The sequence below is a fragment of the Shewanella sp. SP1S1-7 genome (genome assembly GCF_031932105.1).
Classification (GTDB): Bacteria; Pseudomonadota; Gammaproteobacteria; order Enterobacterales; family Shewanellaceae; genus Shewanella; species Shewanella baltica.
In genome coordinates this window covers 1-57,671 of the sequence record NZ_JAUOEU010000031.1, presented here as the reverse complement: position 1 = coordinate 57,671, position 57,671 = coordinate 1, and the positions used below count along the sequence as shown (strand labels likewise).

Genomic DNA, 57,671 nt, shown 5'->3' with positions numbered 1-57,671 from the left:
AAGTCATCGATATACTACCAGCAAGTGACCTTGCTTATTCGGATGCTGCCGCTCGTCGCCCAAGAGAAGGTATTTGCCCTAAAGGGCGGTACGGCTATCAACCTATTTGTACGCAACTTCCCACGCTTATCGGTTGATATCGATTTGGCTTATCTTCCTTTGGAGCCAAGGGAACAAGCGCTACAAAGTGTGAAGGAAGCGCTTGGTCGTTTGACTGCGAAGATCAATCTACAACCGAACCTTAGTGCAGTATTTCAAGACAATAAATATGATGAGCTCAGGGTTGTCGTGACAAGTGATAGGGTGACAATAAAAATTGAAGTCTCTCCTGTTGCGAGAGGTACGCTACACAAAGCGGTATTAATGCCAGTCGTTGAGTTAGTTGAAGAAGAATTTGGGTATGCAGAGATACCGGTTGTAAGCCTGCCTGATCTATACGGTGGTAAGTTATGTGCAGCGATGGATAGGCAGCACCCAAGGGATCTTTTCGATGTGAAAATGCTGCTGTCGGAAGAGGGGATCAGTCGAGAGATTTTAGTCGGCTTTCTCACTTATACACTTAGCCATCCAAGACCCATTAATGAAGTGATGTCTCCACGTTGGAAACCGCTTGATGAAAGCTTTCAAACTGAATTCAATGGAATGACGACAAAGCCGATTAAACTCGATGAGCTGATTTTAACTCGCTCAGAAATGCTCACAGCGTTGCAGCATCACTTTACTGCAAAAGATAGAGACTTTTTATTATCCTTTAAACAGGGTCAGCCTGATTGGTCATTGTTTGATGAACCGAGCGTTGCGGCACTACCTGCGGTGAGATGGAAGCTATTGAATATCCAAAACCTAGCGAAAAATAAATCCAAGCATCAAGAACAACTGATTAAACTGGCTGATGTATTGGAGACGTGGGTTGCAGGTCGGATATTGTAATGTGCAGTGTATTGTCGATTTTATCTGATAGTTCGCTGTTTGTGGGCGTTGGCGACTTAGATTGAGCTAAGGCTATAAGCAAATAAAAAAAGCGAACCGTGAGGTTCGCTAGTAGGTGATTATTGAGGCGCGTTAGATTGCACTTCAATAATCTGCTTTTCCCAATATTGTTCCGCGGCTTCAAAGTAGACTGTCGGGTGATACCCTAAGACATACTCAAACTCTGCGGCAAATAATTGGCAAAAATTTGTTATATCATCAACATACATGAGCAAAAGCTGCATCATTTCTAAGTCGTTTAAAAACTGAGAGCTAAACTCAGGGTGCTCCTCAAAAATAGATTGGCTAATACTCACACCTAGAACATGTCCATCTATATTTAGGTGAAGATAAATGTAGCGTGTAAACAGCAGCTCTATTGAGGTTTGGTCGTTCAGTTTAATATCTGCAAGTAACACGACTTTGCAGTGTTCATGCCAAGGACTAAATGTTTTAAGCTGATTTACATGAATAAAAGTTGAGTGTTCCATTTGTTACTCCTATTGGTTTGGCCTTTCAACTTTTACTTAGGTCTGCACCATGGAACTTAGCCCTGTTTGCATAAATTGCTCAGCAAATGAAATTGCGAGTTCAATCTGAACGACGGACATTTTTTCACGCACTAAGCGTTGTTTAAGCATGTGCAGGAGTATTTCTTGCTCAACGTTGTCCTCGTAAGAAAAGGTGTTGCTATCAGGCATCTCTTTTTTAATTACATAGGTCATCAATTCGAAGACCATCAGCAGATTGTGGGCTTGTTGTTCAAACGCAGTCGATTGCATCATCGTGGTTTCTCGCTTTGCAGGAAAGTATGTCCTGAATAACTAGAAACATGGTGTGATAAATTGTCGTATTTGGGGATTCAATGGTTCAGTTTTGTGCAAAACATCTGTGTGAATTTAAAATTTTTTTCTGAGTGTTAAGAAGATCCCGAGTGGGATCTCTTTGGGAACTTTTTGGGATCCAAACAGGTTCTTATAGACCCTCACAGACCCTCCGAAAGCCACATAAATGGCGCTAATACGGTACTTTAGAGGGTTCGACTCCCTCTCTCGCCAAATTAAAGCAAAGGGAATCAGTATTTTACTGATTCCCTTTGTTGCTTTGGGACCTATTTTGGACCATTTCAGGGTGTTCTAGTCCGTTATTATCCTCACTAAAATCCATCATTTCAGAGATACGATTAGCCATTCTTTGTGAGTCCTTAGGTATCCATTTGCAATAATGTTTTTTAATCATTGTGATATCGCTATGGCCTAATGGTCTTGTAAGCCATCTAAGTGTTATCTAGTTTAAAGATACTACTGCTTTTAAATAGAGCAAGTGATTGATTTCTCTACTTAATCAAAGCTATTAAGGCTTTGCCGACTTCATGAGTTTTTGAAATGAGAGGCAGGCTAAATGATCAGACTGTGGGCAATTCGCGACATGGTTAAGACTATCTCGTATTGCTTTCAGTTGCTTAATTTTTACATCAATATCAGAGGCTTTTTGCGCCAGTAAAGTGCGGTCAATGGCCAATTCATCGGATTCATTAAACATCGTCGTTATTTCGTTTAATGATAAGCCTGCAATACGACCAAGTGTGATGATATTCAATTTATTAATGATCTTAGGGGCATATTGGCGTCTAAGTCCTTTTCTGCCAATGGATTGAATAAGTCCAATTTTTTCATAATATCTCAGTGTTGAAGGAGCTAATCCCGATTCGTGTGAAACATCTGCAATATCCATAAAATGCACTCTTGACCTAAAGTTGACTTCAAGTTGTACCATACCTGAACTATATCAATCTCAGGAACAAATACAAAGTGGAGTACCAAATGGCGATTTGGCTACAGGTGATGTTAGTAGGCACAGGTGCCACATTAGTGATGGATGTATGGTCATGGTGGCAAAGAAATGTACTTCGTATGCCAACGCTTGACTATGCATTTGTGGGACGTTGGTTTATTTTCATTTACAGAGGCCAGCTGGTTCATCGACCTATTATGGTGACTCCATCAGTGAGAGGAGAAGCTTCTATAGGTTGGTTTCTGCATTATTTGAGCGGTATTATTTTCGCTTTGGTTCATGTAATGATTTTCGGGGATATGTGGTTATCTGAGCCAACGTTAATACCTGCGCTAGTTACTGGTATTGTGACCCTAGTGTTCCCTTTCTGTCTCATTCAACCTTGTTTGGGATTCGGGTTTGCGGCAAGTAAAACGCCTTCGCCATGGAAAGCACGCGGGTTAAATTTGTTGACCCATAGCGTTTATGGGGCAGGCTTATTTATTACAGCCTTAAGCCTTAATTATTTATTCTAATTGCTCACATCGTCTTATTTTAGGTTATGCAATAGACTCCAATTTAAATGGGTAAACTGATTTTGGTTATTTTGATAACCCTATAATGCTTGCTTACTGAGTTTCAACATCAATTTGAGTGAGAACAGTGGGTGCAGTGTATTCCATTTCCTTGGGGCAAATGCTCAATTGCAAACGGTTCAGTTTCATTTAATACAGTTAGTTAACCATGTGCGTATTGCTGGCCTATTAGCATAAATACGCTTGTGTACTCGTTAATGGTTTCGATCCGATGGAGAGTTTAACATTATGAAATTGATGGTTGTTGGAGCGGGTAGAGGTCTTGGCCGCGCTTTTGTTGAGGGATTATGTACTGCGGGTGACACTGTTATTGGTGTTTCACGCAGCCAACCCAGCGATCTCAATTTACCCGCCTGCGTTGAGGTCGAATGGATTAATGTAGACATGAGTTCGCCATTAGAAGCCGTTCGATTGATTGAGCAGCAAACTCCGGCGCAACTGGATGTACTCATTTATAATCTTGGAGTATGGGAACCTTCAGCCTTCACCGACGAGTACAGCTTCCTTGACGATGAGGATCAAAGTATTGTCGATATGGTAAATATTAATATCACGGGCACAATTATTCTGCTTAAGCGCTTGATCCCTAAATTACTCAACTCTGCTAAACCTCAGTTAATCCTTACGGGCTCAACATCTGGACTACGCCAAAGCGGGCGTCCAGAAGTGACGTTTAATGCGTCAAAATTTGCTCTTACCGGTATTAGTGACGCATTGCGAGAGGGTTTTAGAGAAGAGGGTCTGGCTGTAACTTGCTTGCAGCTGGGTTATCTCAATACGGAGGATACGCTTGTAACATCCATTGACGAAGCTGCTCAGCGAGGTGATGGCACCCTTGTGCCAGTGCACGATGTTGTCAACCTTGTTCGAACTCTCCTGAGCTTGTCAGATGCATCTTATGTGCGTGAACTGTTACTTCCGGCGATTCGTGATGAAAGATTTTAAGTCTTGTTAAACAGTATTGAGCCAGCTGCGTTACATGCGCTGGCTCATGCTTTATGTCCGCTTTACCAAGTAACCATACCTTAGTTTAAGTACAGCCTCTTCCTTTCTGCAAATCCAACAAATCTCCCGTTTCAAACTTGACAATAAGTCAATTGTAAACAATTTTTTAACTTAGCATGTTTTCAGAAGGTAACTTTTCTTCTACCAGAATAGAATTAGTTTCACTGTAAAAATGTAGGTATATCTTATCTTTCACGGAGCTAATAGGATTTCAATAAGCATCTGGTTTTAATTGAATTATCTAGGCTCAAGGTATCGTGATAACACGCTGTCATGAAAAGGATTTTCAATGAAAGACGTTCATCATTATCCATATCAGTCGCTTCAGATCTGTTCTGTAGACCAGCGGGAGCGCTCAAAAAAACAAACTAAAATCGCATTATGCACACCCATTTATCTGGACTTGGCAGAGGCTAAGTCCTGCACGCGACTTGTACCTTGATATCGGCGCTAGGTATGCAGAGATGCTGCTGAGTACTTATGTTTTTCGTTGTCAAAGTAAGGTTAAAGCAAGCTAAACCGCGATTTTTTGCATCGAACGAGTCCGTGATGAAGTCATCACACTGTTATATAGCAGAGTTCGGCTGGCTTGTGCACCTTAGGCAAACAACAGAGGATTAATCGTTTCTATAGCATTAATGATGGTGAGTGATAAGTTTCAACAACAAGGAGAGTTAATTTCATGTATATCAAATACTTTAGTTATAGCGCGTTGTTCTTGTGTATGAGTGCGACCGTGCAAGCGGAATCGCCAGCCGTTACCAAAGCCGCCGCAAGTTTACCAACCTTAAGCCCGGTTATACCATTGGAAATCGCTGCAAAACCGCCTTTCTCTCTTGAGAGTTTGCAACATGATTTTGATGATTTTTCTTGGCAATCCTTTATCGCACTGAATTGGCCTGCCAATGCCGATGGTACACCCAATACCATGTCCACCATTGGGCAAAAAACGAACCAGCCAGTCGTGTGGCTCCATTGGAAGGAAAGCCGGGAGATTTTTTTACCCGATGGCGTAAAACCACCTGGATGGGATCAGTCCAATAATGTGCCGGATGTTTGCAAAAGTATTGATCCCAAGTCCATTCCTCAAGGGACTATTTATTTAACGCAAGTAGGTAAAACCCCGAATGTGTTGGATGAAAGTGGTGAGCCTTTTACAACGGGTCCATTGATTGATCAAAACGGGCTTTATACCCGTTATGAAATATTAACCAATGAAACCATGTTCAATTTTATTTTGGACAATAACCTCTACAGTAAAAAAGGCCAGAAACAGTTTAATGCCGATGTTGATTTTACCGCGAGCGACAGTAAAACCGGGCAGGTAGGTTCTATCATGCTTAAGGCCTCATGGATAAAAATGGGCGGCAAGTTTGATGCGACAAATTACTATACGACTTACGCGCTAGTTTATAACAATCCAGAAGAGCAACACGGGGTCAAGCCCGCGTGTGCGCTTGAACAAGTCGGTTTAGTCGGGTTTCACATTGCCCACAAAACCACAGGCGAACCACAATGGATTTGGTCTACTTTTGAGCATGTCGCTAACGCGCCAACCCAAGGAGAGTCAGCATCATTGTCGGCATATAATTTTTACGATGCTAAATGTACTGACTGCAAAGTCAATGAACCCCCAGCACGCCCGTGGGATCCGGCAAACCCGCACACTAAACCAACTCAAGTGGAACGCGTCATTCCTATTACTGCCGACGCTAAAGCCTTAAATGCCAGTTATCACGCTGCACTCGACGCTGTGGTGCCGGGATCGGTATGGATGAATTACGAATTGGTCAGTACGCAATGGCCTACCGATGCTAAAAATCCCACCGATCCAACGGGCGTGCCTGCTCCCTCATTTTTAGCGAACACTACGCTCGAAACTTATATACAGGGTTCGGTAAAGCAAACATCAAGCAGCTGTATGGCTTGTCACAATAATGCGGCAACCACTAACGGTAATTTTGCTGATTTCACTTACTTGCTGCAACGCGCGCAATAATTTATGAAAGGAACTCATCATGACTGATATTACAGGCGCGACTGCCGACACTATGAATAATTTTATTGGTTTGAGCGCGGTATTAACCGGCTTTGCAACCAGTATTATTGCCCCGACGTTGGATCCCGTGGATATTAAATCCGAATACTTACCTGTGTTTACGCAAAAAATAACCGAAGAGTCGAAGGACCCAACCTTAGTGACTACTATTCTGCAAAAATATGCGGCGTTAAAAGCGCAGCAATTATCAGATCAACAAATTGGAACGCAAATGCTGGCACCAGACAACGGGACGAATTTTGTGTTGGCCTGTCGTAAATTGATTTTTATGTGGTACTCAGGTGCATGGCCAACCATTATTCCCGCGACGGATAAAGATCCGGAGACCACAGTTAGCGATATGATTTCGGCAAAAAGTTATACCACGGGTCTAGTCTGGCAAGTTATGCAGGCGCATCCGATGGGTGATTCAAATTATCGTTACGGCTATTGGGCAAAACCACCCGCAGCACTGTCGGCATATACGGGTCATCAAGGAGGTGCAGTATGAGCGCTCAAACCAATTACGATGTCATTATTGTGGGCTCTGGTATTGCGGGCTCTATCATGGCTTATCAACTGGGGATGGCGGGGAAAAAAGTATTAATCCTCGAAGCAGGGCAGGAAGTGCCTGTTGATCGCAGTGGTTACATGGAAACCTTTTTTAAAGCCAATGCCAAAACACCTGAATCACCTTATCCTCCTACTACGCAAAATCCAGCGGCATCGACGGCGGATAATCCACTCGGGCTGCCTGATCCTGCGAAGGAAAATGTGCCGCGTTATACCGTGTTGCAAATTGGCGCATGGCGCAATCCAAAGCAATGTTATTTCGACTACACACCGCAGCCTGAGCATTTGAAACCAGACAGTCCTGAAGCAAAGTTTGCTTTTGCCAGTTCTTATGAGCGCATTGGTGGCGGCACAACTTGGCACTGGCTAGGAACCAGTTTGCATCTATTGCCCAATGATTTTGAATTGCAAACCCAGTATAAGCAGGGCGTGGATTGGCCCGGTGGAAAACAATTTTATCAGGCGCTGGTTCCTTACTATGAACAGGCGACCAATGAGATTGGCGTCGCCGGTGACAAAGAGGCGATGGATCAGCTTTATCGAGGATTTAATGTTTCACCGGATGGCGTTTATGGGGCAAATTACGATTATCCCATGCCTGGTATTGTTTCATCTTTAGTCGATCAACAATACGAACAAGCGGTGAGCGATATGGTGTACGACAAGATTCAATTGTCAGTTACGCCAACCCCTCAGGGGCGTAATTCATTACCGGGTGAACGCCGTCAATGTGCGGGTAACACAAATTGTATTCCTATTTGCCCTATCCAAGCCAAATACGATGCCACTGTGACGCTCGGGCGAGCATTGCAAACCGGCAATATTGATGTGTTTTATCGTCACGTCGCGACAAATGTTCAAGTGGATGAAAACACAAAAGATGTTGTTGGTATCGACTATGTGACCTATCAAACTCACGGAGGGATAGCGACGGGCGGCGGTACTGTTACGGCTAAAAAATATGTGATTGCCGCTCACGCGATTGAGACGCCAAAATTATTGCTCATGTCTAAGCGTAATAAAGCCTGTCCGAACGGTGTTGCCAACCATAGCGATCAAGTTGGGCGTAATTTGATGGATCACATCATGTATTTGGCCTGGGGATTGGCGAAAGATCCTGTCTATGGTTTTCGAGGACCTCTATCTACTGCGGGCATTGAAAGTTTACGCGATGGCGCCTTTCGTAAAGATCGTGCCGCCTATCGTATTGAAATCGGCAATGAGGGTTGGCAGTGGGCCGCTAATGATCCATTCACTACCTTAGCCGACTTTATATTTGGTCAAAATAATTCGCAATTAAATGGGGATTCTGTCAACCAACAGGGTATTCCATTGCGCTTTGACCCGGCAATGCCCGCAAATAGCAGCTTATTTGGCGCCTCGTTGGTGAATACCTTAAATGGTATTTACACTCGGCAAATTCGTATGGGCTATCTAATTGAGCAATTGCCTGATCCGGAAAACCGTGTCGAGTTGTCGGAGACGCTGAAAGATAATTTAGGTTTACCGCGCCCCAAATTAACCTATCGAGTCCGTGAAGATTATGTGCGCAACGCATTTGTCTCGGCTAAAGATATTTCCACCAAACTCTTTGATGCCCTTGGTGCGCGCGAATATACCAAGGCTCCGCCTGCGCCGGTTTTCTATGGTGATAAGCGTGAGGTGACGTCGAATAATTTTGAATATCAGGGCAACAATTTTACGTTTTACGGTGCTGGACATATTGTGGGGACGTATCGAATGGGGGACTGCAGAGATACATCTGTGGTGAATCCTCGCCAGCAATCTTGGGATCATAGCAATCTGTTTTTAGTCGGTAGCGGCGTGTTTCCAACGGTTGCGACGGGAAATCCCACCCTCACTTTGGTAGCGTTGGCATTTCAGGCAGCAGATCATGTGTTAGCAGATCTCAAAGCAAGTTAATGCCATTTTATTTTTTAAAGCCTTTAACCGGCTTTTAATTTGCCTGTAAAGAACCGCGTGCTAAATCGGCGCGGTTTTTCAATATCACTCTGTTATCGGAGTATCACGATGAAACATAGTATTTTATTACTGCTGATATCCTGTTTTCTCAGCGCATGCAGTGCTCATTCAACAACACCTGACCCGCTCAGCTTGTACCGCGAGTTGACCCGCGATAAATCGCAATTAGATGTGCGTATTGGGGCGGCGAATCAATACAGCGCTTCCGAGAAAATCTGTTTAGATGCGCAATGCGATGCAGATGGCAATAACTGCAAGCCCATCACTGTGCCCGCACCCAGCCCGTTGATGACCAATAGCGATGACCAAAACTACTATCAGCTCACGCAGGATAGTGCTGGTTTTTCTCACTATGGAGCCCAATCCCAGTATGCCACTGATATTGAAACCTTGCGCAAACGGTTAGATGATCTGATGTGGTCCTTTAAAAAAAGCGGCTTAATCGATGCACTCAAACAGCAGAAAAAAACGCCAGCATTGATGTTTGATATTGATAATACACTGGAATTTAGCGCTGCAATTGATTCCGAACCAACGGGCAAGGGGCCAGCAATTCAGGGCGTGGTTGATTTTGCTAAACAATGGTGTTTTAAAGACGGTGTTGATTGTTATTTTGTCACGGCCCGTAATTGTGAAAACCAAAGTGCTAAACCCACTCAGTATTGGCTTGAAAATAACATGGGCCTTGATGCCAAGGTCGTAGATAGGTTCACCTATTTTTCACGCAACACCAAACAGCTGGTGTGCAGTAATTTACCCACACCAGCACCCAATGTTGCATATAAAGATATTGTGCGCGAGGCGCTGGAAACTGAGCGAAAGGTATTTTGGTTAATGAGTATCGGCGACCAACTAACCGACTCTTTGGGTGAACACAGTGGTTTAAAGGTGCGGGTTCCGAATCAGTTCTTCCATGCTGACATTAACCCCAATCAGTTTGCGAGTTATGGTATGGGACGTTGCGGCCCCTTAGAGACAATTGCGCCGCCATTGGAATGCAGTATTGCATTAAAATCACAGGCGCTCGCTGTAACCAACATCAACTACTGCCGTTCACAATAAGATGACTAACGCCGTCCTCGCAGCGCAGCTTAGACAGATTCCATAAGAGCGTTACTCGTTATGTTGGTGTCATAAGGCTGAATCTAGGTTGATTGTGTCGCGCTTGTTTCTGCGCCTTGTCGAGTCAGTTTACTCGACAAGAATTTAGCTGAGATTTCAATTAATGCTATTACTTTCCTCATCTCATGCCGCATTAGGTATGTTATTCGTCGTGGTTCTTTTACGCGTTTGGACTAAGGTATAGCCACCACTTAATACTACGAGTAAGCTCCCTAGAATTGTCAGTAAATCTGGTGATTCGCCAAATATTAATATACCTAATGCTAAGGCAAACAGTAAACGTGTATACCGAAAGGGACTGACGACGGAGACATCTCCAGCGCGCATCGCGATTGTCAGCGCATTGTAGGCCATGACACCAAAGACGATGGCTCCCAGAATTTGTGTTGCCGCAGTGGTACTAAACTGTAAGGGCTCATTTTGGTACATCAGTATGGCTAAGCCAGTCGGAATTAACACAAAAAAGCCATACACCCCAAGTTGCATGTTAGATAACACGGGCGATGCGGCACGTGTTGCGAGATCGCGGCCTGCAAAACCTAAAGTAGCGATAACGGCAAATAAGGAGTTGGCTTCAAAGCCATCAAGTCCAGGGCGAATGATCATCAGTACGCCCACAAAACCTACCAATACCGCAAGCCATCTTTTATGGCCTACTTGTTCACCGAATAACAAGGCTGCGCCAATCATGGCTATCAGAGGTGTGGCTTGCAAAATAGCGGATGCACTTGATAGTGGTGTTAAGGTGATAGCTAAAGCAAAACAGAATCGGCCGATCACTTCACACAATGCGCGTAACAGCATGGGGGGCGATAATGCTGCGGGGTGAAGCACTGTTTCGCCCTTGCGCCAGGTTAACAGTATAAAAATCAACATCCCACCTAGGCCAAATAACGCTAAAATGAGGCCGATAGAGGTGGTTTCTGCTGCAGATTTGATGAGCATGTCTTCAATAGAAAATGCTGCCATCGCAGCCACCATAAACAGACTACCTTTTGTATTATTCAAAATATCTTCCCAACATGTGTAGACTGCGTCTCTAATAAGTATCGACTTGAGAGTGTTGGCTCGATGGAGCAGGCCGCTGAAGTCATGGTATAGCTTATTGTGACCCAAGTTAAACATCATGTGACTCGAGTTAAACATCCTGCGCTCTAAGTTAAACTGCATTTTATGCGCGCTACAGCAGGCTTTCTTTGCTCATCCTAATCGGATTAGCAGCCCAAGTTCGCAGTGTTCTTGGGCTTAAAAGCAAAGGGGATAATAAGAGTAAGCAAGACACTATAATAGATACAGACATGGCTTTTTCATCTATATCAGATGGTTAATTTTGCCTAACGCCGTTACGCGTATCTTGTATGTCCAATATCTGCAAATAGCATAGAGACAAGCTGTTTTGCAGTGGCGTTAATCTGCTGAATATAAAATACTTTTCCTAAATAGGGCAATAAGATGCCCAGTTTTTATGGGATAGTTTGGCTAAAGCGCGGTAACTGTAATGGTGCAGTTCGGGTCTCGATGGCGTAACGTTGCGTGTTTTAAAATGTCAGTCAATCAGCGAGGAGTAGAGTGCGCATTACCAATGCAAACTGCTTTCACCTTGAGAAAATGTGCTTGATGCTCTCTGTTTGCGGGTAATCTTCTTGCATTGCACACAGTTTATGAGTGTGGTGCACGCGCGCCGCGTGCGCCATTATTGAGTTACTGCGATTCAAATGTTCCCCATTTCAGTGCGTTACCTTCATCAACGAGTAGTTGCCCTTTGCTCCATACTTTATCGATATTAAAGTTATCCGTTAATAACACAAAGTCGGCATCGTGTGTTTCGCTTATCCCGCCCTTACTTTTTAGCTTGAGCACACGAGCGGCATTTGAGGTCACTAAAGGAAGCACTTGTTCTAGGGTTAAACCACTGTTAATTAAAGCCACTAGCGCTTCAAATAGGCTGCTGACTTTACCCATTTCTATTCCAATACATTCACCGTCAGAACTAAATATGGGCAGACTAGCATTTCCGTCGGAACTTAAGCTGATTTGACTCAAGTTAACACCTTGCGAAATTGCAAAATGGACCGCATTAACGACCGCGACTTCACCCTCGTTTAAATACTGAGTATTGGTCGACGTCGTGAAATCAATAACCCCACCTTGTCTTGCAAATTCAAGCCCTTGCTCTAATAGCTGTTGGGAGCGATTCATGTGAGTGGGATAGAACTGCGTTAAAGGGATATCAGACTGCTGCGCGATGTGATGCAAAATTTGGATACCAGTTGCACCATCGCCCACATGCACAAACACTATGCCGCCTTTACCGCTGAGCATGCCACCGACTCGGCTTTGCGCTGCGACTCTGGCGAGTTCTGGCACTGTGAGTTGCGATCCTCGGTGATCTGCAATTGCAATTTCACCCACACCAATAACATTGTCGATTAACACCAGATCTTGGGTGATATCGCCAGTAAGCGTCTTTACGGGGTATTCGTAGGAGCCAGTGTAGCAAAAGACAGACAAGCCTTCATATGTGAGCGCTTTCGCTTTGACGACAAGTTCGTTCAAACTGCGGCTAATGGCGTCGGTTCCCAATGCTGCGACGAGCGTAGTTACCCCAGCAAGACTGGCATCTGTTAGTTGCATCTCTGGGGTACGTGTGTGATAACCGCCTTCACCGCCACCGCCTGTGATATGCACTAAGGGATCCACTAAACCTGGGATTAAAGGGCGACCATTGGCTTCGATGATTGTGACTAAGTCTGCATGCTTAAGATCAATGACGGGGGCGATTTTAAGGACTTTCGCCTCGCAAAATAACACGTCGCGTAGCCCTAAAAACTGCGGCGCATAAACGGCGGCGTTACGGATTAAAGTTAACATCAGCTATATCCTGTAATAACGGCAAATAAAATGACGGCACTGGCCATCAAGGTCAGCAATAATTGAAAGCGCCAAATAAGCGCAAGCCATTGAGCGTATGAAATTTTAGCCACACCTAAACAACCCATTAATGAGGCTGAAGTAGGGATCACTAAATTTGTCAGTCCATCACCAAACTGAAAACAAAGCACTGATACTTGGCGGGTGACGCCTGCAATATCGGAAAGCGGCGCCATGATAGGCATGGTCAGGGCGGCTTGACCGGAACCTGATGCGACAAAGAAATTCATAATAGATTGAAATATATACATAACAATGGCAGAGGTGACATCAGGTAACGTTGCTAAGGACTCGCCGGCATAATGTAAGGCAGTGTTAAGAATAGAGGGCTGTTGTGGGTCATCGCCGCCAAGCAATAACACCACACCTTTGGCGAATCCCACAATCATAGCGGCGGGTAACAATTCACTGGCGCCTTTTTGAAAGGCATTTGAGATTTGGTTCAAGCTACGTTTTCGCCAAATAACGGCAATCAGCCCAACAACCAAGGCCAGTGCAAAAAATTGACTGGCGATTTGCGGAATATAATAGCCTTGGCTTACCACTCCCCAAATCACCCACATAATTACGCCGAGTAAACAAAGCAACACGAGAATGTCAAAGTTAGAACATTGGTTATTCAATGAGTTATCATTAGCTTGCACTAGTGTGGTATCTACTGTTGAGCGATGTTTTTTAGCGTAGCGTAGGGTAAAAATTAAGCCGACAACAGTGAAAATAAACCAAGCCGCAATCCGTAAACCAGCGCCAGACATTAAAGGTACACCGGCAATCCCTTGCGCAATGGCCACGCTAAATGGATTCATCCATGAGGTAGCAAATCCAATTTGGGTGGATAAGTAGGTGACCATGACCACAGTTGCTGCTGAGTAACCTAAAGCCTGAAAAAGCGGCAACAGAACAATGCAGAATGCAATGGCCTCTTCACTCATGCCGTATATCGCGCCGCTTAATGAAAATATTATAAACAGTAATGGGATCAGTAATACTTGGCTGCGCTGCAGTTTGGTGATCATCGCCATAATGCATTGCGTAATGGCGCCTGTGTCCATGACGACACCAAAGGCACCCCCCACGATAAGGATAAATGCCATGACGCCAACGGCCGAGCCCATGCGATCGCCTGATGTCATGCCGTCGAAGGCAAAATTGGTCAGCCCCGTTTTGTCGTCGGCTGAAAATAGACTGACATGATGCGCGTTATCGTATGTCATGAAAAACTGTTGTGGGTCGATTCTTTGAGTGATGTTGCCAGCGCTATCAACAATATCGACCATAGCAAACCAACCCGCAGGAAACAGGTAACTGCTTATTGCGGCGGCTAAAACGATAAAAAATAAAATAACAAAAGCGTCGGGCATTGTCCTTGCAGTAGGTAATTTCATCCTAATGTGCCTTTATAAAGGGTCAGAACAAAGCATTGGCCACAATTAAACGCTGCGGCCAATGCCTCAAGTCAGTACATTAAAACTTGAAGGTATAACGTACGTTCCAGCGACGGCCTAACCAATCATGGACTGAGCTTGCATAGCCATTGGTTGGAGAGGAGGCGTAGGGCGGTTCTTCATCTGTTAGGTTACGCACTGACACCAAAAAGCTATGGTGCTCATTTAACTCATAACCAAGGCTCGCACTGAAGGTGAGCCAACTGTCGACGGTTTCGTTATCAAATTTAAAGTCACCATCACCCAATGAACTGATGTAGTGACCCGATAAACTGGCACTCCAATCGTTGAGCTGCCAGTCGGTTCCTAGATCAAGCACGCTTTCAGGGCGAGCAATTTCGGAGGCGCCACTTAACCGCCCTAATAAATCTTCCACAGGGGTTGAAGGTGTAACTTGTCTTTCAAACGATAGGGTTTCAGTACCCGCAACATAAAACTTAAATTCACCTGCGGTTTCAGTGTCTAAGCGATAGTCTAGCTTGTAGTCGATGCCATCAGTATTTTGATTGCCGACGTTAAAATAGCCAGTGCGTAAGAAGCTAATATCCCCTTGGCCATCAACAACACAGCCAAATTCATCTCCTAGTTCTGCAACGCTAGTCACGATTTTTGTACTGTCTTTAATACAGGCGTCCAAGGTGGTGTTGGTATCAATATCAACAATATCATCGTGCTCATAGCGCCAGTAATCGACGGTCAATTGTAGTGCTTCGGTGAGGTTCCAAGAGACGCCAACGTTAATGGCGGCAGACTTTTCTGCGGATAAATCCTTATTGCCTATGGTTTCTTGGTCAAACTCGAGTTCGCCAAACTCGGCGCCAGCAGTACCGCATAAGGCATTGTAAGGTTCAGCTGAACCGCAATTGATATACTGGCTGCTGAGCGATGTCCCTGCGCCTAATTGGGATAAGGAAGGAGCTCTAAAACCTGTACTCCATGATGCTCTTAATACTAAATCCTCAAGAGGGCGATAACGCATTGATATTTTAGGGTTAACATCGCCACCAAAGTCACTATAGTGGTCGTAACGTAAAGCTGCGATCACATCTAAGGTGTCGGTAATGGGGAAATTAAACTCGCCATACACAGCATATTGCGTCCGGTCTGCTTCGGCATCACTTGCGCCTAAGCCGATAATTTCGTTATTCACTGCATTGATGGATGGCCTATCAAATATTTGCTCTTTTCGCAGCTCTCCACCAAAAACCGAGCTTACTGTACCTGCGGGTAATGCAAACAGATCGCCACTGATATTAAAATCCAGCGACAACACCTCTGATTCACCTTTACGAATGCCGGGATCGCGCAGGGCAGCAATTTGTGCAGCGCTACTATCACGGCCTAAATTGAACGGATTAAATTCATCCGCCGCCACGGCGGCATCCAGTTTAGTGGCATTCATATAGCCAGCAACATTATTGATTTCGTTTGTAGATTTGCCATAACTCGCCGCGGTTTCCCAGCTCCAGTCGGCAAGTTCACCGCGCAGTCCAGCGAGGACTCGATAGCTCTGAGTGTCATATTCCTGTACTCGACGCTCAGGGAAACGAGTTCGAACAGTGATAACGTCGCTGACACTGCCATCTAGCATGTCAATGTCGTGAACATACTGGGGAATGTTGGCAGAATCACCAGCAACATCCACTGTATATCCCGCAGGCGCCTCATAGGCTGAACCGGTATTCTTTTGATACATGCCTTCAGCAAAAAATTCCAATCCATTATCTAGACGATAAATATGATTAAAGGTCGTGCCTATGTTCTCAAAGTCAGGTTGGATAGCGCGTTGAATAACATAGTCATAATTGCAACGTGTACCACTTTTTTGAGTATCGTCCCCACACCAAGACTCAGCGTAATCTTCACCATCTATGGTCATACGAGTGCTGGATTCAAAGGTGACATTAACAGGTCTATCGCTATTAAAGATGGCGTTTCGCGTCGCATAATCGACTACAACCGTAGTATTGCTGTTTTCTGTGGCAAAGCCGCCAGCGTAGGTCAGATTCTTACGGCTGGCATCGTGATCGGAAGTATCATCCCCATATTGGGCACTGAGCTCATGCCCGACAAAATCCTTACGGAGGATAAAGTTAATTACCCCGGCAATGGCATCCGAACCATAGATGGACGATGCGCCATCGGTTAACACATCGATGCGTTCAATGGCAGATAAAGGGATTGAATTGACGTTCACAAACGAGTCAGAACCATTAGAGAATGAATCAACGGCGACTCTTCGGCCATTAACTAGCACTAAGGTTGAGCTTGAACCCAATCCGCGCAAACTGACGCCGGATGCGCCAGCTGGTGCTCCATCGGCACCACCTACACCCCCAGTTTCCGAGAAAGTCCCCGCACTTGAAGCTTGGGGGAGATCGCGTAGAAACTCACTCACACTCTCGTAACCGCGTTTAGTAATATCATCCTGGGTAAAACTTTGTAGTGGATTGGCGCCTTCCATATCCACCCCTTTTAGGCGTGAACCTGTGACTGCGACTCGCTCGACCGGTGCATCTGCGGCAGGTTGCTCAGTTGTTTTTTCTAGTTCATTGGCTACAGCTAAAGCAACGGGCGACAAGGCCAACCCAAAAACAGCGCACAAAAATACAGAACTTCTCATGATAAGCTCCCGATAAATCTATTATTAGAATTTTTTAGACGTGGCTAAGCTGCGCGTGAGTCAATACGCATGGCATTAGTTAATGTTTTGCAGAAAGCGCAACGTCAATCAAATGATTGAGAGGGGAGCAAGACGGCTAGACTAGACTCCACCAAACACAAGGTGTTTAGCGGTTATTCGTCCCACCATTCGGACAGATACCATGTGCGGTAGTGGTATCTTTGGAAAAGAGTTGTTTCTGTTTTCATGTAATAAACGGAAGTCTTTTGTTATTGACCTGTTAAAAGACTATCCGTAACATGAGCCTTGAGTCAATACATGGCGCACACTTTTTATTGAGTGCCACTATGAAAAATCGTTGCTTAAAAAACTTATCTTTTTTGCTCAATAGCTTAAGTATTTCTTACTTTACTCTTTTGCTATTTATCGTCCCAAGCGCGCAGTCAGCGCCAGTGAAATCACTGAGTTTATCGATACCCACTCATCAACCATTTGATCTTATGCTGGTGGGCGGAGGGATGAAAACCTGCAGCTCTCAAGCTCCCGCAAATTGCCAATCGGAAGTCAAATTCTCAGCCGATGCCAAACGCGAAACACGTTATGTGTTCAACGTTTCGTGGCTTGAACGTGCACTAAAACACCCAAGATTACAGTCGTTAAACGAGCAACAAAAAGCGAACTTGCGACAAGCGGCCAAAGCACTTCCTCCTGTCAGTAACAGTCTTAAAAATAGTGATGTTGAAATTGGCCGTTTACATAGTGACAGCTTAACCTTGGCAAGCCTTGAACAAGCCATTGTAAAGATAGATAAGCAATTTCTGGCGCATTTGAGCGACCAACAATATTACACACTGCTGGATTTACTTGAAGAAAAGCAAATGCTTGCTGACGGCACGCTGTTACAAGAACAAGTGTTACTTGATTCCACAACCAATTCTCATGCCGCGACGCTTTATCAATTATTTACGCAGCAAGCGTTAGCAAAGCGCCAGCAAAGTAACCCCAATGCCAAACGTCCACTGATCGCCGTTGTGACCGCCTCTGCGCGCGATCCCTTTGAAGCGGCCCATTACTATGTCAGCGTATTTGAGCAAATAGGGGCCGAGGTCATTTGGCTGCCTTTAGATGCTGCACTGCAAGCGGGTATCGCTACCCGTCAGTGTGACCAACTCGAAATGTTTAGACAGCAAATACAAGGTAATACGGATAGGGCGAGGCTTTATCCAAAGCAAGTTGAGCTACAAAAGGATTTTTGTGCCAGCCCCATTAAACTCTATCAATTGCTTAATCAAATAGACGGACTCTTTTTAAATGGCGGCGATCAGAGTCTGACATTAAAGGCGTGGACTACGTCGGATGAATCACCCAGCGAAGCATTAAGCATCATCAAGAAACGTCTTTCCAAACAAGAAATTGTTATCGGTGGCACCAGCGCTGGCACTGCTGTGATGGCTGATAAAAATATGATCACCGGTGGCACAAGTGACGGGGCATTGAGTTTTGGCGTTTTCGCGACCGAAGCGCCAAGTGAGCGTTGTGAAGTCGCTAATTGTGATACCTCAGTTCCTGCAACGGCGGTCACTTATCGCGAGCAAGGTGGGCTTGGATTTTTCCCCTTTGGTATACCCGACACACACTTTTCACAACGAGACCGTTATTTAAGACTCTTGCTCCTTAGCGCCAAGAGCGATAGCAAAATGGCATTTGGGGTCGATGAAAATACAGCATTATTGGTCGATTTATCACATCGTTCGCTCTCAGTGGTCGGTGAGCATGGAGTATGGGCATTAGCGCAAGTTGAGCGATTGAAACAAAGCCAAGCTAACTCTGAAATAAATGCGATTTCGCACTATCTCACTCCGGGTTCATATGCCGAAATTGACGTCACTGGTGAACATTTGACTCATATCCGCCTAGCTCAGACTGCCAAATTGACGCCAATAATGAGTAAGCAGAGTGACTTTTTTACTTGGGTCAGCAATGCGTGTCGGCAAGGTATATATTCAACATCTCTGAGTGATAAGTACGAATTAACTATTACTCCAATGGCGACATTAAGTTGCCAAGGCATTTTAAATCAAGAACGCGGATATCAGTCGATGGGTTTAACACTAAAAGCGTTAGAACAATGACAGTGAGTTGAATTAATTTTAGTGGGATGGCTATGATATCAATAGGATAAGCAAATTGATTATGGTTGAGTGTATATTAGGTAGATTTTAAAAATTTGAGAGGATAATTAATCTACTGATTTTAAGTTAAGAAGCTTTAATTTAAGAGGTTTTAATTTAAGTGATTGAGGTTAAATTAGGTAAAGTAAATTTATATTAAGCAGTGTTTATTAAGTATGGTTTTTTGCGAACTAATTAATTTTCAAAACCGCTACGAAAAAATGAATCGCTCAGTCAAAACTGAGCGATACATTATATCAAAAGAAAAGTCTTATCGTTTTAACGATCAGCTTTGGATATTAATCGTCACTTTCTCGATAACTATGGGTTCGCGGGGCACGTCTTCGTGGCCGGCGACAGTGGTAGTTTTGACTTTTTCAATCTGTTGGATAATGTCCATTCCCGCTGTGACCTTACCAAATACCGCGTAACCCCAACCGTTATTGGTGGTGGCAGTGTGGTCTAAAAAGTCATTATTGGCTGTGTTAATGAAGAACTGCGCCGTGGCCGAATGAGGCGCATCGGTGCGAGCCATAGCGATAGTGCCTATGGTGTTACTTAGGCCTTTGTTGGCTTCGTTCACGATAGGCTCGTGGGTCGGCTTTTCTTTCATTTTTGCGGTAAACCCGCCGCCCTGAATCATAAAACCTTTGATAACACGGTGAAAAATCGTATGTTCAAAGAAGCCTTCTTCACAATAGCGGACAAAGTTTTTTGAACTGACAGGCGCATGTTCAAAGTCGAGTGCTATGGTGATGTCGCCTAAATTGGTGCTGAATGTAATCATGCTAATATCTTCTATCTTAATGAGTTTTTATTTCTAACAAGTCACTACTGGTACTAGATCATGACTTTTTACGGGATCGTGACTTTGTACGGGATCATGACTTTATATTAGGCCATCAGTTCGTTTTAGAACCGCTGTTCCACGGATTAAAGGGCGCACTGCGACCCGTAGTCTCGCTACTGTTATCAGTCTGCGCGGATTGTGGACGCGCTACAGCGGCTTTTGCCTCAGGCTTTGATTTAGCGCTGCGATGCTTTTTCGCATGGGCGGTTTCAAAGGAGCCTTCTTTCGCGGGGCGTGAGGTTCTAGCCTCAGGAGCGCGGGCTTTAAAGGTTTTTGGCGTGGTATTTTTCGGCACAAAATCGAGGATAGAAACTGGCACTTCTTTGTTCGGCACAAAACCTTCAATTTCTTTACGCACTATGATGTGGCCTAGGCGGCGCTCGATAGCACACAGGTTTCTAAAATCATCTTTGGAAACAAAGGAGATGGCTTCGCCGCAGGCGCCAGCACGACCGGTTCGGCCAATACGGTGAATATAATCATCGGCTTCATCGGGCAGATCATAGTTGACCACGCGGGTAAGGGCGTCGATATCGATACCGCGAGAAGCCACGCCGGTCGCAACTAAAAAGCGCAGTCTTCCGGACTTGAAATCGACTAATAATTGCTCGCGTACCGCTTGGCTGCGACCACTGTGAATGGCTTCGGCGGCAATACCGCGTTTTTCGAGTTGGCAGACCAGTTTGGCGGCGCCTTGTTTAGTCTGGATAAAGATCAGCGCCTGTTCCCACGTTTGCTCAGTGATGAGTTTGCTTAACAGGGCTGATTTTTTATCTTTATCGACAGTGATCAACCATTGGTCGATTTGCGGTGCGTTCGCACTGTCGCGGGCAATTTCAATCTCAACAGGGTTTTCAACCGCTGTTTTCGCTAAAAAGCGCACTTGCTTAGATAAGGTTGCCGAAAACAACAGATTTTGGCGTTCTGTTGGCAGACGTTCGATGATCTTATTGATGTCTTCGATAAATCCCATATCGAGCATTCTATCGGCTTCGTCTAGGACTAATACCGAGATCTCATCGAAATGAATCGCTCTTTGGGTATACATATCGAGCAATCTGCCGGGTGTCGCTACCAGAATATCAACGCCTTCAATAAGACGTTGTTTCTGTGGTGCGGCATCGACGCCACCATACATGGCCATAGAGGTCAGCGGCAGGTATTTTGCGTATTTGGCAATATTGTCTTCTACTTGAACGGCCAATTCGCGGGTTGGGGTTAAGATCAAGGCGCGAACGCGTTTAGCCCGAATTTTCGGCATATCGGCAAACATTTGCAGTATTGGCAACACAAAACTGGCGGTTTTACCTGTACCCGTTTGCGCGCCAGCCAGCAGGTTTTTACCTTTCAAGATCACCGGAATGGCTTTTTCTTGGATTGGAGTAGGTTGTGAATAGCCGAGCTCAGTGATGGCTCTTAAAATCGGATCGCTTAATCCAAGTTTGGAAAATGGCATTGAATGTCTCAGGTAAAGGGTCAGGTCAATAATGTATAAGCAAACTGTTACGCCAACGCGTTAACAGCGGAGCAGGGCGATATTATATACCCAAACAACCTGAAGATGCAGGATTCAGCGGTAATTTAACGCACTTTGGGCAAGGCCATTTATTGCTCCTGCATAAATGGCATTCACGCCATCCATGGCGATTTCGGTTATTTACAGACCTAGTGGGCTAAGTTAAAAATAACCAACGCGGCATAAAGTGCGTTACCCCGTGGTTAACATCAGCCGCCGGAACGGAGCGCCTAGGGCACTCCACTTCTATGTTGCATCAATTCAAAAGGTAGCCGACATTCTGTCATTGATGTGCCTTGAATTGGAGCCCCTAGGCGCTCTGAAACTCGTATATTCAGGTAGCTTGGGTATATCAGGAGGTGAAACAGAATTGGCGATTATCATTATCTGATTTCGTTTGGCAAAGTGGGAATTTTACCTCGAATAGATGAATGGTAAGCGGCATAAATATCGAGAACTCACAATTTTGTAACCGTAGATGTATTCGCGGCTAACACTGCTGCAATTATTGGGACAATATGATTAACTTAGGTAATTTTTGCATGCCTGTTAAATATCAACAAAGGACCCATAATAATGAAAAAATCCGCTATTTCCCTTGCGATAGTGTTATCGCTGGCCGGCCTTGCTGGTTGTCAATCCCAAACCAGTCAAACTAAACCTGTGGTTGCAGCTGAAGTTAAAGCCCAGTCATTTGAGCAATTTTCAGCCTCCTTTATTGATTCACTGTGGGAGTTATCACCGACGTGGGCCTTATACAGTGGCAAGCATGTTAATGATGGCTACCTTGAAGTCCCCGATGCGGCTGGTCGTGCGAAAACACTCGCGTTTGTGAAAGCACAACAAGCCAAATTGACCCAGTTCGAGCAAAAGTCGCTGACGCCAAATGAACTGATTGATTATCATCTGATCGACAATTTACTCGGCAGCATGGCATGGGAAATTGACAGTTTTAAATCTTGGCAGTGGGATCCTTCAAGCTACAACGTATCGGGTGGTTTTGCCCAAATCATCAATGAAAACTTTGCCCCATTAGATGACAGATTACGTTCTGTATTAGCGCGTTTAGAAAATGTACCAGCTTATTATGCAGCCGCGCAGGCAAACATTAGCAAGCCGACATTGGAACATACCGAATTAGCTGTGATGCAAAACCAAGGTGCATTTTCGGTGTTTTCCGATGACTTATTAAAACAGGTCGCCGATTCAGGTCTGACGGCTACAGAAAAAGCGTTATTTAACACACGGTTTGATGCTGCCACTGCCTCGATTAACGGCCATATCGCTTGGTTAGACAAATTAGTGGTTCAACTCAAAACAGACGGAGCCCGTAGTTTTAGAATTGGCGAGGAGCTATATGAGCAAAAATTTGCCTTTGATATCCAAGCGGGCATGACTGCAAAACAGCTGTATCAAAAAGCCGTGGCAGATAAAGACCGTGTTCAAGGGGAAATGGCAAAAATTACCGATAAGTTATGGCCTAAATATTTTACTACGGCAAAACCTGCTGACAGTAAGCTCGCCATTCGGCAGTTAATCGATAAATTATCGACTCAGCATGTTCAGCGCGATGAATTCGTGAATGAAGTGCGTAAGCAAATTCCAGAGTTAATTGAATTTGTAAATAAGAAAAACCTAGTCACATTAGATCCTAAAAAGCCACTTGTCGTCCGTGAAACACCCGAATATATGCGTGGTTATGCTGGTGCTTCTATTAGTGCACCAGGACCTTACGATAAATCTGGTAATACTTATTACAACGTGACGCCGCTCGATGGTATGAGTGATGCGTCTGCCGAGAGTTATTTACGTGAATATAATCACTGGATCCTGCAAATCCTCAATATTCATGAAGCTATCCCTGGGCACTACACTCAATTAGTTTACTCGAACCAATCACCGAGTTTAGTGAAAAGTTTATTCGGTAATGGCGCTATGGTCGAAGGCTGGGCGGTATATACCGAACGCATGATGCTCGAAGAAGGTTATGGTAATTTTGAGCCTGAAATGTGGCTGATGTACTACAAGTGGAATTTACGTGTTATCTGTAACACTATTTTGGATTACAGCATCCATGTGAAAGGCATGACCGAAGAGCAAGCCATCGCCCTGATGATGAACGAAGCCTTCCAACAACAGGCAGAAGCCGAAGGCAAGTGGCGCCGCGCCACGCTTAGCCAAGTTCAGCTGACGAGCTACTATTCTGGTTATCGTGAAATCTATGATTTCCGTGACGAATACAAGAAAGCGCAAGGCAAAGATTTTGATCTTAAAACCTTCCACGAACAATTCTTGAGTTACGGCAGCGCGCCAGTGAAATATATTCGTCAATTAATGCAAAACAAATAAGTCTGCCTATTGGTATAAATAAGCAGAGCTCAGGCTCTGCTTTTTTATGCCGAATCGTTGCACACATTACAGTGAGGAAGTGAAACCAACACAGTTACTGATGAAATGAAATCGTTAACACTCAGCAAATAATGGCAAACAGATCCTATTGCCATATAACTGAAAATTTATATATTTTCGTTATATGGCATATGCAGGTGTTAGCCGAAAAAATTGACGGCTTAATGATAGAGCAGAATAGCGTTATGTTTAATTTTTAGATTTAGATGATGTCATCAGAGCTAAGACTTCATCGTAAGAAATGTTAAATTCTCTCGACAAGTTAATGATTTTTGTTTTGTAGGTTTGAATGTTTTCTTGCTGAGCTAATTGATGTTTCTTTTCTTCAACTAACTCGTTAACTGTTTCTTGTAATATCAATAATCGACGTAAACTATAGTCGAGGGATTTAATATATTTACCCATTTGTTGCTTGTTACGTGCTTGCTCAAGATCCGTTGAGACTTTTTTATCATATCCATATTCATCAAGAGCCGCGATTGCGCTCTGTAAATCAATATCAGTAGTCATTTGGTTTTCGCTTTATAACAAAGAGGTGTGAGAACAGATTGATGAAACATTCTTATGAAACATTAACAGGTGTCATAGGACGTTAACTATCGCAGATTATAGTGCCTATGCCAATATACACCAAGCGTTTGCTGGTTAAAATTAAATAAAAAATGCTGATTTTGGCTTTGCCCTTGTCGGGGTCTACAATTATGGTTAGTCTAAAGTGATAGGCTATTATGGAGATTCAAATGCTTGATCTACTACCAGATTTATTTGACCACTATCCGTCTAAATTACAGTTACTTCCCCTCGCATTTAAACCCTATGGCGCTAAGCGGCTGTTTTGGGGCGAGATAGTCACAGTCAAGTGTTTTGAAGATAATTCTAAGGTAAAAGAAATGCTTGCACAGGATGGGCATGGTAAAGTTTTGGTTGTCGATGGGGGCGGTTCTCTGCGCCGCGCCTTGTTAGGCGATCTTATCGCGCAAAGCGCACTAGATAATGGCTGGCAAGGGATAGTGATCAATGGATGTGTTCGTGATGTGGCCCGATTAAATACTTTTAGTTTAGGTGTTTATGCCTTAGGTGCCATGCCGATAAAAACCGAGAAGTTAGATCAAGGCCAAATTAACGTTGCTGTCGATATGGGCGGCGTAATGGTTAAGCCCGGTATGATGCTGTATGCCGATGAAAATGGTATTGCAGTAAGTGATGAGATGTTGAACTTTGCATTTTTAAATTAACATTTTTAAATGAATTAGTTGCTTTAAATTCAAGTTGTTTTTGATAAGGATATTTATATGAAATTCATTAAGTGGCTCCTGGCCTTAGTGGTGACGCTCATTCTTTTAGTCACAGTGTATCTCACCGTATTTTTCGACCCTAATGATTTTAAACCTGAAATAGTTGATGCAGTCAAAAAACAAACGGGTCGTGAATTAGTCATCGCTGACGATTTATCCTGGACCTTTTTCCCTGTTATCGGCATTAATTTAGGGGGCGTGTCTTTATCTAATCCTGAAGGCTTTACCCCTAAGGCTATGTTAGAAGTCAACAAAGCCGTTGCCGAAGTGGCGTTGATGCCATTGTTTAGTCAGAAAATTGAAATTGCCGAATTGAGTCTCGATGGCGCAACCATTAATTTAGTGACTCGCAAGAATGGCACCAGCAGTTTTGATGGATTAAGTGGTGATAATAGCAAACAAGCCGCAACTCCAGCGACCGAAACTTCCTCAAATGCCAAATTGAACGATATTAATATTGGCGGTATTTCAATCACCAATACCCAAATTAATATGATTGACGAAGCGAAAAAGCAAACTCAAGTCTTTACCTTAAAAAGCTTCACCTTAGGTGAATTCGCTTTAGAACAATTTGCGCCCATTGCCTTTGAATTTAGTGCAACTATGCCGGACATGACGGTAAGCAGCGAAGGCAAAGGTGAGCTAAAACTAAGCCGAGACTTTACGCAACTCGTCGTCAATGGGCTCAAAATTGACACTGTGGTGGAAGGTGAAAGTATTCCCAATAAGAAACTCGAAACATCGATTAGCTTAGCGACGCAAATCGAGTTAGATAAACAGCAATTGTCCGTCGATATTGTGCAGCTTACCGCGGCGAGCATTACGGCTGCGGGTAAAGTTGGCGTGAATTACGCCACAAAAATTCCGCAAATCAATGCTGATTTTCAAGTCGGCGATATCGATTTAGATACGCTGTTACCTAAAACGGAGACCGCTGCTGTAACAGAACAAGCACCCGCGGCTAGCACTCAGGCAGTTGAGCCTGATCTCTCAGCCCTTAAGCAGCTTGATGTAAAACTCAAGTTGACCGTTAAGTCTATTAAGGTCGCTAATCTGTCGACTCAAAATTGGTTGATGGATGTTGGAATTAAAAATGGCGTGTTAGATCTAACGAAACTGAATGCGGATTTATACCAAGGTAAGTTGCTGGTGAGCGCTCAGGTCGATGCACGTCAAGCGGTGGCAAGTTATCAATTCGATAAAAAAGTGACGGGTGTACAAATTCGTCCTTTGCTGAAAGATGCGGCGGATGTGGATTTACTGGCGGGTACGGCCAACTTTGATGTGAAGGGTAAAGGTAAGAGTTTGATCCCTGAGCAGTTAAAGAAAAATCTATCAGCCAATGGCCATTTTGATATTAATGACGGGGCTTTGTACGGGGTTAACATTCCGCAGATGATCCGTAGCGCCCAAGCTAAGTTAAAGGGTGACTTATCGCCAGAAACCAAGGAAGAGCGCAAAACCGACTTCTCGAGTCTGAGTGGCAGTTTCTTGCTGGATAACGGCGTTGCCACTAATCCAGATCTTGCCATGTCTTCACCTTTATTGCGTTTGGCGGGCAAAGGTACGGCGAATATATTGACTGAAGCCTTAGACTACAGATTGACGACTAGCCTAGTGAATTCATTAAAAGGTCAGGGCGGTAGCGACAAAGATGCGCTGGCTGGAATTGACATTCCGTTGGCTATTACCGGGACTTTCCAAAAACCTGAATATGCCTTGGATACTCAAGCGTTACTGAATAATCAGTTAAAAGAAGAAACCGACAAAGCTAAGGAAAAATTAAAAGACTCCTTACTGAAAAAACTAGGAGGTTTCTAATGGTTGCTCCAATGCGCTACGCATTGCTTGTTTGCGCGAGTGCTTTTGTCGGCGGGCAACTTGTTGGGTGCTCGGCGCCTGAAGCTGCTGATACGAGTCAGTCTACCAAGGGCGAGACGACAACAGCCGCGGCGGTTCAGCCTGAGATCGTTCGCGCTGCCGATCTTGCGCTCGATGTTTCAGGTCTTAAAAGTACACCGACATTAAAGGTTGAACCTATGACGACTGATGCTACGCCAGGACTGCTTCGCGGCGAGTTAGCCTTAGAGCCATTTGTGGATTTCAAGCAGCCAGTTAAGGCAACGTTGACTGTGACCAATCCACAAACCTATGCCGTCGGCCTGCGTTACAACTCAGGAATGACGGCGGATTTGTGGCTGGTAACGCAAGAGGGCAAACGTCTATGGGCATGGTCCGATGATATGATGTTTACCCAAGCGTTACGCGATAGCCAATTGGCAGCGGGGAAAGTGATCACCACTTCCTTTAGCATTCCGCCCAAAGCGTTTGCTGGAATACCCGCTGGCGGTGCTCGTTTAGAAGCGCATTTTGCCGCTAAGGCATTAGAATCCGATGCCGTCGTTATGGCGCCTGTTGTCTTATTACTGACGATGGAATAACGCCGCCTCTCATAATCTGGAAAGCTCATAATAGAAAAAGGCAGCAATCCGATAGGGTTGCTGCCTTTTTGTTATCTGTGGCTCAATCTTGCTAAGGGTTTATATTGCACCAATCAGTTCGAACTATGAACCTGTTTAGCCTTATGCGTTTAACTTACTTTCATCGACTACTAATTTAATCACTTGGCCTGGTTGCAAATATTGTGATTGCGCTAGGCTATTCCATTCTAATAGCTCGGCCACAGTCACGTTAAATTTGCTGGCGATACGGGCAAGTGAATCACCGGATTTGACCTTATAACTCACAGTGCGAATTTGCGCAGTTTGCTCAAGATTTTTCGGCGCTAAGATCACCAGTTTTTGACCATTTTGTAGCTTGTCACTCTTACCTAATTTGTTCCAAACGCTAAGTTGTTTCACTGTCACTTTATGGGCTTGGGCGATTTCAGAAAGTGTGTCACCAGACTTAACCTGATAGGCAATTTTTGTCGATTCAGTCGCAGCGTGCGATTTCTTCGGCAATTGTTGCTGAGTCGACAGGGCATAGAGCTGTTTGTCTTGCGCATCGACAGGAATAATCAAATGCTTACCCGCGACTATGGTATTGTTTTTCATGCCGTTGGCGGCGCGAATTGCATTAATAGTCGTGTGGTGCTGCTTCGCAATTTTGCCAATACTGTCACCTGATTTGATCGTGTAGCGTAGCCAACTGATCCTATCTTCGGTTTCTGTTTCGGCGAGTGCTTTCTTAAATTCTTCCGATTTATCAATCGGCAATACTAAAGTGTGCGGCCCCAGTGGCGAAGTGGCCCAGCGGTTATAACCAGGATTGAGCTTTTGCAGCTCAAGTGTGGTCATGTTTGCTAAACCTGCCGCCATGGCTAAATCAATTTGGCTATCAATATCAACTACTTCAATTGAAGGATTGTTGCTGATTGGCGCTAAGGTGATGCCATATTCATCGGCGTGTTTAATGACTTCTGCCAGCGCAAGCAGTTGCGGCACGTAGCGTTCGGTTTCACTGGGTAAATCCAATGACCAAAAGTCGGTTTTTAAGCCTTTCTTCTCGTTACGTTTAATCGCATTGAGCACCCGAGATTCACCCGAGTTATAGGCCGCAATAGCATAAAGCCAATTGTTATTGGTTTTATCGTAAAGATATTCCAACATGTCGAGCGCCGCAGTCGTTGAAGCGGGCACATCACGGCGACCGTCGTACCACCAGTTCATTTCTAAACCGAAATGGCTGGCCATAGGCGTGGTGAATTGCCACAAACCCGATGCCGCACTTGCTGAAGACGCCGATGGATCAAAGGCGCTTTCTATAATAGGTAATAGAGCGATCTCAATTGGAAGATGACGTTTTTCAAGCTCTTCCACGATCAGGTACATATAAGGTGCAGCCCGCTCTGAGATGATCTCTAGATGCTGCGGATTTTTGATGTACCAATCGCGATATTGGTTTACCAATTTTTGATCTGGAACCGGTAACTGCATACCTTGACGTATTCGCTCCCACACATCGGTAATTTGCGCCGACGGAGCCTCAGTTGCGAGGTAATATTCTGGGACTGTATTTTCGGTTGTGACGGCTTCAACTTCTGTCTGATTAACGCCATGGTTGTCTAAAGTCTGACAACCTGTGAGTAGGGCAAATCCCCCTACAACAACATAAAGTGATACTCTCATTGAAAACGGTAGTCCTCTGTTAGTGCATAGCTTTTCTTTATAGTAACAGTATGTTTTATATGAAGATAAAGACGACGCAGCGCGCAAAGTTTTCACGCAAAACGAGCCATTCTATGGGATCTTTTCGATCTTGTCCCTTAATTATCGTACATAATGTAAGGCCATTTTTGATTTACATCATCAAAAATGGGAAAAACTGTTTAAATTTCAAACTATAATATTGCTTTTGTGATCAAAAATTATCTTTCCACTGTCTGAGTAGGGTAAAACCGCCAAGTTCGTCTAAATTGGCATGATTTAGATCGCTAAAATGCTGTTTTATGCTGTCAACAATCTCAGTGTCGCTGGCACGTAGAAAGGGATTGATGGCGCGCTCTAAAGCGATGGTGGAGGGGATAGTCGCTTTGTCTTGGCGACGCAACGCTATGGCACGTTCGTTATAGTCTTGCAGCACGCAATTGTTGGGGTTGACCGCGAGGGCAAATTTGAGGTTTGAAAGTGTGTACTCATGGGCACAATACACCCGAGTGTCGGCGGGAAGCTGGGCAAGTTGCTGTAGTGAGTTGAGCATTTGCGCTGGCGTACCTTCAAATAAGCGTCCGCAGCCACCGCTAAATAAGGTATCACCGCAGAATAAGGCATCTGCAATAACGTAGGCGATATGTCCTGCTGTGTGCCCCGGTACATCTAAGACTTGCAGCTCGCCACTGATATAGTCGAGTGTAAATCTGGGCTGTGCTGTTGCGTGCAACGGATGGGTGATGCCTTCAATCTTCTCATTATCTGGGCCATACACTGAGAGCCTGTTTTGACTGTAGGCTTGAAGTTCAGCGACGCCACCCGTATGGTCATTGTGGTGGTGAGTCAGTAAAATGCCCACTAGCGTGAGTTGATTGGCCTCTAGATAGTCAATAACCACACTCGCATCGCCGGGATCGACGACATAAACCTGTGTATGCGGTTGTTGTTGTAACACCCAGATATAATTGTCATTAAAGGCTTTGATCGCTGTTATAGTGAGCATAGAACCGCCTATGTCTGTATTTCAATTCGAAGATAAAGGTATTATCCATGAGTAAACGGCCCTTGGCGATCTTTGCCGCTTTTGCCCTATGGCTAAATGGCAGCAATCTTTGACCCAATTGGATACTTGTCTACCAAGCTAACGGAGGAACTCTGTGTCGCATTTTAGTACTGAGCTCAAACCCGAACAATGGAGCGACTTACCCAATGGTGAGGCGTTACAACAAGCCGTTGCTAAACAACTTGAAGATTGGTGGCCAAGAGTCTTTGGTTATCATTTATTAAAGTTAGGGCCTTTGAGTGCCGAATTGTCGAGCATGGTATCGCCAGTCGCCCATCATTTTTCACTCTCGCCATCCAAAGGCGCTTCGATTGAAGGCGATTTTTGCCATTTACCCCTGCAGAATGCGGCGATAGATGCGGTGGTGATGAGTTTATTGCTCGAATTTGAACCCGATCCTTACCGTATTCTTCGCGAAACCGACAGGGTACTCATCGCCGGAGGCTATCTTTTTATCATCGGTTTTAATCCCTTGAGTCCGGTATTTTTGGGTAAGTTGTGGCCTAAGTATCAGGATTGCCTCCCATGGAATGGCCGCTTCTTTATGCCATCAAGGGTGCGAGATTGGTTAGGTTTATTGGGTTATCAAGTGGTGGGCGATGAACGTTTGGTCTATCACCCTTTAATGGGCGATTTCACCCAAGGCAAATTTTTTCAACAGAGTTTAGCGTCATGGCTGCCTAGCGCGGGCAGTTTGTATTTGATTGTGGCACGCAAACTTGAGTCGCCACTCACGCCTATCCGCGATAAACGTAAGGTGCGGCAGACAAATTGGACCACGGCACCGACCGCGGGACGTTCAGGGCATTTATCAGAGCATTCGAAAAATGGATAAGCCTTTTCTATTTTAAGTACAGGTTTTTATATGCGGATCACCCTAAGACAATTGGCGGTATTTGAGGCTGTGGCGCGTAGCGGCCAAGTCGCAAAGGCGGCGGAGCAAGTTAATTTATCACCACCTGCCACTTCTATGGCCTTGGCAGAGTTAGAAAAACAGCTCAATGCCCGCCTATTCGAGCGCATTGGTAATCGATTACAGCTGAACTCGCAGGGTAATTTATTGTTGCCACTGGCGACGGATTTATTGCACCGTGTCGAGCAAATTGAGCAGGCATTTACCTACCATGGCGGCGATTTGGTTGGGCGGTTAAGTATCAGTGCCAGTTCAACCATAGGTAACTATTTGATGGCGAAAGCCGCAGTGGCATTTTGTCAGCAACATACTCAAACCCATGTGGATGTGGCGATTACTAATACTCAAGATGTGATCCAAGCGGTTGCGCAGTTCCGCTCAGAAATGGGTTTTATTGAAGGCCATTGCACTGACAATCGCTTGAGTGTCGAGGCATGGCATAAGGATAGATTACTGGTGTTTTGCCATCCGGCGCATCCTCTAGCAGGGAAAGTCGTTAAACCGGCGAAAGTGAGAGGCCAGTCTTGGGTGCTACGTGAAGAAGGCTCGGGCACTCGTGAGTATTTTGTCAATGCTGCCAATGAGTTGGATATGCAGCCAGAAGCTAAGTTCTGCTTTACTACGCCGGATGCAATTAAACTGGCGGTGAAACAAGGTGCTGGGCTTGGGGTGTTATCTGAGCTGGCGCTAGAGAAAGAAATCAGCCGCAAAGAGTTAGCATTAGTCACGATTGAGGGATTAGTGCTGGAGCGGCAGTTTTATCGTATCACCCATAAGAGTCGTCAGGCGACATCCTTAGGTCAAGCTTTTGTGCAGTTTTGTGAGAATTTTTTCAATATCGCAGGTGTAGAAGTTAAATAAACTTTTTATAGCAATGGCCCTTGTGAACAGTAAGCCTAAGCGATTTGTTTTAGAAGTTAATGTTGAGGGTGGGCTTAAACGGTGAGATTAATCGCGAAATAAATCATCACGCCTAAGTATTTAGCTTAGGCGTGATGGCATCGAACTCACTTTTCTAATTCAGTTTTCTAACTTACTTTCGAATTTAGCTTGTATGAATTTGGGTTGTTCAAACTTAGCTCATTTAAGTAAGGGCCACAGAGTTAAGGCTGGTAGCCTAAGTCGGGTTGGGTTGGTTTAGATTCTGCCGCAGTGCGAGCTAACACGTCGCAACGTTCGTTTTCGGCGTGTCCTGCGTGGCCTTTAACCCATTGCCAGTCGATAGTGTGCATCTGTGAGGCTTTATCTAATCGTTTCCATAGATCAACGTTTTTGACTGGGGTACGGTTTGAGGTCATCCAGCCTTTTTTCTTCCAGCCATGGATCCACGTCATTATGCCTTGGCGCATATATTGGCTGTCGCTGGTGAGCACGACTTGGCAAGGCTCTTTCAAGCTTTCTAACGCTATGATGGGAGCTAATAACTCCATGCGATTATTGGTCGTGAGCGCAAAACCGTCGGACATCTCCTTTGTATGGCCTTTATAATTCATTACAATGCCATAGCCGCCAGGACCGGGATTGCCTAAGCAAGAACCGTCGGTGAAGATGTGGATCAGTTTTAGTTCAGTCATCAAATTGTTACCATAGCCGGGAATTTCGGCCGAGTATAACCAAAAATTGTCATAAGAAGCGCATAAAAACATGAATATTATCTCTAATGCTAGCCGTCAGGTTATTTTGGATACCGAAACCACAGGTATGAACCAGGGCAGCGGCGCCATTTATTTAGGCCATAGGATCATCGAGATAGGTTGCGTGGAAGTGGTGAACCGTCGTTTGACGGGACGTTATTACCACCAATATATCAATCCTGGGCAAGCAATCGATCCTGAAGCCATCGCCGTTCACGGTATTACTGATGAGCGTGTTTCTAAAGAGCCGCGTTTTCATCAAGTTGCCCAAGAATTTATTAACTTTATCGACGGTGCAGAAATCGTCGCCCATAACGCGAACTTCGACGTGAGCTTTATGGATCATGAGTTTTCACTGTTGCAGCCGCGTGGACCGAAAACCGCTGATATTTGTCAGATCCTCGATACCTTAGAAATTGCTAAGTTCCTGCATCCCGGCCAGAAAAACAATCTCGACGCTCTCTGTAAGCGTTACGGTGTGGATACGTCTCGCCGCGAGTACCACGGCGCTTTACTCGACGCCGAGATCCTCGCCGATGTTTATTTGATCATGACAGGCGGCCAGACAAAGTTTAATTTGTCTAACGAAGAAGCGGGGCAGGAAGCGGGTGGTATTCAACGTTTTGATCCGCAATCACTTAACCTTAAAGTGATCGGCGCATCGGCCGATGAATTGACTATGCATGAACAACGCCTTGATTTAGTCGCAAAATCAGGCAAATGCCTCTGGAGAGGATAGAAAAATCACTATGCCGATGTCGCGCCATAAACCCATTTTAGCGCTTTGCCTTGTTGTCACTACGCTGTTTGCCAGTGTGACGTCTGTATTGGCCGCCGAGGCTGAAACCGCTAAAAAAGTCGTCAAGCCGCCCAAGGCCGCGCCGATTATAGGATTGGAGACGGCTTCTGAGCTTAAAAACCGTTTTCGCATCGACCATATGGTCGATAACATGACGCTGTTAGTGGAGCGTGAATACGGTTCTGCACCGGTAGTCATTGTGTTGCCCGATGGCAGTAAATGGTACGCCAATCGCCATCCCGAAACCGTCAAGTGGGTCGATGGCATTACTGGCGATATTATTTACATTGAGTCGCCTATGCCTGGACCTTGGCAATTGGTGGGTAAAGTCGTCCCAGGTTCGACCCTCAAAAAACTCTCTAAACTCGAAATCGAAGTGCAGCCTTTGCCGCAGCCGATATTCCAAGGTGAGCAAGTGAAAATTGTCGCCCAGTTGATGGGTGATGCTCAGCGTGTGCGCATGCCGGGACTCGACTTTCTGGTGGAATGGACGGCTCATTTTGTGAGTAAGCACAGGGCCGGCGATGAGAACTTTGCCGCGGGTGACATTATTGTTGGTTCCTATAAAGACAATGGTGAAGATTATGATGAAAAACCCGATGATGGCGTATTTACCAGCAATCTCAATGTAAAGCAGCCTTGGGGTGATTATGAGTTTGTGGTACAGGCTCGCAACAACGTGTTTGAGCGGCAGATTTCATTTCCGTTTAGATTATCGCCGCGGCCAATTAATTTAGAAGTCATTACCCCAGACGATCCGTTAACGGGGCAATGGAAAATCATGTTGCACGTCGATAGTGCTGTGCTGCAGCTAGCTGAAACGCATTTTTCCTTTGAGCTAGTGGGTCCTGCGGGCTTACAACTGCCTTTGACCGTTAATGGTCTTACAGAGCCGGACTCTGAATTAGATTTACCGACTGTGACTGAGTTTGGTAGTTATCGAATTAAAGGTTTCGTGGCGACGACGACGATTACGGGTCGAGAAATCGTACTGGATTTGCCAGAACTGTTTTTCAACTTAATTCAGCCGCCAGAGCCGCCACCAAGCGCTGAAGAGTTGGCCGCCGTTGCTGCACAAAAAGCCGCAGAGGAAGAAGAACTTGCGAAGAAAGATGCCATGTTCTGGATCATCACGATCAACGCTATCTTATTGGTCTTGGGCGTCGTGGGATTAATTGTGTGGCGTAAACGCCAAAGTTTAGCGCAGGCCTTAGCTGCCGCTGAGTCACGTTTATTGGAAGAAGCATCGGCGACAGCTGCAGCGCCTTCGTTAGATGAAATCGATCTCACTATGCCAGATGAAGCGGATAAAGACCGATAGTTCGCAGTCACTTAATGTGTTTGATTAATCACTTTGAACTGCGGCGTTTCAGCGATATTTGGGACATAAATCAAGCTCAACTATTGATTTGGTTTTTTTTTAATCAAATGAAAAATCTAAGTAAAAAAACGGTTGACGCCCGCAGGGCTCAACCGTATTATTCTTCGCATCTTAAGCAGAAGCCTTGATAAGTCAGTTAAATTATCGTTCTGTTTAAAGAATCTGAAGCGTGGTTTAATTTTATTAGACTATCGCTTTGACATCAGCGGCCTATCACGCTGGGGTTAGCGGGTTTTGAAACATCGTCAGATGTTGGATATGGAAGAATTTGGAGCGGTAGTTCAGTTGGTTAGAATACCGGCCTGTCACGCCGGGGGTCGCGGGTTCGAGTCCCGTCCGCTCCGCCAACATTCATGAAGCCCAAGTTTATAAATAGCTTGGGCTTTTTGATTTCCCATCAGTTCCTATCTCATTTCTTTCTTCGTGACCGTGACCAAAATGTGTCCATTTTGTGACCATGACCCACTTTTGACCGAGGGTCATTTTTAAAATTTTGTTGATCATCTGTAGTGTCAGTCTATTTCACTTTTTATACCAATTATATTAATTATGTGATCTAATTCGTCATCAGTTTTTAATCATATAAAATATGAATCATTCCCACATCGCAGCCTTAGTAAAATCGGAGAAAAGCGCACGCAAACGTATACGCTATCTTGCCTTACTCCATTTCACTGAAGGTCATTCTCGTACCGCCATCGCAAGCATGCTTAAGGTCAGTAGAACCAGTGTCAATCGCTTGGTCACCGCCTATTTAATACGATTGGTATAACCCATGGGCTGACTGGCCTTGACGATGCGCCCAATCCCGGCCGTCCTGCGACACTCTCCAGCCCACAGCTGTTCGTACAGCACAGAAGTCTATCTGCACAAGGTGGCAGGTTGATGGCCAAGGATGTCGGCCTGTTTATTCAGTCTGAATTTGGCGTGACGTTCAAGCAAGCGAATATCTACCGCTTGTTACATCAACTTGGCTTCTCATGGATTACCACTCGCTCTCGCCACCCGAAACAATCTCAGGCTATACAAGAGGCTTTTAAAAAACTTCCGGATGGCAACGATCCTTAACACACCTGGGCACATTGCACTCGATCGCATTGACGTGTGGTTTCAAGATGAAGCCCGCTTTGGCCAACAGAATACCACCACCCGTATTTGGGCTGAGAAAGGGACTCGTCCACGAGCCGTCAAGCAGCAACAATTTGAATCTGCGTATTTATATGGCGCCGTGTGTCCGGCAAAGGGGGCGACACAAGCGATTATTGCCCCGCATGCCAATAGCGAATATATGCGCGAGCATTTAAAACTGATTTCAACCGCCACCGCATTTGGACGGCATGCGCTAGTCATCATGGACGGCGCGGGCTGGCATCAACAGGATTTGGCCGATGACTTTGATAATCTGACGCTTCTCAAGTTGCCGCCTTATTCACCGGAGTTAAATCCGATAGAGCAGGTATGGCAATGGCTGCGTCAACATGTGTTGGCTAATCGTTGTTTTAGTGGTTACGACGATATTGTCGAACAGTGCTCTATCGCATGGAATACCCTCATTGAGAAGAAAACAAGAGTGATAGAATTGTGTACCAGACAATGGGCAATTTTGACCAGTTAGTTAATGGAATTGGTATGTAGTGGCATAGTGAATCTGGCCATAGATATAGAAGTCATTCATACAAGGTACAACTCATAAATCACTAAAATAGCGAAGAAGCGAGCACGTTTATGTCCAAAAGCGAGTGACTTACTCTCAGTCATGCTATTGAGTTTTCTTTGCTGATTAAGAGTGAAACATCAAAGACTGATAGATATGTGACTATTTATGCATATTGTGCTGCGTAAAGGCTTTGTTTCCTAAATCGAGTCAGCGAACAAAACGCTCATCATTGTTCATATATCAAGCTACATAGTGGGTTTCAGGCATATCTAGCCCAGTAAGCTTGTTCAAAGCCCTAATCATCGCGTAAGTTTCTCCCACCTGAGCATTATCATTTCGCATACTCAACATAACACCACCTAGCAGTTGTTTTATCCTGTACATGGCGGTTTCTGAGATTGAACGGCTATGATAACCATACCGTTTTTTCCACTGCTTATTTGAGCCATGAAGCTGTTGCCAACTGACGGCTAAGTTTCGTGGATGCCCTTGTTCCCATAGCGCTGCACCTTCCCTCGGTGGAATGAGCACTAAAGCGCGTTTTTGACGAACGGCTTCGTGACAGGCTTTCGTGTCGTAAGCACCATCACCCGAGATATTGCGGATTTTTCGATGGGTTTGCTTAAGTAAATTGGGCATCACTTCAGCGTCTGTTACACCTGATAAACTGAGTTCTGCGGCAATAATTTCATGGCTATGTGTATCTACGGCAATATGCAGTTTGCGCCACACTCTGCGCTTTCCATCTGTGCCATGTTTCTTCACTTTCCACTCATCTTCGCCATAGACCTTCAAGCCTGTTGAGTCGATAGCTAAGTGCTCAATGGCGCCGCGAGTCTTGTTTTTAAAAGCAATATTGACCGTTTTCGCGCGTTTACTGATGCAGGTGTAATGCGGGCAAGATAATGGGATGTCACCCAGTTTAAACACCGAATTGATAAAGCCCCGTAAGGCTCGCAGTGGCATAGAGAAAATACGCTTAACCATCAACGCAGTGGTAATGGCTAAGTCGCTAAACACTCGAGGGCGACCTTTCTTGGGCTGCTCGACCTTGGCTTTCCACTTAGCAATTGCATCCTCATCAATCCAGAAGGTAAGTGAACCGCGGTTGATTAAGGCTTGGTTGTATTGCTTCCAGTGGGTTGTTTTATAGCGAGGTTTTGACACGGTTGATGGGTAAGTTGATAGGCGATGCCGATCAGATCTGCGGCTACGGTTTTAGTTCAACCTATTTAGGAAACAAAGCCTCGAAAAACTGCAAAAGAGGAAAATTTAAATATTCAGTTTTAAGTTTGAGAGTGGCGATTTGGTAAATACTGAAAGTGTCGAGAAACAGTGCGAATGCGTAATATTTACCTTCTCCCCTCAGTTAATGTTATAAATAATGGAAATATTCTAGTGGCTAAAGGGCTAATAAGCAGCTTTAATAACGTTACGGCAACAGAAATGCGGCCTTCTTGATGATTTGCTAGCGCTTGCCGTTTAGCGAAGTGTAGATGTGGGGGGATGTCAATTGGAGCGCAATATGAAATTACCTAAAATACCTGATGATGAACAAGTTCGTTTAAGTCAGTTACGCGCTTTAGCCATTCTTGATACACCTTCTGAAGAACGATTTGATTGCGTAACACGCATGGCGAAACGTTTATTTGGAGTTCCCATTGCTTTGGTGTCCTTAGTTGATGAAAACCGACAATGGTTTAAGTCATGTTTTGGATTGGATGTTTCCGAAACTGAGCGGAGTATTTCATTCTGCGGCCATGCAATTCTGAACAAAAGCGCGCTAGTCATCAATGATGCAACTCTGGACGAGAGATTTTTTGATAACCCTCTGGTTATTGGAGAACCGTACATCCGCTTTTACGCGGGTCAACCCCTGCGCACGCTGATCGGCCAAGGTTTAGGTACGCTCTGTATTATTGACCAGACTCCACGAGATTTCAGCGATGAGGACATCACGATGTTAGCTAATCTTGCGGGTATGGTGGAGCGTGAAATTATGGCTGTGCAGCTTACAATATCCGATGAACTGACAAAAATATCGAATCGCCGTGGTTTTTTAACGCTTACTCGATACTGCCTTGAAGTATGTAAACGCGGTTCATTTCCCGCTTCGCTTGTATTTTTTGACCTCGATAAATTCAAAGAGATCAACGATGCACATGGTCACGCTGAAGGTGATAGAGCTCTTAAGATCTTTGCAGATGAAATGATGGGATCATTCCGCACTTCTGATATCTTTGCGAGGCTCGGTGGCGATGAGTTCGTTGTGCTGCTAACTAATACGAGTACAGAGGGAATTCAGCAGCTAATTGTACGCTTCAAGACATCGTTAAGGTCGCGTTGCACCTCGGATTGCTTACCTTATTTCATAGAGTTTTCTTTTGGCTTCGTTGATTACGAACCACTTAAGCATGAGTCAATCGAGGATATGCTGATTGAAGCTGATAAAGCGATGTATGAGAATAAAAAAAGCAAACATAATGCGTAGCTCATATCCTCGTTCGACTGGTAAAACATCGGCACTTCGTGGCTTGGCAGTTTTTAGATCGTGGTTTAAAACAACTGTTTTATAAAACCATAACATAGAAACGGTCGTTTAGTTTGGCCTTCTCCATAGATTTTCTCATGGTCGTATATCTCTAAATCGTGCCGTTTAATCACTCTGCAGTCGTTGTGATTGGATTTGATATAGCGCATTACTTTTGCACTAAATTCGATGAATAATCTGATTTAAAAACAAGTTCATTCAACAATTTTAGCTGGCGATAACGCGTATGAGGTATGAGACAGTTCATGCTTCTTATTTGCTAAAATATTGCGGAGTGTCGCTTGTGTCTGCATCTCACGACCGAGAAGAGTATGCCAGACTCGCTACATCCGAGGGTGGCCATATTTATCCAATTAAATCAGATCAAAAAGCTACAAATGGATTACACTATAAATACAAATCAAAAGCGCCAAGTCATTTAACCACTCATAAAAATCAATACAAAATATGGGTTAGCTACTTTAACGATGGTCTTCAAACTGCTTGAGTTGGCATAGAAAACAGGAAAAGGCTCAAAGGATTGACCTGCTTGCAATCTTAGGCAACAACGTGGAATTGAAAGATGGACAACAAGTCACGGATAAACCCAAATAGGACCTCTACCGGACTCAATACATCAGATTAGGCAATAACTATCAAACTCAAACTACTCGTAAGTAATGAGGCTTTCCACATGAGTGATTTTCTCAATGATTGGCTAACCGAAGACACCTGTGAAACAAAAGAAAACAACCACCAACGAGTGTGGAATGTATTAGTGGTAGATGATGAGCCTGATATCGTCAACGTTACCAGATTAACGCTAAACAGCTTCACCTATAAAAACAAGACACTTAATGTACAACACGCCTACTCTGCTAGCGAGGCGATCGAAATCATAAGCCACTCAACTGACCTCGCACTTATATTACTTGATGTGGTGATGGAGACGGACGACGCCGGCCTCAAGCTAGTGAAATGGATCAGAAATGAATTAGGTAATCACATGGTACGTATCGTGTTACGTACTGGCCAACCTGGCTATGCTCCTGAAAAAAGCGTTATCGTTGACTACGACATTAATGACTATAAATTAAAAACAGAATTAACAGCGGAAAAACTATTCACTGTGGTGATCGCTTCGCTGCGCGCCTATGACAGTCTTTGGTCTCTCGAGGAAAACCGCATCGGCCTGATGAAAATTTTAGAGGGCACATCGAGCCTGTACCGCATTTCATCTCTGAAACAGTTTGCCTCAGGTATACCCTAAGTGAGCCGGTGGATCACTCTACACAAGATTGATTCAACTGTAGTAGCAATCCTGTGTAGTTGCGAATATTTCGAATGTTGATATTTTTCGAATATTGCGGATAATGCGGATAATGCAGGTTGAAACAAATTTTTCCATTATTTGAGAGATGAATTATGAACATGACTACTTTGACGAACGCCGAAGAAATCGCAATGGCTCGGTTGGGCAGCCAGGAGTTATCTGCTGTTATTGAAAGTAATGGTGAGGCTCAACAAATAAGTGTAATTGATAAACAAGGTCAATCGCATGATGTCACTTTACCTTCTAGCATATTGAAAATGATGATTGAAGTGTTGACGCAATTGGGGCAGGGTAATTCTGTTAATATCACCCCCATCCATGCCGAAATGACCACACAACAAGGCGCTGACTTTTTGAATATGTCACGGCCAACATTTATCAAGTTATTAGATTCAGGTGAAATGCCATTTACTCGAGTCGGTAATCGAAGAAAAGTGCCATTTTCTGCGGTGATAAAATATAAGCAGCAAATGGAAATTTTGCGTTTGTCAACACTTGATGAACTTTCCAGATTAGATCAGGAATTAGGTATGGGTTACTAATGGCTTCGTATACTGTTCTTTTTGATGCGTGTTTCATGCATCCCACACCACTTCGTCAGCTCAATTTTGTTTTACCTGGGCAGCGCCATGCCCAGCAAAATAACGCTATTTTAGCCAGGCGTAAGGAAGAGCTTGAAGCGGCAAAGGCAAGAAGACCTACGCGCAGCTCCAAAGACGTGAGAAATTGTGAGGCGGTTGGAGCCGTTACCTAAACCCAGATAAAGAACCGATAGAAGGCGCAATAAATGCAGCTTAATATTTAAGCAAAGAGTGACAGCTACCGTGAAAAACACCGCTCCTAGGGGCCCTTGTTTTTATGCATTATGAATGACTATGGTAATAATTTAATAACTGATCCAAGGGTAAGGGTCTAGCGTACAAATAGCCTTGATGTATGTATACCCCTTTGGCGGCGAGATAGTCTGCTTGCTCTTGCGTCTCGACACCTTCAGCGATCATCTCCATATTTGCTTCCTGTCCGAAGGCAATAATAGAATCAAGTACAGGAGCCTTTAAATCTTGAGTGCCAATAGTATCAATAAACATTTTATCGATTTTGATACTGTTAATACCAAGCTGTTGTAAATAACTAAAACCACCAAATCCAGTACCAAAATCGTCTAACTTAAAATCATGACATTGGGGTGCGACAGTATTGATTTCAGCGAGTGCCAATTCAAAAAAAGTAATAGGCTTGCGCTCTGTTAATTCGAATGAAATTCGCTTAATACATTCATCTTGATGGGATTTTAGCCACTCACTAAGTAAGCCTGCCTCTAAATGCTGCGCCACAACATTCACGCTAACCCATCCCTTAAGTCTAGGTAAATCCCTATAAACCTGCTCTAGCAAGCTTTCGGTTATTGATAAGATTAAGCCCGAATCTTCGGCATAGGGAATAAACTGATTAGGTTGTACTAATGTCCCATCAAACCTACGCCAACGTACTAACATCTCTTGACCAACGACTTGCCCAGTTCGGCAATCGACAACGACTTGATAGTAAGGAATAAACTCTTTACGTTTTAATCCCTTCTGGATCAGGGTATCTGTCGAAACCCTTGCAGATATCCAGTTCCAATAGAAGATCACTGCAACTATGGCCAACAATAGGGCAATGATTAACAATGACATACCTGTTTTTAGCCCAATATCCTTATACAGCTTATCCCCTGCCCGGAGGACAAAATCTGCACTAAGCCATGTGTCGTGTCGAGATTGTTCAATAAAAATCTGTTGTTGACTTAAGGTTTCGATACCTCGCGTCAACGGTTTTAGGTCACTATAGGTAATTTGTAACTGGTAGCAATCGGAACATAGCTTTGATAACAGGTCGTTATATACGGAGCTGTTGGTTAATACGACTAATTTATGCTCGCCTAACGGAAACATAAACATCAAATTTCGAGAGCGATCATCGGCCGCCATTGTCGTGGCAATACTTATCGATTTATCGCCGATTAACTGTACATAATGCTGATCAATTTTATAATTCACAGCAGGGCCAATATTTGAACATTTAGTCCCATTGGCCAATTCTAGCTGAATAAACCTCACCATAGTAGGGCTCAATAATGAGCTATTTAGCTGAACAATATCCGCTTCTGAGCAAGTAAATGACAAATTGCTAAATCCATCTAAGTTTTTGAAGTTTTCAATGTTTTCGGAAAACGACCGGCTGATCGCATTCAGATCTTCAGTCACTTTCTGTTTCATTAAGGATGAAGTTAACCAAGGGTAAATTAAGGCTGCAATGAACAGAGGAAATAGAAACAATAACGCTGTATGTAACCAGCGATTAAAACACCAACTCGGAAAAACCCATTTCATACTATTGCACCCACTCATGTTAACCCATGCCATTTTGGCAATACATAAATCCATTTAAAACTAGCCCTATCATACCAATCGAATTAAATATCTGTTCATTCAGCGCGTTGAAACCCGCTCTTAGGGGGCCACACAGGCATCCTACTCCGGTATTGCATTGACTTAAAAGGGCATGACCATTTCTTCGTCAATGCCGCCTTAGATTGAAATGCCTGTGAGGCTCTGAACAGATTAGATATTTAATGTGATTCCACATAGTACATTGAGCTTTTTCTTCGCACCAGTAAAGCGGCCGCTTCAGCTAAGGCTTTCTCCTTATAATTCAATTCTCTTTTCAAGGGGCTTTGTTTCCTAAATAGGTTGAACTAAAATCGCAGCCGCAGATCTGATCGGCATCGCCTATCAACTTACCCATCACCCGTGTCAAAACCTCGCTATAAAACAACCCACTGAAAGCAATACAACCAAGCCTTAATCAACCGCGGTTCACTTACCTTCTGGATTGATGAGGAGGCAATTGCTAAGTGGAAAGCCAAGGTCGAGCAGCCCAAGAAAGGTCGCACTCAAGTGTTTAGCGACTTAGCCATTACCACTGCGTTGATTGTTAAGCGTATTTTCTCTATGCCACTGAGACCCTTACAGGGCTTTATCAATTCGGTGTTTAAACTGGGTGACATCCCATTATCTCGCCCGCCACCTGCATCCGTAAATGCGCGAAAACGGTCAATATTGCTTTTAAAACTAAGACTCGCGGCGCCATTGAGGACTTAGCTATCGATTCAACAGGCTTGAAGGTCTATGGCGAAGGTGAGTGGAAAGTGAAGAAACATGGCACAGATGGAAGGCGCCGAGTGTGGCGTAAACTGCATATTGCCGTAGATACACATAGCCATGAAATTATTGCCGCAGAGCTCAGTTTATCAGGTGTGACAGACGCTGAAGTCATGGCCAATTGACTCAAACGAATCCATTAAAAATCCTCAATATCCTGGGTTATGACGTTTACAACACGAAAGCCTGTCACGAAGCCGTTCGCCGAAAACGTGCCTTGGTGCTGATCCCACATCGGGAAGGCGCAGCGTTATGGGAATAAGGGCATCCACGAAACTTAGTCGTCAGTTGGCAACAGCTTCATGGCTCAAATAAGTAATAGAAGAAACAGAAGGTTATCATCGCCAGTCGATCTCAGAAACCGCCATGCACAGGATAAAGCAACTGCAAGGTGGGAAAGACTTACGTCATTATAAGGGTGCTGAACAAGCTCATAGGGCAGGGTATGCCTGAAACCCAGTATATCGTTTTATTTAAACTGTGATGAAAGTTTTGTTCACTGAACCGATTTAGGAAACAAATCCCAGATAATACACTAGTGCCATCTAATGAAATATTAGATGAGCTACGCCACCATCATTTAAAAATATTACTGACAATTTATCTCAATATTTCATATTCTTACGCTTATAACCACCTCAAACAAAATAGTCTTTTATCTAAAATTTTTATCTCTCGATTCTATTGTTTACTTGTAGGTTAAATTTCAAACACCTTGACAAGAAGTTGCTGTAAATGTAGCATTCCGATCAAAATGAATGAGTATTCATATGTGCACCAAAATGGTGCTTTCGTGATTTTTAACTTAAATTAGGTTTTTTTATGTTCAAGCTGTGCAGTAAAGTCATATTTACGTCCATATTAATTTTAGGGTTTTCAACAAATTCCATCAGCTAATGAAGCTGAATGGTCAATTGGTGCCGGAGTTCTTGCTTTAACATCCCCCTACAAAGGTATTGATGATCAAAACTATGGCCTCCCTTTAATTCATTACAAAGGTGAAAGACTCAAAGCGAGTATCTTTAACTTAGAGTATGATTTATGGCAGAGTAATCGACTCAAGTTGTCATTCGCCACTGAACTAGGTGAAGATTTTTTGAAGGCTTCAGATTCTATTAATCCCGTAGTTAATGCTTTGGGCGACCGTAAGATATCTATTTACTCTGGAGCTAAGCTAACTTATAGCTCTGCCATAGGCATATTTAATACCTCAGCTTTATATGACATATCAGGCCACAGTGAAGGCAGTATTTTCAAAGTTAATTATAGCTATCCATGGAGACTAACTCAGGATTTAACATTGATACCTTCTGTAGGTGTGAACTTTAAGAGTGCTGATGTAGCTAATTATTACTATGGATATAGTAACTATGAGCTAGATAGTACAACAGACTTAGCTCTAAACTTAATAGTTTCATATCAACTGACCAAATCATTAAATGTCAATGCATTTTTAAGACATATTGTATTAGATAATGATATTACTCGCTCCCCGATTGTTAATAGTGATAGTTTCACTATGGCAATGGTCTCAATTGTGTATCAGTTTTAAGTTTAATTTAAATCGTAAAATTTCATAATGGGTATGAGTAACATATGAATAAGATAGTAAGAAGCGGATTTTTGATTTTAATCGTCTTCACATCTTGGGTTGCAGTAGCGGATAGTCCTAATTCTCATGAATATAAACTTGGTGCCTTTACAGGGGCAATGAAGTACTGTGAAGAGAAATATGAGGATGACGGACGCTATAAATGGGCACGTTTACGAGCAGCAGATGAGTTCAGGAAGATGTCGAGCTCAGAAAAGTTAAGCTATGCCTTAGGAAGGGATAATGCTAATCGTAAAGGTCAATATTTAGGCGATAAGTTAGATAAAAATGAATGTCGTTCACTCTTAAAACTCAGTGAATGGAAACGCTTTTCTAAAAAATAGTAAAACAGACCTAGATAACAAAGCACCTATTTCTATAGGTGCTTTGTTTTGTGTGTTTAATCTCACTCTTTGATTGAAGGATATTGTGAAACTGTCACAATTTAGTATGACCTAAATTGCAGCTATAAAAAACAAATTAGTAACATTGTAATTGTATGTTTTATAATTATTTTTTACGAGATATAGGCTTAATCACACGGTTAACTAGGAAAACTTATGAATACATTTTTGAGTAAGAATAATCATTTAAAATCTTTTTTAATCATAGCATTAGCTTCATTTGCCACCGGTTGTGATAAACAAATCAACACGGTAACAACTGATACTTCATTTTCACGCCCAGCAATGATAGAAGAAATCGCTGCTTCTGATGTATCAGGGCTAAGCTTCACTGGCCTAGTCCGCGCAGCACAGAGGGTTGAGTTATCTTTTAAGGTTGCGGGGAAAATTGCTAAAATCAATGCTCAAGAAGGTGTCGCGGTCAACCAAGGGCAACTACTTGCGGAACTCGACGATTATGAGCAAAAAATTGCTTTAAGCTCTGCAAAAACTCAATTCAGCAAAGCTGAAGCTGATTATCAGCGCGGTTTGTCCATTTATAACTCAACTCAAGCTATATCCAAAAGTGATCTTGAAAAGTTAAAAACCGAACGTGATCTCGCCAAAAATAAATTCAATTCAGCTATTGAGGCCCTCGAACACACTAAAATAAAAGCGCCTTTTTCCGGTGTCATCACAAAAAAACTCATGAATGAGTTCTCTGTCGTTCAACCCAATCAAATGATATTTATTTTGCAAAATCTGAATGATTTGGAAGTAGTCATTGATGTGCCAAGTAAACTTTTTGCAGAAGGTAGTCGGAATAAAAATGCCGTCGGACATATTGAAGGTCTTAATGACATTGATTTTCCTCTTTACTATAAATATTTCACTTTAGAATCCGAGCAGTTGACGCAAACATATAATGTGATCCTAGGGTTTTCTGACTTGAAAAATCAAAATGTATTGCCAGGCATGTCGATAAATGTAACACCTGAGGCAAATTCTACTGATGCAATGCAAATATCGCTTCCTCTTAGCGCCATATCTCCCGATAACATGGGTAAAAAATATGTATGGCTAGTGGATATGGATAGCAAAGTTACCAAAAAAATGGTTGAAACAGGAACATTACTTGGAGACAGAATAATCATTACCAGTGGATTACAACCGCAAGATAAAGTGGTAATCGCTGGCGTAAACTCACTCAAAGAAGGGGATATGGTTAGACCATTAGATTCTGAAGGGGCCAAGTAATGAATATTGCAAATTACGCTATTCAGAAAAAGAACAGTCTATGGGTAATCATAATTCTGCTATTAATTGGTGGTTTTATTAGTTATAAAAATTTAGGGCGATTCGAAGATCCTGAGTTTATTATTCGTCAGGCCGTTATTGTTACCCCCTACTCAGGTGCATCTGCCGTAGAAGTAGCAGACGAAGTAACGGAAGTGATTGAAACTGCTGTACAATCTTTACAAGAGCTTAAAGAAGTAAAATCGATATCTAAACAAGGTAGTTCTGAGGTCACCGTTGAAATCAAGCTCGAATTCTCAAAAACAAAAGCGGAACTTGATCAAGTTTGGGATAAATTGCGCCGCAAAGTCTCTGATGCACAAAGAAATCTGCCTACTGGGGCTGGACCGTCATTTGTTAATGATGACTTTGCGGATGTGTATGCCCTGTTCTACGCAATAACTGGGCCGGGCTATACTGATAAACAACTCAATGATTATGTAAAATTTTTACAAAAGGAACTTGCATTAGTCAAAGGTGTCGCCAAGACAGCGACATTAGGAACAAAAACAGAGCAAATTTTTATTGAGCTATCCTCTGAACGCCTACAACAATATGGCGTCAGCCTTGAACAGATATACCAAACTTTACAGCATCAAACGTTAGTCACAGTTGCAGGAGATATTGAACTTGATGGCATGAGGCTTCCAGTTATCCCCAACAACACCTTAAAGACAATGGATGACTTAAAAAATCTAAAGATTGGTATTAATAGCACTAATACTGTTTTACAGCTCAATCAAATCGCAAATGTGTATCAAGACTACAAAGAACCTTTCTCAGTGTTGATGTCATACAACGGTGAACATGCTATCGGCTTAGGTATTTCTAATGTTTCAGGCGGAAATGTCGTCGAAATGGGCGATGCTGTTAAACAACGCCTAGCAGAACTTGAATCCCAACGTCCCATTGGTATGGAACTCAATGAAATATCGATTCAATCGGACTCTGTACGTGCCTCTGTCGCTAATTTTATCGATAATCTTATTGCGGCAGTGGTTATTGTATTTGTTGTTTTATTGATCTTTATGGGAGTGAGATCGGGAATTATCATCGGATTTGTTTTACTACTGACCGTCGCCGGTACGCTTATCATTATGCTGATTGATGATATCGCCATGCAACGGATCTCCCTTGGCGCGTTAATTATTGCCCTTGGAATGCTGGTTGATAATGCCATTGTCGTAACCGATGGTGTGTTAGTTCGTTTACAACAAGGCCAAGATAAACTCTCGGCGATTAAAGAAGTCGTGAACTCTACAATCTGGCCCCTACTTGGAGGGACTGTTGTTGGAATTCTAGCCTTTAGCGCTATTGGGTTATCGCCAAGTGATATGGGGGAATATGCAGGGTCATTATTCTGGGTGATTTGTTACTCCATGTTTTTAAGTTGGCTATTTGCTATCACAATAACCCCACTACTGTGCTATCAGTTTTTAACCGTTGATAAAAATGCTAAGGCTGCCAAAGAAAGTCGTATTTTAACTTTTTATCATAAGATCTTACTCTTAGTTTTACGTAATCGATTAATCACTGGTGCGGTTTTGCTCACGCTTTTACTCATCGCCATTGCCAATATGGGACGTATTCCTCCTGGTTTTATGCCTGAATCCCAAAGAGCACAATTTGTGGTGGATGCATTTTTACCCCAAGGCACCGACATCAACAAAACTGCCGATATGATGGTTAGCATGAGTCAATTAGTGAAACAGAAAGAACATGTAACAAATGTGACTTCTTTCATTGGTAGTGGCGGTTTGAGATTTATGCTCAGCTATGCACCGGAGCCACGAAACTCAGCTTATGGTCAGCTATTGATAGATGTTGATGACTATAAAAACATTGATGTTTTACTGGATGACTTACAAACCGAACTCTCTGTTAACTTTCCTGATGCTTCAATTAAAGTATGGAAATTTATGTTAGGTCGCGGCGGTGGCAAAAAAATTGAGGCGGGATTTTCAGGTCCTGATCCCAAAGTATTACGAGCACTTGCAGAAGAAGCTAAAGCATTAATGAATGCAGATAATAGTCTGATTGCTGTGCAAGATGATTGGCGACAACAAGTCCCCGTTATTAAGCCATATTATATTGCTGAAGTTATGCAACAACAGGGACTAAGCGCAAAAGACTTGAATCAGGCAATAGCACAATCGCTAACAGGCCGACAAATCGCGATGTTCAGGCAAAATGATGATCTTATTCCAATGGTGGTAAGAGCACCGGAAACTGAGCGCCAACATAAAAGAGTCATTGAAAACGTTAATGTATATAGTGCACAAAGTCAGGCTTTTATACCTATTAGCCAGTTTGTCTCGTCTGTAGGTTTGGAATGGGAGGACTCACTAATACGCAAGATCAACCGGATCCCAACTATCCTTGTTCAGGCTGATCCCGCTCCTGGAGTACTGTCTAACGATGCGTTCCTCAGTATCAAAGACAAAATGGAACAAATCATTCTTCCTTCAGGTTATGAACTGAAATGGTACGGAGAATATAAAGCTTCAAACGATGCTAATGAAGGAATTGCGGTATCTGCGCCTTATGGATTTGCAGCAATGATTTTGGCTGTTATTTTCATGTTTAACGCTTTTAAACAGCCTATCGTTATCTGGATGACGGTGCCATTAGCAATCGTTGGAGTCGTTATTGGCCTAGTGATATACCAAACACCCTTTGAGTTTATGGCTATCTTAGGCTTTTTAAGCTTAATAGGCATGATGGTGAAAAATGCTATCGTGCTGGTTGATCAAGCAGATAATGATATCCGTGATGGCACGACCCCATTCGATGCCGTTGTTGGTGCCTCTTTAAGCCGGGCTAAGCCAGTTGTATTAGGGGCTGCAACAACTATTATGGGGGTTGCACCTTTATTAATGGATCCCTTTTTCAAGAGTATGGCAGTCACCATCATGTTTGGATTGTTGTTTGCAACAGTATTGACACTGATTGTGATCCCATTGCTCTATGCAGTGTTATTTAGAATTCCAAAATAACTTACATAGGGAGCCCGAAAGGCTCCCATTTTGAAGAGCATGTTTTTGAGGGATGTAACTTGCAGATCCCATATTTAGAATTTTCTGGACTATTGTCAAGTTTTCATTATTTCTCTGTATAAATTATCGCCGAGGAATAGAATTTTTTGAAAAACGGTATGTTATATCACTACTTTTAAATGAGGTTACTGATTTAATTTATTATTTTTTTAACGCCAGAATTAGTAATGATTGGATATAGATAGATCTTTGATTAAGTAATTTTTTTAACAAAAATGATGCTTTACATAATGTTGCAGAATAAAATAGTGCAAGGCCAATGCTACCTTGGTTGTTTTTATTTTTAAGGATTTAATATGTTATCTAAGAGAGATAGAATTTTAGAAGCCGCAGAGAAGATCGTTGTATTAAACGGGTTTGATGGACTATCGATGCAATTGATAGCAAAAGAAGCCGGGATTTCGGCCGGAACTATATATTTACATTTCACTTGCAAAGATGATTTGATTATATCACTTAGGGAAAAGGTAATAACAACAATTTCACAAAAAGTCCTTGGCGGTATAAAAAGTGAGAACTCATCTTGGGATAATTATCGTATTGTATGGTTTAATATTTTAACACTTGCTAAAGAAAGAAATGCCGATCAACTCAGCTTTGAACAATACTTAAAAATCCCTGGCACATCAGATGAAAAATCGAATGAATACGAGAAATTGCTTTTCTCTCCTCTTTATGATTTATATCAAAAAGCAATAATTAAAGGTGAAATAATTGATATTGGTATCAATTACTTAATTGCCCTATCTTTAGAGTCAGCAGTTGCATTGGCTCGATACTTGAGAAGGGATGCGATTGAATATGATGCTATTCAATTAAATGAAATTTGCCGATTAAGTTGGCGTGCTATTTGTGTGAATAAATAATGTATCACATTTACTTATACACTAAGATTTAAATGTCAATATGAAAAGAGAATCGTAATATTGTGATTTTTATGACTAACGGAATGAATAAGATACTTGCCCCTTGACTAGCTTAATGGCTCTGAATGTTAACAACAAACGAATATAAAGATAAATTAAAAGATGTTAATTTTAACATTTTGTAGGCGATGGTCATGAGTGCAGGTGTTAAAAAGCGAGAAAATAAGGTGCTTGTTATGCATTTTATTAGTTAAGACAATAAGTGATAGATGGTGAAATTAATTATAAATACACATTTTTTTGATGGCCAAATTAGCTATTAAAATAAACAAAGAAAACGGTATGTCTCATTAGCTCATGCTAGATTATACCTTTTAACTTATGTCGTGTTCATGATGTAAGTATCAAATATATTAGGAGGAAAATTGAAAAAATTCAGCGCGGCAATAATATCGACTACCCTGTGTATACCTTTTGCGGTCGTGGCAGAGGAACAAACTCAGTGGCATTACAGCTTAGGTGGTCATGATTTTGCAGTACAGGATTCTCACACATTAGGTGTGAATGTAAGCTTGCTAATCGATCATAAAACCCAAAACAACATCTCGTTTGCAGCATTGATTGACGCTTATGTTGACGTGGATGTTGATAAACTCGATCCTGATCATATTCCTCTTTGGTTTAAATCAGATTACTCAATAGGAAGTGAGCTATATCGCCTCAGTTCCGAATATTCATTTGATTGGCAGTTCGATTTGCAAGGCAAGCGTAATACCGTCAGTTCTGTTGAAAAACAAATTAAGGTATTCCCTGGAATTGCGGCTAACTTTGAAGGACAGCAATTACAGGCTCAATTAAAAGTGGGGGCGGGTTATTACTCACTTGAAATCGATGATGATGTACCAAGGACAAGAGGTTACGATAGAGGTGATTTTGGTAACGATGGCTTTGCCTATAGCTTTATGGGCCGCTTAGGCGTTGATTTGACTGATAAGTTACATATGCAAGTTGCCGTACAAACTTGGCAAGACAGTGAGCAGTGGTTAGAGAATCAATACCGACTTGAGCTAATCTATCAGACTGATTTTTTAGGTTTTGGTGATCAGTTAGTACTGTACACGGAACACACTCAATACAATTTAGATAATTATGCAAAAATGGATGTAAATTCGACTGGATATTTGCCAATTCTACCTTGGGATAATGATACTTTAGTACGGTTAAGCTTAATAATACCATGGTAAAAAAATGAGCAGTAACTTTAACTTAGAAACTATAAGTGTTTGTATATGCTATTTATTATGGTTTCTTTGTTGTTGATTTTAATGCTGGTCATTAGTTGTTTAATCGGGTAAAAATAAATAGTTTGTGATGTGTTGGGGTGTCGTAGAATACTTTTTTATGCGTTTCGATGCAAAATGACGGGTAATTTTCTGCAAGGCTTTACTACTCATATAGTGCTTGGGCTTAAAAATTTCCATTATTCAGCTCAATGATAATGAAGTCATCAATAGTCACTTTAAGTAAGTCAATATTTGGTAAGTATCTACGAGAAGTTATGAATTATATTAATAGAAACACCCTGACAGAGTTAGATTTACATTGGTTTCGTAAATTTAAAGCCAGTAAGAATCTTGATACGTTATCAATACAAGTGACTGGTGCGGAACGTAAAATTGAACAAGATGCTGCACTCTCTCACCGTGAGAAGTTTGATAACCTTACGTCGATTAATACCGCGTTTTGTCTTCGTGAAACTGAAATAAAACGACTCACCGGAGATTGGTCTTAAACTGGACGTTATTGAACAAAGCTGTTGCGCGCTGCTTAACTGTGATTCAGCTAAATGTGTAAGTCTGCCAGTATCTGCTAGACTTAAAAGATGTGATGGAACACTACTATGACAAGGAATTCTCAATGCAACTCATACAAATCAAGCAATGCTATCAATTCGGAAGCGCTCGATACGATAGAGCTAGTCTTAAAAAAGCAAATTCCTATAGTCCTATAGCATACCAATTAATTATGATTTGGCAGCGGCCAAGTCCAACAAACAATTTATGCCCTGCAAACAGCGCGTAAATACTAAAGCGTTAGGGTAAATTTAACTTCAATCAACCAAAAGGGACGTAAGCACAATGCTGTTTGAATTACTTTATACGAGTATCGCACCGGCAGGTTTATCAGAAACTGAACTTTTAAGCATATTAGAAAAAGCCAGAGCAAAAAACAAAGCCTCAGGTATAACAGGAATGCTGGTTTATCATAATCGGGAGATAATGCAAATTCTTGAGGGTGAAGAACTCAACGTCAGGGCTCTTTTTCAAACTATTTTTAAGGACGAAAGGCATACTAGTGTCGAAGTTTTTTATCAGGGGAATATTGACCATAGAGCATTTTCTGAATGGTCTATGGCATTTAAAGTGCTCGATGAAAATACAGTCAGAAAAATGTTAATTGGGTATGAAAATTTCAACCCCGAAAAATCACCTATCAGTATGATTGCGGATAGTCCAAATCGAGGTAAGAGAACATTTCTGAAAATGCGAGATTCGCTGTAAGAAAACTTGTGTGTCTAAAGGTTCTACCTTAACAATTGGCTTAATTCGACCTCCGCTGCGTTGCCCGTTTTATGCTGATCAGCTATGCAGGCACAAAACCATCAACTCCGCTCCGGCATCTATGTCAGGCTTTAACCAATAGAGATTTTAATTCGAACCCCACGAATTAGAGCAAAAAACTTAACTCGCTTCTTGTCCCAAAAGTGAGTCCGTAAATCATTCTAGGATAGTCTGGTTCACAATCTAGTAATCATATGGAATTTAGTATTTTCAAGTAGTTACTAAATTCAGTTGACCTACAAGATAAACACTATGTGCACGAATACAATTTAGACGAGGGCACAGAAAATATGGTAGCTGAATTCGCAACAATAGTAGGATTGCTCTCTGCCTTTTCATCGGGCCGGACTGGGAATAAACAAATAGAGTTGAATGAATTTCTGGTTTGGTTAATGGAGCATAATCATGAAGATATCAAACAAGCAATCGAGGCAAATCATGCTACGACACTTAGCATTCAAACCATCTTCAATAGGGGCTTGGTTGATGTACATGAAAAGCTTGATACTATTTCAGAGTGCCTAGCAATTCTTGCAAGCAGGTCAGATGGGATTGAGGGTTTGGCGCTCGCTTATGTGAAAGAAGCAATCTCAGACCAGGCTCTCGATATCCTCAAATTGATGGAGGAAAATGATAGTGAATTCTTCCTATTGTCAAACGCTACAAGCGATATAAAACAAAGAATTGTATTATGTCCTGGACCTAATTTTTTATGTAATGAGACGCGATTTTTCCAAGATGATTTACAGTTAATGCTTGGATTAGGCTTGTTGGTTGTTCGATATAACTCAAGAGGTAATCCATTGTACTGCTATACTCGAGCAGCCTCAAAGCTCGTTCGGAGCATTGTTTAGTATCAGAGTCGGCTAACAAGACACATCAATTTGCGCCGTTGTGCGTGACGTAACCATATAATTTTCTAATGGTCGCTATTATCTCTAAATCATGCTAGTGAATCATTCTGCACCAGAGTGATTCACTAAAGCAGTCTTGACGAGTGTGTGGTATCAGCACAATGGCAAATGACCCTGTGTTGATTACCACACCCTTGAGGTGTACAATGTACACCTCAAGGGTGGCATAAGGATTTTAATTAGTGAGCCATGCTATTGAGTTTGTCGAAACCTCGATCTTTACAAGACAGATCAAGGAACTTGCAACAGATGACGAACTAAAGGATTTGCAAGCAGAGCTTATTGCTCAGCCGGATAAAGGCGATATTATCAAAGGTACAGGTGGACTACGAAAGGTTAGAATGGCTGTAGGCAACAAAGGGAAGAGTGGCAGTATACGAGTGCTCTATGTCCTTGCTCTGGCCGATAAAATTTACCTGGTACTCGCTTATCCAAAAGCAGTTAAAGATAGCCTAACTGCGGAAGAAAAGGCCAAATTAAAACTAATCGTTCAATCACTTAAAGGAGAGAGCAAATGAGTATATTTAACGAACTTCAAGCCTCCCTTGAAGAAGCGCTAGAAATTCATCGTGGTCTCAAAAAGCCCGCTCGAGTAACTCGTTATGAAGTTGCCGACGTTAAGTCAATCCGTGAAGATTTGCTTAAAGTGACGCAGGCCGAATTTGCTGCCACGATGGGTGTCAGTGTAGACACTGTTAAAAGTTGGGAAGGTAAACGCCGCAATCCTGCAGGATTAGCAGCTAAAGTGCTCGCGACGATTCAGCAAGATCCTAAAATCTACGCAGCCCTTGCTGCTCACTAAAATTATTCAAAGGCCCTTCTTGGGCCTTTGAATTCCCCCTATCTGAATCACTCAAGGATAGTTTGGTTCACGCACATCACGTTGTGCGCGAGCTTCGAGCTTCGGGCTCACGTGCTTTGATCAGGCCGAACAGTTCTGGCACGTTTATGCCCCTTAACGAGCTAACTCAATTACTCTAAAGATCGGCTTTGAACGATAAGTTGACACTGGCTGATAGTAAACTCACAGGGTATGCTACCTTGCAAAGTCTTGCTGATAAATGATACCTACAAGTGAATATGCGAAATTTTCTTATCTTATTAATTACGATTCTTGCTTGTAATTCCTTCGCAGCTACAAATAAGGAACCTAGGGGGATAAAATGGCACATAGAATGTTAATTTGATGTAGATTATCATCACCTGCACACCTGTACTTTAATTGTTTTTTGCGAATTTATTGTGTGCTTAAATATTCAGTTAACGTTTGGTTATAGATAAATACTTAGGTACAGCCAATTATGCTTGACGCTTTCCTAGAGCAGTTACAACAAAATGACTTTACTCGGCACGAAGTTGAACAACTAAAGCAATCTGCAAAGCTTTGTTCTTTGCCTAGTCGGCATATTTTTCACCATCAAGGGGAAGTTGCAAAAGAGATTTTCTTTCTATTAGAAGGAATATGTCACGCAGTTTATTTTACTGACAAGGGCAAAGAGTTTAGCAAACAGTTTTATTGGGAAAATGACTGGATCATTGGTTTTGAAAGCCTAGTTAACCAAACGCCATCACCATACCAACTTGAATCACTTACCCCTTGCTCGATTATGTATCTCCCTATCGAAACATTAAGAACATGGCGTAAGAATAAATACAGTATTTATCTCAAGCTATTGGAAATACAACTGATGTATAAAGAAAACAAAGAGCGTTTTATGTTGCTTTATACTCCAGAAGAACGCTATCAACAGTTCTGTAACAGTTATCCTAACTTGTTAGAGCGTCTCACCGATTATCAAATTGCAGCTTATCTTGGCATTACACCTATCAGCCTTAGTCGTATCAAAAAACGCAATCTAACTTAACAATTGTTAATGCCTAGACTTATTCACCTTGCTACATTTCGGATATCACTATTTGTAAGGCTGAATTGAATGATTACTTGGCAATTCCATCCGTTCCCCCAATTAACAATAATGCAACTATATCAACTGCTAAAACTCAGAGTTGACGTGTTTGTTGTCGAGCAAGAATGTCCCTATCCTGAGTTGGATGGTAAAGATCACCAAGAAGGTGTTTACCACTTACTGGGTTATCAAGATGACAAGTTAATAGCTTGCGCACGCTTAATGTCAAAGGGGGTTAGTTATCCATCCGTCAGTATTGGTCGTGTTGCTATTTCAAAAAGTTCTCGTGGAGGGGGCATAGGGCATCAACTGGTACAAGAGGCTCTATGTGCATGTGACAAGTTGTGGCCCAGAGAGTCAATCGAAATTGGCGCTCAAGAACACCTATCAGAATTCTACCAAAAACATGGATTTATGCCGACTTCTGTAATGTATTTGGAGGATGATATCCCACATATCGATATGAAGTTGGAAAAATAACAGTGTCTTTTTCTGTGGTAAACCTCGCGATTATCCTTCTCATATTAGGTAATCTTGCTGCTTCACTATCTGATGTCGCAGTTAAGTTACTTAATGGGGAGGTATCAACCTTTCAGTACATTTTTATACGACAATTATTTTCTACTTTAGTTATTTGTCCTTTATGGTTAAAGCAACCCAAGCAAAAGCGAAAACTGTATAGCGCTAAACTCAATGTATTTAGGGCACATCTAATTATAATAGGCAGCGGTTGTATGGTAATTGCAATCACTCACTTAACTTTAGCGACGGCTAATGCGGTTTTTCATGCTGCTCCACTAATGATGCTTCCATTATCGATTTTACTTCTCCGAGAGAAACTAACGATTAAGAGCAGTGTATTATCTCTTATAGGGTTTTCAGGAGTTATCGTGGTTTTAAGACCATCAGAATTTGAATTGGCGGCAGTCTTCGCCCTTGTTACCACATTTACAATTGCGTTGTTCAACCTTACCGCGAGAAAATTACCAACGGAGCAAACTGTTGTCAGTACACTTTTTTGGACATCATTACTTTCACTACCGATATCTGGTTGCCTAGCTATATTCTATTGGG

The 57,671-nt window shown here is 42.9% G+C and carries 49 protein-coding genes, 1 tRNA gene and 3 pseudogenes (2 of these 53 only partly in view); 38 read left to right on the top strand and 15 right to left on the bottom strand.

Annotated features, from left to right (window positions below; translation table 11 throughout):
- Positions 1-2, top strand: partial view of a type IV toxin-antitoxin system AbiEi family antitoxin domain-containing protein gene (locus tag Q4Q49_RS18900; protein WP_312000133.1) — a 2-nt sliver only. The gene continues 787 nt to the left of window position 1, outside the view; just 2 of its 789 coding nucleotides fall inside the window; the start codon falls outside the window, past its left edge; its stop codon straddles the left edge of the window (only 2 of its three bases are visible, at positions 1-2).
- Positions 1-930, top strand: the 3' portion of a protein-coding gene (locus Q4Q49_RS18895) for a nucleotidyl transferase AbiEii/AbiGii toxin family protein (protein ID WP_312000132.1). It extends 6 nt beyond the left edge of the window; the window shows 930 of its 936 coding nt (coding positions 7-936); the start codon falls outside the window, past its left edge; the stop codon is at positions 928-930. The genes Q4Q49_RS18900 and Q4Q49_RS18895 overlap by 8 nt, the downstream gene beginning before the upstream one ends.
- 119 nt (positions 931-1,049) lie before the next feature.
- Here the strand turns inward: Q4Q49_RS18895 and Q4Q49_RS18890 are convergent, their stop codons facing one another.
- The 3 genes from Q4Q49_RS18890 to Q4Q49_RS18880 form a co-directional block, all read right to left on the bottom strand.
- Entirely contained in the window at positions 1,050-1,460 is a 411-nt protein-coding gene (locus tag Q4Q49_RS18890; protein WP_107404661.1) for a hypothetical protein, read from the bottom strand.
- Between the two features lie 36 nt (positions 1,461-1,496).
- Positions 1,497-1,754, bottom strand: coding sequence for a hypothetical protein (locus Q4Q49_RS18885; RefSeq protein ID WP_107404660.1), 258 nt, complete (start codon positions 1,752-1,754; stop codon positions 1,497-1,499).
- Between the two features lie 568 nt (positions 1,755-2,322).
- Positions 2,323-2,703, bottom strand: a complete 381-nt coding sequence (locus Q4Q49_RS18880; protein ID WP_220592854.1) for a helix-turn-helix domain-containing protein — start codon at positions 2,701-2,703, stop codon at positions 2,323-2,325.
- Between the two features lie 89 nt (positions 2,704-2,792).
- Here Q4Q49_RS18880 and Q4Q49_RS18875 point away from each other — a divergent pair, with 89 nt between their 5' ends.
- From Q4Q49_RS18875 to Q4Q49_RS18850, 6 genes are all read left to right on the top strand, one after another.
- Entirely contained in the window at positions 2,793-3,278 is a 486-nt protein-coding gene (locus Q4Q49_RS18875; RefSeq protein ID WP_312000121.1) for a DUF2938 domain-containing protein, read from the top strand.
- Between the two features lie 288 nt (positions 3,279-3,566).
- Positions 3,567-4,283 carry an SDR family oxidoreductase gene (locus Q4Q49_RS18870; protein ID WP_312000119.1) on the top strand — a complete coding sequence of 239 codons (717 nt, stop codon included), beginning with the start codon at positions 3,567-3,569 and terminating at the stop codon, positions 4,281-4,283.
- A gap of 742 nt (positions 4,284-5,025) precedes the next feature.
- Positions 5,026-6,342: a hypothetical protein gene (locus tag Q4Q49_RS18865; RefSeq protein ID WP_012587774.1), complete on the top strand. Its 1,317-nt coding sequence runs from the start codon at positions 5,026-5,028 to the stop codon at positions 6,340-6,342.
- Between the two features lie 19 nt (positions 6,343-6,361).
- Positions 6,362-6,892 carry a hypothetical protein gene (locus Q4Q49_RS18860; RefSeq protein WP_006087243.1) on the top strand — a complete coding sequence of 177 codons (531 nt, stop codon included), beginning with the start codon at positions 6,362-6,364 and terminating at the stop codon, positions 6,890-6,892.
- Positions 6,889-8,877 carry a GMC family oxidoreductase gene (locus tag Q4Q49_RS18855; protein ID WP_312000117.1) on the top strand — a complete coding sequence of 663 codons (1,989 nt, stop codon included), beginning with the start codon at positions 6,889-6,891 and terminating at the stop codon, positions 8,875-8,877. The genes Q4Q49_RS18860 and Q4Q49_RS18855 overlap by 4 nt, the downstream gene beginning before the upstream one ends.
- Positions 8,878-8,985: 108 nt before the next feature.
- Positions 8,986-9,999 (top strand): hypothetical protein, encoded by a 1,014-nt coding sequence (locus tag Q4Q49_RS18850; protein WP_312000115.1) that lies wholly within the window; start codon positions 8,986-8,988, stop codon positions 9,997-9,999.
- Positions 10,000-10,182: 183 nt separating this feature from the next.
- On the opposite strand, the gene Q4Q49_RS18845 is transcribed toward Q4Q49_RS18850, so the two are convergent.
- From Q4Q49_RS18845 to Q4Q49_RS18830, 4 genes are all read right to left on the bottom strand, one after another.
- A complete protein-coding gene (locus tag Q4Q49_RS18845; RefSeq protein ID WP_312000137.1) occupies positions 10,183-11,040 on the bottom strand; it encodes a DMT family transporter in 858 nt (285 codons plus the stop codon).
- Positions 11,041-11,760: 720 nt separating this feature from the next.
- Positions 11,761-12,930: a beta-aspartyl-peptidase gene (iadA, locus tag Q4Q49_RS18840; protein ID WP_063884321.1), complete on the bottom strand. Its 1,170-nt coding sequence runs from the start codon at positions 12,928-12,930 to the stop codon at positions 11,761-11,763.
- Positions 12,930-14,375 (bottom strand): putative basic amino acid antiporter YfcC, encoded by a 1,446-nt coding sequence (yfcC, locus tag Q4Q49_RS18835; protein ID WP_312000113.1) that lies wholly within the window; start codon positions 14,373-14,375, stop codon positions 12,930-12,932. Before yfcC ends, iadA begins: the two co-directional genes overlap by 1 nt.
- Positions 14,376-14,454: 79 nt before the next feature.
- Positions 14,455-17,058, bottom strand: a complete 2,604-nt coding sequence (locus tag Q4Q49_RS18830) for a TonB-dependent receptor (RefSeq protein ID WP_312000111.1) — start codon at positions 17,056-17,058, stop codon at positions 14,455-14,457.
- A gap of 347 nt (positions 17,059-17,405) precedes the next feature.
- Between Q4Q49_RS18830 and Q4Q49_RS18825 the strand changes: the two genes are divergently transcribed.
- A complete protein-coding gene (locus tag Q4Q49_RS18825) occupies positions 17,406-19,190 on the top strand; it encodes a cyanophycinase (RefSeq protein WP_311900724.1) in 1,785 nt (594 codons plus the stop codon).
- 325 nt (positions 19,191-19,515) lie between these two features.
- On the opposite strand, the gene Q4Q49_RS18820 is transcribed toward Q4Q49_RS18825, so the two are convergent.
- Both Q4Q49_RS18820 and Q4Q49_RS18815 read right to left on the bottom strand, forming a co-directional pair.
- Positions 19,516-20,016: a peptidylprolyl isomerase gene (locus tag Q4Q49_RS18820; RefSeq protein WP_006081478.1), complete on the bottom strand. Its 501-nt coding sequence runs from the start codon at positions 20,014-20,016 to the stop codon at positions 19,516-19,518.
- A 115-nt stretch (positions 20,017-20,131) separates the two neighbouring features.
- Positions 20,132-21,535, bottom strand: coding sequence for a DEAD/DEAH box helicase (locus Q4Q49_RS18815; protein ID WP_312000109.1), 1,404 nt, complete (start codon positions 21,533-21,535; stop codon positions 20,132-20,134).
- Between the two features lie 636 nt (positions 21,536-22,171).
- On the opposite strand from Q4Q49_RS18815, the gene Q4Q49_RS18810 reads away from it, so the two are divergent.
- The gene (locus tag Q4Q49_RS18810) at positions 22,172-23,944 is read left to right on the top strand and encodes a DUF885 family protein (RefSeq protein WP_312000107.1); all 1,773 of its coding nucleotides are present in this window, start codon (positions 22,172-22,174) and stop codon (positions 23,942-23,944) included.
- A 249-nt stretch (positions 23,945-24,193) separates the two neighbouring features.
- On the opposite strand, the gene Q4Q49_RS18805 is transcribed toward Q4Q49_RS18810, so the two are convergent.
- On the bottom strand, positions 24,194-24,514 hold the full coding sequence (locus Q4Q49_RS18805; RefSeq protein WP_311891780.1) for a hypothetical protein: 321 nt from the start codon (positions 24,512-24,514) through the stop codon (positions 24,194-24,196).
- Between the two features lie 230 nt (positions 24,515-24,744).
- On the opposite strand from Q4Q49_RS18805, the gene Q4Q49_RS18800 reads away from it, so the two are divergent.
- Genes Q4Q49_RS18800 through Q4Q49_RS18790 form a run of 3 tightly spaced genes read left to right on the top strand, consistent with a single transcriptional unit; the run spans position 24,745 to position 27,740 of the window.
- Entirely contained in the window at positions 24,745-25,239 is a 495-nt protein-coding gene (locus Q4Q49_RS18800; protein ID WP_312000105.1) for a putative 4-hydroxy-4-methyl-2-oxoglutarate aldolase, read from the top strand.
- A gap of 57 nt (positions 25,240-25,296) precedes the next feature.
- Positions 25,297-27,120: an AsmA family protein gene (locus Q4Q49_RS18795; RefSeq protein ID WP_312000103.1), complete on the top strand. Its 1,824-nt coding sequence runs from the start codon at positions 25,297-25,299 to the stop codon at positions 27,118-27,120.
- A complete protein-coding gene (locus Q4Q49_RS18790; RefSeq protein WP_259506558.1) occupies positions 27,120-27,740 on the top strand; it encodes a BsuPI-related putative proteinase inhibitor in 621 nt (206 codons plus the stop codon). The genes Q4Q49_RS18795 and Q4Q49_RS18790 overlap by 1 nt, the downstream gene beginning before the upstream one ends.
- A 141-nt stretch (positions 27,741-27,881) precedes the next feature.
- On the opposite strand, the gene Q4Q49_RS18785 is transcribed toward Q4Q49_RS18790, so the two are convergent.
- Positions 27,882-29,429 carry a LysM peptidoglycan-binding domain-containing protein gene (locus tag Q4Q49_RS18785; protein WP_063884328.1) on the bottom strand — a complete coding sequence of 516 codons (1,548 nt, stop codon included), beginning with the start codon at positions 29,427-29,429 and terminating at the stop codon, positions 27,882-27,884.
- Positions 29,430-29,661: 232 nt separating this feature from the next.
- Positions 29,662-30,453, bottom strand: coding sequence for a hydroxyacylglutathione hydrolase (gene gloB, locus Q4Q49_RS18780; RefSeq protein WP_312000102.1), 792 nt, complete (start codon positions 30,451-30,453; stop codon positions 29,662-29,664).
- A gap of 154 nt (positions 30,454-30,607) precedes the next feature.
- On the opposite strand from gloB, the gene Q4Q49_RS18775 reads away from it, so the two are divergent.
- Together Q4Q49_RS18775 and Q4Q49_RS18770 are read left to right on the top strand one after the other, a co-directional pair.
- Entirely contained in the window at positions 30,608-31,348 is a 741-nt protein-coding gene (locus Q4Q49_RS18775; protein WP_312000100.1) for a class I SAM-dependent methyltransferase, read from the top strand.
- Positions 31,349-31,378: 30 nt separating this feature from the next.
- Positions 31,379-32,287: a LysR substrate-binding domain-containing protein gene (locus Q4Q49_RS18770; protein ID WP_220592872.1), complete on the top strand. Its 909-nt coding sequence runs from the start codon at positions 31,379-31,381 to the stop codon at positions 32,285-32,287.
- 242 nt (positions 32,288-32,529) lie between these two features.
- On the opposite strand, the gene rnhA is transcribed toward Q4Q49_RS18770, so the two are convergent.
- Positions 32,530-33,000: a ribonuclease HI gene (rnhA, locus tag Q4Q49_RS18765; RefSeq protein WP_006081489.1), complete on the bottom strand. Its 471-nt coding sequence runs from the start codon at positions 32,998-33,000 to the stop codon at positions 32,530-32,532.
- A gap of 70 nt (positions 33,001-33,070) precedes the next feature.
- Between rnhA and dnaQ the strand changes: the two genes are divergently transcribed.
- The 4 genes and pseudogenes from dnaQ (at position 33,071) to Q4Q49_RS18745 (ending at position 36,855) form a co-directional block, all read left to right on the top strand.
- A complete protein-coding gene (gene dnaQ, locus Q4Q49_RS18760; protein WP_106650381.1) occupies positions 33,071-33,799 on the top strand; it encodes a DNA polymerase III subunit epsilon in 729 nt (242 codons plus the stop codon).
- 10 nt (positions 33,800-33,809) lie between these two features.
- Positions 33,810-35,180 (top strand): TIGR03503 family protein, encoded by a 1,371-nt coding sequence (locus Q4Q49_RS18755; RefSeq protein WP_312000099.1) that lies wholly within the window; start codon positions 33,810-33,812, stop codon positions 35,178-35,180.
- A 330-nt stretch (positions 35,181-35,510) separates the two neighbouring features.
- Positions 35,511-35,587: transfer RNA gene (locus Q4Q49_RS18750), tRNA-Asp, on the top strand.
- A gap of 242 nt (positions 35,588-35,829) precedes the next feature.
- Positions 35,830-36,855, top strand: a pseudogene (locus Q4Q49_RS18745) (IS630 family transposase).
- A gap of 282 nt (positions 36,856-37,137) precedes the next feature.
- Here the strand turns inward: Q4Q49_RS18745 and Q4Q49_RS18740 are convergent.
- Positions 37,138-38,064 (bottom strand): IS5 family transposase, encoded by a 927-nt coding sequence (locus Q4Q49_RS18740; RefSeq protein ID WP_312000098.1) that lies wholly within the window; start codon positions 38,062-38,064, stop codon positions 37,138-37,140.
- 358 nt (positions 38,065-38,422) lie between these two features.
- Between Q4Q49_RS18740 and Q4Q49_RS18735 the strand changes: the two genes are divergently transcribed.
- From Q4Q49_RS18735 to Q4Q49_RS18720, 4 genes and pseudogenes are all read left to right on the top strand, one after another.
- Positions 38,423-39,388, top strand: coding sequence for a sensor domain-containing diguanylate cyclase (locus Q4Q49_RS18735; RefSeq protein WP_312000097.1), 966 nt, complete (start codon positions 38,423-38,425; stop codon positions 39,386-39,388).
- Positions 39,389-40,121: 733 nt separating this feature from the next.
- Positions 40,122-40,697 carry a response regulator gene (locus Q4Q49_RS18730; protein ID WP_312000095.1) on the top strand — a complete coding sequence of 192 codons (576 nt, stop codon included), beginning with the start codon at positions 40,122-40,124 and terminating at the stop codon, positions 40,695-40,697.
- A 155-nt stretch (positions 40,698-40,852) separates the two neighbouring features.
- Positions 40,853-41,302 carry a helix-turn-helix domain-containing protein gene (locus Q4Q49_RS18725; RefSeq protein ID WP_312000094.1) on the top strand — a complete coding sequence of 150 codons (450 nt, stop codon included), beginning with the start codon at positions 40,853-40,855 and terminating at the stop codon, positions 41,300-41,302.
- A 56-nt stretch (positions 41,303-41,358) separates the two neighbouring features.
- Positions 41,359-41,558, top strand: a pseudogene (locus tag Q4Q49_RS18720) (IS3 family transposase); the annotation flags it as partial.
- A 65-nt stretch (positions 41,559-41,623) separates the two neighbouring features.
- Here Q4Q49_RS18720 and Q4Q49_RS18715 read toward each other — a convergent pair.
- Positions 41,624-43,132 carry an EAL domain-containing protein gene (locus Q4Q49_RS18715; protein ID WP_312000092.1) on the bottom strand — a complete coding sequence of 503 codons (1,509 nt, stop codon included), beginning with the start codon at positions 43,130-43,132 and terminating at the stop codon, positions 41,624-41,626.
- A 474-nt stretch (positions 43,133-43,606) separates the two neighbouring features.
- Here Q4Q49_RS18715 and Q4Q49_RS18710 point away from each other — a divergent pair.
- The 15 genes and pseudogenes from Q4Q49_RS18710 to Q4Q49_RS18640 all read left to right on the top strand — a co-directional run.
- Positions 43,607-44,447 (top strand): annotated as a pseudogene (locus Q4Q49_RS18710) (IS5 family transposase).
- Positions 44,448-44,846: 399 nt separating this feature from the next.
- Positions 44,847-45,515 (top strand): MipA/OmpV family protein, encoded by a 669-nt coding sequence (locus tag Q4Q49_RS18705; protein ID WP_312000135.1) that lies wholly within the window; start codon positions 44,847-44,849, stop codon positions 45,513-45,515.
- Between the two features lie 44 nt (positions 45,516-45,559).
- The gene (locus Q4Q49_RS18700) at positions 45,560-45,898 is read left to right on the top strand and encodes a hypothetical protein (RefSeq protein WP_131525966.1); all 339 of its coding nucleotides are present in this window, start codon (positions 45,560-45,562) and stop codon (positions 45,896-45,898) included.
- A gap of 216 nt (positions 45,899-46,114) precedes the next feature.
- Positions 46,115-47,194, top strand: a complete 1,080-nt coding sequence (locus Q4Q49_RS18695) for an efflux RND transporter periplasmic adaptor subunit (RefSeq protein WP_261274006.1) — start codon at positions 46,115-46,117, stop codon at positions 47,192-47,194.
- On the top strand, positions 47,194-50,229 hold the full coding sequence (locus Q4Q49_RS18690) for an efflux RND transporter permease subunit (RefSeq protein WP_131525964.1): 3,036 nt from the start codon (positions 47,194-47,196) through the stop codon (positions 50,227-50,229). The genes Q4Q49_RS18695 and Q4Q49_RS18690 overlap by 1 nt, the downstream gene beginning before the upstream one ends.
- Before the next feature lie 356 nt (positions 50,230-50,585).
- A complete protein-coding gene (locus tag Q4Q49_RS18685) occupies positions 50,586-51,155 on the top strand; it encodes a TetR/AcrR family transcriptional regulator (RefSeq protein WP_261274008.1) in 570 nt (189 codons plus the stop codon).
- Positions 51,156-51,580: 425 nt separating this feature from the next.
- Complete coding sequence (locus tag Q4Q49_RS18680) at positions 51,581-52,399, top strand: hypothetical protein (protein ID WP_261274035.1); 819 nt, start codon at positions 51,581-51,583, stop codon at positions 52,397-52,399.
- 314 nt (positions 52,400-52,713) lie between these two features.
- Positions 52,714-52,947 (top strand): hypothetical protein, encoded by a 234-nt coding sequence (locus tag Q4Q49_RS18675; protein ID WP_131525961.1) that lies wholly within the window; start codon positions 52,714-52,716, stop codon positions 52,945-52,947.
- A 346-nt stretch (positions 52,948-53,293) separates the two neighbouring features.
- On the top strand, positions 53,294-53,716 hold the full coding sequence (locus Q4Q49_RS18670) for a BLUF domain-containing protein (protein ID WP_311989135.1): 423 nt from the start codon (positions 53,294-53,296) through the stop codon (positions 53,714-53,716).
- Positions 53,717-54,066: 350 nt separating this feature from the next.
- Positions 54,067-54,630: a hypothetical protein gene (locus tag Q4Q49_RS18665; RefSeq protein WP_312000091.1), complete on the top strand. Its 564-nt coding sequence runs from the start codon at positions 54,067-54,069 to the stop codon at positions 54,628-54,630.
- A gap of 242 nt (positions 54,631-54,872) precedes the next feature.
- Positions 54,873-55,208: a type II toxin-antitoxin system RelE/ParE family toxin gene (locus Q4Q49_RS18660; RefSeq protein ID WP_375164308.1), complete on the top strand. Its 336-nt coding sequence runs from the start codon at positions 54,873-54,875 to the stop codon at positions 55,206-55,208.
- Positions 55,205-55,492, top strand: coding sequence for a NadS family protein (nadS, locus tag Q4Q49_RS18655; protein WP_312000090.1), 288 nt, complete (start codon positions 55,205-55,207; stop codon positions 55,490-55,492). Before Q4Q49_RS18660 ends, nadS begins: the two co-directional genes overlap by 4 nt.
- A gap of 499 nt (positions 55,493-55,991) precedes the next feature.
- On the top strand, positions 55,992-56,555 hold the full coding sequence (locus Q4Q49_RS18650; protein ID WP_312000088.1) for a Crp/Fnr family transcriptional regulator: 564 nt from the start codon (positions 55,992-55,994) through the stop codon (positions 56,553-56,555).
- Positions 56,556-56,624: 69 nt separating this feature from the next.
- Positions 56,625-57,077, top strand: a complete 453-nt coding sequence (locus tag Q4Q49_RS18645) for a GNAT family N-acetyltransferase (RefSeq protein ID WP_312000086.1) — start codon at positions 56,625-56,627, stop codon at positions 57,075-57,077.
- Between the two features lie 2 nt (positions 57,078-57,079).
- Positions 57,080-57,671 (top strand): DMT family transporter (locus Q4Q49_RS18640; RefSeq protein WP_312000084.1); only part of this gene is annotated, 592 nt, incomplete at its 3' end.

Excerpts from the sequence above, each read along its gene's own strand:
- Q4Q49_RS18890 (WP_107404661.1), bottom strand. The coding sequence starts at position 1,460 with ATGGAACACTCAACTTTTATTCATGTAAATCAGCTTAAAACATTTAGT.
- Q4Q49_RS18885 (WP_107404660.1), bottom strand. The coding sequence starts at position 1,754 with ATGATGCAATCGACTGCGTTTGAACAACAAGCCCACAATCTGCTGATG.
- Q4Q49_RS18880 (WP_220592854.1), bottom strand. The coding sequence starts at position 2,703 with ATGGATATTGCAGATGTTTCACACGAATCGGGATTAGCTCCTTCAACA.
- Q4Q49_RS18875 (WP_312000121.1), top strand. The coding sequence starts at position 2,793 with ATGGCGATTTGGCTACAGGTGATGTTAGTAGGCACAGGTGCCACATTA.
- Q4Q49_RS18870 (WP_312000119.1), top strand. The coding sequence starts at position 3,567 with ATGAAATTGATGGTTGTTGGAGCGGGTAGAGGTCTTGGCCGCGCTTTT.
- Q4Q49_RS18865 (WP_012587774.1), top strand. The coding sequence starts at position 5,026 with ATGTATATCAAATACTTTAGTTATAGCGCGTTGTTCTTGTGTATGAGT.
- Q4Q49_RS18860 (WP_006087243.1), top strand. The coding sequence starts at position 6,362 with ATGACTGATATTACAGGCGCGACTGCCGACACTATGAATAATTTTATT.
- Q4Q49_RS18855 (WP_312000117.1), top strand. The coding sequence starts at position 6,889 with ATGAGCGCTCAAACCAATTACGATGTCATTATTGTGGGCTCTGGTATT.
- Q4Q49_RS18850 (WP_312000115.1), top strand. The coding sequence starts at position 8,986 with ATGAAACATAGTATTTTATTACTGCTGATATCCTGTTTTCTCAGCGCA.
- Q4Q49_RS18845 (WP_312000137.1), bottom strand. The coding sequence starts at position 11,040 with ATGGTGGCTGCGATGGCAGCATTTTCTATTGAAGACATGCTCATCAAA.
- iadA (WP_063884321.1), bottom strand. The coding sequence starts at position 12,930 with ATGTTAACTTTAATCCGTAACGCCGCCGTTTATGCGCCGCAGTTTTTA.
- yfcC (WP_312000113.1), bottom strand. The coding sequence starts at position 14,375 with ATGAAATTACCTACTGCAAGGACAATGCCCGACGCTTTTGTTATTTTA.
- Q4Q49_RS18830 (WP_312000111.1), bottom strand. The coding sequence starts at position 17,058 with ATGAGAAGTTCTGTATTTTTGTGCGCTGTTTTTGGGTTGGCCTTGTCG.
- Q4Q49_RS18825 (WP_311900724.1), top strand. The coding sequence starts at position 17,406 with ATGAAAAATCGTTGCTTAAAAAACTTATCTTTTTTGCTCAATAGCTTA.
- Q4Q49_RS18820 (WP_006081478.1), bottom strand. The coding sequence starts at position 20,016 with ATGATTACATTCAGCACCAATTTAGGCGACATCACCATAGCACTCGAC.
- Q4Q49_RS18815 (WP_312000109.1), bottom strand. The coding sequence starts at position 21,535 with ATGCCATTTTCCAAACTTGGATTAAGCGATCCGATTTTAAGAGCCATC.
- Q4Q49_RS18810 (WP_312000107.1), top strand. The coding sequence starts at position 22,172 with ATGAAAAAATCCGCTATTTCCCTTGCGATAGTGTTATCGCTGGCCGGC.
- Q4Q49_RS18805 (WP_311891780.1), bottom strand. The coding sequence starts at position 24,514 with ATGACTACTGATATTGATTTACAGAGCGCAATCGCGGCTCTTGATGAA.
- Q4Q49_RS18800 (WP_312000105.1), top strand. The coding sequence starts at position 24,745 with ATGCTTGATCTACTACCAGATTTATTTGACCACTATCCGTCTAAATTA.
- Q4Q49_RS18795 (WP_312000103.1), top strand. The coding sequence starts at position 25,297 with ATGAAATTCATTAAGTGGCTCCTGGCCTTAGTGGTGACGCTCATTCTT.
- Q4Q49_RS18790 (WP_259506558.1), top strand. The coding sequence starts at position 27,120 with ATGGTTGCTCCAATGCGCTACGCATTGCTTGTTTGCGCGAGTGCTTTT.
- Q4Q49_RS18785 (WP_063884328.1), bottom strand. The coding sequence starts at position 29,429 with ATGAGAGTATCACTTTATGTTGTTGTAGGGGGATTTGCCCTACTCACA.
- gloB (WP_312000102.1), bottom strand. The coding sequence starts at position 30,453 with ATGCTCACTATAACAGCGATCAAAGCCTTTAATGACAATTATATCTGG.
- Q4Q49_RS18770 (WP_220592872.1), top strand. The coding sequence starts at position 31,379 with ATGCGGATCACCCTAAGACAATTGGCGGTATTTGAGGCTGTGGCGCGT.
- rnhA (WP_006081489.1), bottom strand. The coding sequence starts at position 33,000 with ATGACTGAACTAAAACTGATCCACATCTTCACCGACGGTTCTTGCTTA.
- dnaQ (WP_106650381.1), top strand. The coding sequence starts at position 33,071 with ATGAATATTATCTCTAATGCTAGCCGTCAGGTTATTTTGGATACCGAA.
- Q4Q49_RS18755 (WP_312000099.1), top strand. The coding sequence starts at position 33,810 with ATGCCGATGTCGCGCCATAAACCCATTTTAGCGCTTTGCCTTGTTGTC.
- Q4Q49_RS18735 (WP_312000097.1), top strand. The coding sequence starts at position 38,423 with ATGAAATTACCTAAAATACCTGATGATGAACAAGTTCGTTTAAGTCAG.
- Q4Q49_RS18730 (WP_312000095.1), top strand. The coding sequence starts at position 40,122 with ATGAGTGATTTTCTCAATGATTGGCTAACCGAAGACACCTGTGAAACA.
- Q4Q49_RS18725 (WP_312000094.1), top strand. The coding sequence starts at position 40,853 with ATGAACATGACTACTTTGACGAACGCCGAAGAAATCGCAATGGCTCGG.
- Q4Q49_RS18715 (WP_312000092.1), bottom strand. The coding sequence starts at position 43,132 with ATGAAATGGGTTTTTCCGAGTTGGTGTTTTAATCGCTGGTTACATACA.
- Q4Q49_RS18700 (WP_131525966.1), top strand. The coding sequence starts at position 45,560 with ATGAATAAGATAGTAAGAAGCGGATTTTTGATTTTAATCGTCTTCACA.
- Q4Q49_RS18695 (WP_261274006.1), top strand. The coding sequence starts at position 46,115 with ATGAATACATTTTTGAGTAAGAATAATCATTTAAAATCTTTTTTAATC.
- Q4Q49_RS18690 (WP_131525964.1), top strand. The coding sequence starts at position 47,194 with ATGAATATTGCAAATTACGCTATTCAGAAAAAGAACAGTCTATGGGTA.
- Q4Q49_RS18685 (WP_261274008.1), top strand. The coding sequence starts at position 50,586 with ATGTTATCTAAGAGAGATAGAATTTTAGAAGCCGCAGAGAAGATCGTT.
- Q4Q49_RS18675 (WP_131525961.1), top strand. The coding sequence starts at position 52,714 with ATGAATTATATTAATAGAAACACCCTGACAGAGTTAGATTTACATTGG.
- Q4Q49_RS18670 (WP_311989135.1), top strand. The coding sequence starts at position 53,294 with ATGCTGTTTGAATTACTTTATACGAGTATCGCACCGGCAGGTTTATCA.
- Q4Q49_RS18665 (WP_312000091.1), top strand. The coding sequence starts at position 54,067 with ATGGTAGCTGAATTCGCAACAATAGTAGGATTGCTCTCTGCCTTTTCA.
- nadS (WP_312000090.1), top strand. The coding sequence starts at position 55,205 with ATGAGTATATTTAACGAACTTCAAGCCTCCCTTGAAGAAGCGCTAGAA.
- Q4Q49_RS18650 (WP_312000088.1), top strand. The coding sequence starts at position 55,992 with ATGCTTGACGCTTTCCTAGAGCAGTTACAACAAAATGACTTTACTCGG.
- Q4Q49_RS18645 (WP_312000086.1), top strand. The coding sequence starts at position 56,625 with ATGATTACTTGGCAATTCCATCCGTTCCCCCAATTAACAATAATGCAA.